This window comes from Paraburkholderia silvatlantica, from assembly GCF_003096715.1.
GTDB classification, from domain to species: domain Bacteria; phylum Pseudomonadota; class Gammaproteobacteria; order Burkholderiales; family Burkholderiaceae; genus Paraburkholderia; species Paraburkholderia silvatlantica.
Map to the genome: position 1 here is coordinate 403,017 of NZ_QEOL01000003.1, position 44,040 is coordinate 447,056.

The 44,040-nt window shown below is 65.2% G+C and carries 41 protein-coding genes and 1 rRNA gene (1 of these 42 cut by a window edge); 21 read left to right on the forward strand and 21 right to left on the reverse strand.

Annotated features, from left to right (window positions below; genetic code table 11):
- Positions 1 to 440: the beginning of a mandelate racemase/muconate lactonizing enzyme family protein gene (locus tag C7411_RS06230; RefSeq protein WP_110388099.1), read on the reverse strand. 727 nt of this gene lie to the left of the window's left edge; only the first 440 of its 1,167 coding nucleotides appear in the window; it begins with the start codon at positions 438 to 440; its stop codon lies beyond the left edge, outside the window.
- Between the two features lie 137 nt (positions 441 to 577).
- Here C7411_RS06230 and C7411_RS06235 point away from each other — a divergent pair, with 137 nt between their 5' ends.
- Positions 578 to 1,507 carry a LysR substrate-binding domain-containing protein gene (locus C7411_RS06235; protein ID WP_110388100.1) on the forward strand — a complete coding sequence of 310 codons (930 nt, stop codon included), beginning with the start codon at positions 578 to 580 and terminating at the stop codon, positions 1,505 to 1,507.
- 138 nt (positions 1,508 to 1,645) lie between these two features.
- Positions 1,646 to 2,548: an NAD-dependent epimerase/dehydratase family protein gene (locus tag C7411_RS06240; protein ID WP_110388101.1), complete on the forward strand. Its 903-nt coding sequence runs from the start codon at positions 1,646 to 1,648 to the stop codon at positions 2,546 to 2,548.
- Positions 2,549 to 2,613: 65 nt separating this feature from the next.
- Here the strand turns inward: C7411_RS06240 and C7411_RS06245 are convergent, their stop codons facing one another.
- The 4 genes from C7411_RS06245 to C7411_RS06260 all read right to left on the reverse strand — a co-directional run bounded on the left by C7411_RS06245 (position 2,614) and on the right by C7411_RS06260 (position 6,491).
- Positions 2,614 to 3,855 (reverse strand): cystathionine gamma-synthase family protein, encoded by a 1,242-nt coding sequence (locus tag C7411_RS06245; protein WP_110388102.1) that lies wholly within the window; start codon positions 3,853 to 3,855, stop codon positions 2,614 to 2,616.
- A 202-nt stretch (positions 3,856 to 4,057) separates the two neighbouring features.
- Positions 4,058 to 4,399, reverse strand: coding sequence for an RcnB family protein (locus C7411_RS06250; protein WP_110388103.1), 342 nt, complete (start codon positions 4,397 to 4,399; stop codon positions 4,058 to 4,060).
- Positions 4,400 to 4,463: 64 nt separating this feature from the next.
- A complete protein-coding gene (locus C7411_RS06255; protein WP_110388104.1) occupies positions 4,464 to 4,670 on the reverse strand; it encodes a hypothetical protein in 207 nt (68 codons plus the stop codon).
- 279 nt (positions 4,671 to 4,949) lie between these two features.
- Positions 4,950 to 6,491 (reverse strand): methyl-accepting chemotaxis protein, encoded by a 1,542-nt coding sequence (locus tag C7411_RS06260; protein WP_110388105.1) that lies wholly within the window; start codon positions 6,489 to 6,491, stop codon positions 4,950 to 4,952.
- Between the two features lie 290 nt (positions 6,492 to 6,781).
- On the opposite strand from C7411_RS06260, the gene C7411_RS06270 reads away from it, so the two are divergent.
- Positions 6,782 to 8,113, forward strand: coding sequence for a leucine-rich repeat-containing protein kinase family protein (locus tag C7411_RS06270; RefSeq protein ID WP_279306235.1), 1,332 nt, complete (start codon positions 6,782 to 6,784; stop codon positions 8,111 to 8,113).
- A 36-nt stretch (positions 8,114 to 8,149) separates the two neighbouring features.
- Here the strand turns inward: C7411_RS06270 and C7411_RS06275 are convergent, their stop codons facing one another.
- Positions 8,150 to 9,316: a radical SAM protein gene (locus C7411_RS06275; RefSeq protein ID WP_110388107.1), complete on the reverse strand. Its 1,167-nt coding sequence runs from the start codon at positions 9,314 to 9,316 to the stop codon at positions 8,150 to 8,152.
- Positions 9,317 to 9,540: 224 nt separating this feature from the next.
- On the opposite strand from C7411_RS06275, the gene C7411_RS06280 reads away from it, so the two are divergent.
- Positions 9,541 to 9,999, forward strand: coding sequence for a VOC family protein (locus C7411_RS06280; RefSeq protein ID WP_110388108.1), 459 nt, complete (start codon positions 9,541 to 9,543; stop codon positions 9,997 to 9,999).
- Positions 10,000 to 10,033: 34 nt separating this feature from the next.
- On the opposite strand, the gene C7411_RS06285 is transcribed toward C7411_RS06280, so the two are convergent.
- Positions 10,034 to 10,831: a substrate-binding domain-containing protein gene (locus tag C7411_RS06285; RefSeq protein WP_373682727.1), complete on the reverse strand. Its 798-nt coding sequence runs from the start codon at positions 10,829 to 10,831 to the stop codon at positions 10,034 to 10,036.
- Positions 10,832 to 11,184: 353 nt separating this feature from the next.
- On the opposite strand from C7411_RS06285, the gene C7411_RS06290 reads away from it, so the two are divergent.
- Positions 11,185 to 11,460: a hypothetical protein gene (locus C7411_RS06290; RefSeq protein ID WP_110388110.1), complete on the forward strand. Its 276-nt coding sequence runs from the start codon at positions 11,185 to 11,187 to the stop codon at positions 11,458 to 11,460.
- A gap of 159 nt (positions 11,461 to 11,619) precedes the next feature.
- Here C7411_RS06290 and C7411_RS06295 read toward each other — a convergent pair whose 3' ends face one another.
- Positions 11,620 to 11,928, reverse strand: coding sequence for a hypothetical protein (locus C7411_RS06295; protein WP_042269321.1), 309 nt, complete (start codon positions 11,926 to 11,928; stop codon positions 11,620 to 11,622).
- 87 nt (positions 11,929 to 12,015) lie between these two features.
- Positions 12,016 to 12,888 (reverse strand): GNAT family N-acetyltransferase, encoded by an 873-nt coding sequence (locus tag C7411_RS06300; protein WP_243413065.1) that lies wholly within the window; start codon positions 12,886 to 12,888, stop codon positions 12,016 to 12,018.
- Between the two features lie 240 nt (positions 12,889 to 13,128).
- On the opposite strand from C7411_RS06300, the gene C7411_RS06305 reads away from it, so the two are divergent.
- From C7411_RS06305 to C7411_RS06355, 11 genes are all read left to right on the forward strand, one after another.
- The gene (locus tag C7411_RS06305; protein ID WP_110388111.1) at positions 13,129 to 14,619 is read left to right on the forward strand and encodes an aldehyde dehydrogenase family protein; all 1,491 of its coding nucleotides are present in this window, start codon (positions 13,129 to 13,131) and stop codon (positions 14,617 to 14,619) included.
- Positions 14,620 to 14,869: 250 nt separating this feature from the next.
- Positions 14,870 to 15,538 (forward strand): haloacid dehalogenase type II, encoded by a 669-nt coding sequence (locus tag C7411_RS06310; protein ID WP_110388112.1) that lies wholly within the window; start codon positions 14,870 to 14,872, stop codon positions 15,536 to 15,538.
- 25 nt (positions 15,539 to 15,563) lie between these two features.
- A complete protein-coding gene (locus tag C7411_RS06315) occupies positions 15,564 to 16,838 on the forward strand; it encodes an NAD(P)/FAD-dependent oxidoreductase (RefSeq protein ID WP_110388113.1) in 1,275 nt (424 codons plus the stop codon).
- A gap of 85 nt (positions 16,839 to 16,923) precedes the next feature.
- Complete coding sequence (locus C7411_RS06320) at positions 16,924 to 18,540, forward strand: ABC transporter substrate-binding protein (protein WP_110388114.1); 1,617 nt, start codon at positions 16,924 to 16,926, stop codon at positions 18,538 to 18,540.
- 93 nt (positions 18,541 to 18,633) lie between these two features.
- Positions 18,634 to 19,590 carry an ABC transporter permease gene (locus tag C7411_RS06325; RefSeq protein WP_110388115.1) on the forward strand — a complete coding sequence of 319 codons (957 nt, stop codon included), beginning with the start codon at positions 18,634 to 18,636 and terminating at the stop codon, positions 19,588 to 19,590.
- A complete protein-coding gene (locus tag C7411_RS06330) occupies positions 19,587 to 20,543 on the forward strand; it encodes an ABC transporter permease (protein ID WP_110388116.1) in 957 nt (318 codons plus the stop codon). Before C7411_RS06325 ends, C7411_RS06330 begins: the two co-directional genes overlap by 4 nt.
- Positions 20,540 to 22,405, forward strand: a complete 1,866-nt coding sequence (locus tag C7411_RS06335; protein WP_110388117.1) for an ABC transporter ATP-binding protein — start codon at positions 20,540 to 20,542, stop codon at positions 22,403 to 22,405. Before C7411_RS06330 ends, C7411_RS06335 begins: the two co-directional genes overlap by 4 nt.
- Positions 22,402 to 22,722 carry a (2Fe-2S)-binding protein gene (locus tag C7411_RS06340; RefSeq protein WP_110388118.1) on the forward strand — a complete coding sequence of 107 codons (321 nt, stop codon included), beginning with the start codon at positions 22,402 to 22,404 and terminating at the stop codon, positions 22,720 to 22,722. The genes C7411_RS06335 and C7411_RS06340 overlap by 4 nt, the downstream gene beginning before the upstream one ends.
- Positions 22,701 to 24,176: an FAD/NAD(P)-dependent oxidoreductase gene (locus C7411_RS06345; protein ID WP_110388119.1), complete on the forward strand. Its 1,476-nt coding sequence runs from the start codon at positions 22,701 to 22,703 to the stop codon at positions 24,174 to 24,176. Before C7411_RS06340 ends, C7411_RS06345 begins: the two co-directional genes overlap by 22 nt.
- Positions 24,173 to 25,342, forward strand: coding sequence for an NAD(P)/FAD-dependent oxidoreductase (locus tag C7411_RS06350; RefSeq protein WP_110388120.1), 1,170 nt, complete (start codon positions 24,173 to 24,175; stop codon positions 25,340 to 25,342). The genes C7411_RS06345 and C7411_RS06350 overlap by 4 nt, the downstream gene beginning before the upstream one ends.
- 2 nt (positions 25,343 to 25,344) lie before the next feature.
- The gene (locus tag C7411_RS06355) at positions 25,345 to 25,707 is read left to right on the forward strand and encodes a helix-turn-helix domain-containing protein (protein WP_110388121.1); all 363 of its coding nucleotides are present in this window, start codon (positions 25,345 to 25,347) and stop codon (positions 25,705 to 25,707) included.
- A 24-nt stretch (positions 25,708 to 25,731) separates the two neighbouring features.
- Here the strand turns inward: C7411_RS06355 and C7411_RS06360 are convergent, their stop codons facing one another.
- From C7411_RS06360 to C7411_RS06400, 9 genes are all read right to left on the reverse strand, one after another.
- Positions 25,732 to 26,076, reverse strand: a complete 345-nt coding sequence (locus C7411_RS06360) for a cupin domain-containing protein (protein ID WP_110388122.1) — start codon at positions 26,074 to 26,076, stop codon at positions 25,732 to 25,734.
- 36 nt (positions 26,077 to 26,112) lie between these two features.
- The gene (locus tag C7411_RS06365; RefSeq protein ID WP_110388123.1) at positions 26,113 to 27,084 is read right to left on the reverse strand and encodes a M14 family metallopeptidase; all 972 of its coding nucleotides are present in this window, start codon (positions 27,082 to 27,084) and stop codon (positions 26,113 to 26,115) included.
- Positions 27,081 to 28,553, reverse strand: coding sequence for an NAD-dependent succinate-semialdehyde dehydrogenase (locus C7411_RS06370; RefSeq protein ID WP_110388124.1), 1,473 nt, complete (start codon positions 28,551 to 28,553; stop codon positions 27,081 to 27,083). The genes C7411_RS06365 and C7411_RS06370 overlap by 4 nt, the downstream gene beginning before the upstream one ends.
- A gap of 175 nt (positions 28,554 to 28,728) precedes the next feature.
- On the reverse strand, positions 28,729 to 29,229 hold the full coding sequence (locus C7411_RS06375; protein WP_042269347.1) for an Lrp/AsnC family transcriptional regulator: 501 nt from the start codon (positions 29,227 to 29,229) through the stop codon (positions 28,729 to 28,731).
- Between the two features lie 44 nt (positions 29,230 to 29,273).
- Entirely contained in the window at positions 29,274 to 30,692 is a 1,419-nt protein-coding gene (locus C7411_RS06380; RefSeq protein ID WP_110388125.1) for an aspartate aminotransferase family protein, read from the reverse strand.
- A 202-nt stretch (positions 30,693 to 30,894) separates the two neighbouring features.
- On the reverse strand, positions 30,895 to 31,821 hold the full coding sequence (locus C7411_RS06385) for a 2-hydroxyacid dehydrogenase (RefSeq protein ID WP_110388126.1): 927 nt from the start codon (positions 31,819 to 31,821) through the stop codon (positions 30,895 to 30,897).
- Between the two features lie 17 nt (positions 31,822 to 31,838).
- A complete protein-coding gene (locus tag C7411_RS06390; RefSeq protein ID WP_181431402.1) occupies positions 31,839 to 32,714 on the reverse strand; it encodes a GNAT family N-acetyltransferase in 876 nt (291 codons plus the stop codon).
- Positions 32,715 to 32,859: 145 nt separating this feature from the next.
- Positions 32,860 to 33,234 (reverse strand): BON domain-containing protein, encoded by a 375-nt coding sequence (locus tag C7411_RS06395; RefSeq protein ID WP_110388128.1) that lies wholly within the window; start codon positions 33,232 to 33,234, stop codon positions 32,860 to 32,862.
- A 185-nt stretch (positions 33,235 to 33,419) separates the two neighbouring features.
- The gene (locus tag C7411_RS06400) at positions 33,420 to 33,713 is read right to left on the reverse strand and encodes a hypothetical protein (protein WP_110388129.1); all 294 of its coding nucleotides are present in this window, start codon (positions 33,711 to 33,713) and stop codon (positions 33,420 to 33,422) included.
- Positions 33,714 to 33,822: 109 nt separating this feature from the next.
- Between C7411_RS06400 and C7411_RS06405 the strand changes: the two genes are divergently transcribed.
- The gene (locus C7411_RS06405; protein WP_110388130.1) at positions 33,823 to 34,788 is read left to right on the forward strand and encodes a GlxA family transcriptional regulator; all 966 of its coding nucleotides are present in this window, start codon (positions 33,823 to 33,825) and stop codon (positions 34,786 to 34,788) included.
- Positions 34,789 to 34,801: 13 nt separating this feature from the next.
- On the opposite strand, the gene C7411_RS06410 is transcribed toward C7411_RS06405, so the two are convergent.
- The gene (locus C7411_RS06410) at positions 34,802 to 35,515 is read right to left on the reverse strand and encodes a GNAT family N-acetyltransferase (RefSeq protein WP_110388131.1); all 714 of its coding nucleotides are present in this window, start codon (positions 35,513 to 35,515) and stop codon (positions 34,802 to 34,804) included.
- 116 nt (positions 35,516 to 35,631) lie between these two features.
- Complete coding sequence (locus C7411_RS06415) at positions 35,632 to 36,495, reverse strand: NmrA family NAD(P)-binding protein (RefSeq protein WP_110388143.1); 864 nt, start codon at positions 36,493 to 36,495, stop codon at positions 35,632 to 35,634.
- A gap of 232 nt (positions 36,496 to 36,727) precedes the next feature.
- Between C7411_RS06415 and C7411_RS06420 the strand changes: the two genes are divergently transcribed.
- Positions 36,728 to 37,645, forward strand: coding sequence for a LysR family transcriptional regulator (locus C7411_RS06420; protein ID WP_110388132.1), 918 nt, complete (start codon positions 36,728 to 36,730; stop codon positions 37,643 to 37,645).
- Positions 37,646 to 37,714: 69 nt separating this feature from the next.
- Here C7411_RS06420 and C7411_RS06425 read toward each other — a convergent pair whose 3' ends face one another.
- Positions 37,715 to 38,152, reverse strand: a complete 438-nt coding sequence (locus tag C7411_RS06425; protein ID WP_110388133.1) for a carboxypeptidase regulatory-like domain-containing protein — start codon at positions 38,150 to 38,152, stop codon at positions 37,715 to 37,717.
- Between the two features lie 508 nt (positions 38,153 to 38,660).
- Between C7411_RS06425 and C7411_RS06430 the strand changes: the two genes are divergently transcribed.
- The 3 genes from C7411_RS06430 to C7411_RS06445 all read left to right on the forward strand — a co-directional run.
- Entirely contained in the window at positions 38,661 to 40,874 is a 2,214-nt protein-coding gene (locus tag C7411_RS06430; protein ID WP_110388134.1) for a glycoside hydrolase family 3 C-terminal domain-containing protein, read from the forward strand.
- 536 nt (positions 40,875 to 41,410) lie between these two features.
- Positions 41,411 to 43,513 (forward strand): EAL domain-containing protein, encoded by a 2,103-nt coding sequence (locus C7411_RS06435; protein WP_165822754.1) that lies wholly within the window; start codon positions 41,411 to 41,413, stop codon positions 43,511 to 43,513.
- 451 nt (positions 43,514 to 43,964) lie between these two features.
- Positions 43,965 to 44,040: ribosomal RNA gene (locus tag C7411_RS06445) — 16S ribosomal RNA — on the forward strand; the annotation flags it as partial.

The window sequence follows — 44,040 nt, forward strand, 5'->3', positions numbered from 1 at the left end:
ATCCTGCGGTTGGGTTGGCCGTTGCCGTAGCGGTCGGCGAGATGCTGGAAGAGCGGCTTGCCTTCGATTTTCGCCACGGCATCCCACACCGCCATGTCGATCGTGCCGATCGCGACCGAGCGCTCGCCGTGGCCGCCCGGTTTTTCGTTGGTGAACATCGTCGCCCAGATCTTGTGCGGGTCGAGGTTGTCGCCCGCCTCGTTCACGAGCGAGGCGGGATCGGCTTCGAGAATGCGGGGGATGAAGCGCTCGCGCATCAGCGTGCCTTGGCCATAGCGGCCATTCGAGTTGAAGCCATAGCCGACGACGGGCTTGCCGTCGCGGATCACGTCGGTGACCACCGCAACGAGGCTGAGCGTCATCTTGCTGAAGTCGATATAGGCGTTGCGGATCGAGGAACTGATCGGAACGGTTTTTTCGCGGATTTCAACGATTCTCATGGGTGTCTCCTGGTGGCGCGGCCAGCATTCGCGGCGTTCGCGTGGCCGTTCGCGGTTGGCTGGCTGCGGGAGACGCTAGGTTATGCGCCCGGATCGGTACTATGATTCACTTGTTTTCACATCTTTATTAACCTGCGGTGAAGAATGACCTGACCTCCTACCTCGCGTTTTTCGTCCTGCTCGGGCGTTACGGCAACCTTTCAAGCGTTGCGCGGGACATGGACATCACGCCGCCGGCAGCGACCAAGCGGCTCGCGCAGCTCGAGGCGCGCCTGGGCGTGCGCCTCGTCAACCGGACCACCCGCAGCGTGAGCCTGACCGCCGAAGGCGAGACCTTTCTGCACTACGCGACGCGCATTCTCGCCGAAGTAAAGGAAATGGAAGATGTGGTGTCGTCGAGCCGCTCCGTCACGCGCGGCTTGCTGCGTGTGAACGCGACGCTCGGCTTTGGGCGCACGACGATCGCGCCGCTCGTTTCGGAGTTTGCGAGGCGGCATCCGCATGTCGAAGTGCAGCTCGACGTTACCGACCGGCCGATCGATCTTGTCGAAAGCGGCGTGGATCTGGCGATCCGTTTTGGCGAGCTGCCCGACAAGCGGCTCATCGCGCGGCGCATCATGACGAACCGCCGCTTGCTGTGCGCCTCGCCGCGCTATCTGGAGACGCAGGGCACGCCCGCAACCCTTGGCGATCTCGCGAATCATCAGTGCATCGTGCATCGACAGAACGACAACGCTTACGGCATATGGCGCCTGGAGCGCGGCGGCGAGGCGCATGCGGTGAAGGTGCACGGCATGCTGTCGAGCAACGACGGCGACATCGTGCTCGGCTGGGCGCTCGACGGGCACGGCATTCTGCTGCGCTCCGAGTGGGACCTGGCCAAGTATCTGGAGAGCGGGCGGCTGCGCGTCGTGCTGCCCGAGTTCGTGCAGCCGCTTGCCGATTTGTTCGTGTATTACCCGAACAAGCGCAATCAATCGGCGCGTGCGCGTGCATTCATCGATTTTCTGGCGGAGCGGTTCAACCGGCAGACTGCGCCGGCCGCGCCCGCGCAAGCGGGCGCGTGAAGACCTTGTCTGTCTCCTCGCGGCGCAGACAATCCATCCGGCTGGAAAGGAAGCGGTGTTCATTACAGCCGGCCAATGTTTGCGGTAACGTGCGCGTTTGCAGAGGCGGCAATGACGCGACGAACAGGAGCGAGACAGATGACAAAGCGAGTGATAGTGACCGGCGGCAGCGGCCTTGCCGGCAAATGGGTGGTCGAGAACCTGGTGGCGCACGGCTACGAAGTGTTGAATCTGGACCGTGTGCCCATGCCGAAGCGCACCGCGCGCACGCTGATCACGGACATCACGGACGCGGGCCAGGTTTTCAACGCAATCGCATCGACCACGGCGCCGGTGGAATTCGCCGACGACCTGGAGCCAAAACCGATCGACGCGATCGTGCACTTCGCGGCGATTCCCCGCATCATGTTGACGACCGATAACGAGGTCTACCGCATCAACGTAATGGGGACCTACAACATTCTCGACGCCGCGGCGAAGCTGGGGGTCCGCAAGGTGATCGTGGCCTCGAGCGAGACGACTTACGGCGTGGTGTTCGCCCACCGGCATCGCGATCCCGCGTACTTTCCGCTCGACGAGAACTATCCGGTGGATCCGATGGACAGCTATGCCACCTCGAAAGTGGTCAACGAAGTGACCGCGAAGGCATTCCAGGCGCGCACCGGGTCGGACATCTACTGTTTTCGCATCGGCAACGTGCTCGATCCCGAGGACTACGCGAAGTTCTCCACCTGGCTCAAGGACCCCGCGCTGCGCAAGCGCATTGCGTGGAGCTACATCGACGGGCGAGACCTCGCCAACGCGTGCCGCCTCGCCATCGAAACGGACGGACTCGGCTTCGAGATCATGAATGTCGCGGCGGACGACGTGTCGTCCGACTTGCCGACCCAGACGCTGCTGGACCGCTACTATCCGGGCGTGCCGGTCAAGAAGGCCCTCGGCGAGTTCGAGACGCTGCTCAGCAACGAGAAGCTCAAACGGCTGCTCGGCTGGCAGCAGCAGCACTACTGGCGCGACGAAGCAAAACGCTTCAATCCGTAAGCGCTGCCAATGCGCGGGGCCAGCGTGCGCTGGCCCCGCTCACGACGTCGATGCTGCGGCGGGCGTTATGCCGCCAGCTTGAGCGCTTGCGAGAAGTCCGCGATCAGGTCGTCGATATCCTCGATGCCCGCCGAAAGCCGCAGCATGCCGTCGGAGATGCCCATTGCCTTGCGTGTTTGCGCACCGGCTTCGAAAAAGATCGTCGGCGCGACGGGAATGATGAGCGTGCGCGTGTCGCCGAGGCCGGTCGCCTTGATCGGCAGTTCGAGCGCATTGACGACGTCGATCATGCGCTCTGCGTTGAGCAGTTCGAACGAGAGCAGCCACGACGCGCCCTTGAAGAGCGCCTGCGCGACCTCGTATTGCGGATGGCTCTTCAAGCCCGGATAGAACACCTTGCCGATGGCTGCGTGGCCCTCGAGAAACTGCGCGAGCGCGAGCGCGTTGTCGCTGCTTTGCTTCACGCGCAGGGCCAGCGTTTCCGCGCCCATGGCGATGGCGTGCGCCTGCTCGGACGACAGCGATGCCCCCATGTCCCGCAGGCCCTTCTTGCGGATCTGCAAAAGCCCCTGGTCTTTCGCCGGTGAATGACGATAGTCGTCGGCGATGTTCGGGTACGCGCTCCAGTCGAACAGGCCCGTGTCGGTCACCGCGCCGCCGAGCGCGGCGCCATGGCCCGCGATGGTCTTCGTCAACGAGTTGACGACGAGGCTCGCGCCGACTGCCTTCGGCTGGAACAGGGCGGGCGAGGTAATCGTGTTGTCGACGACGTAGACGATGCCGCGCTCGCGGCACAGCTCGCCGATGCCTTGCAGGTCGGGAATCTGCGTGCCCGGATTCGCGATGGTTTCGACGAACACCATGCGCGTATTGGGCTGGATGGCGTTCTTCACGTTTTCGGCGTCGCTGGCGTCGACGGTGGTGACTTCCACGCCGAGCGTGCGCAACGTGCCGAACAGGCTGTTGGTGTTGCCGAACACGTAGCGGCTCGACACGAGATGATCGCCCGCGCGCAGGAGCGTGAGGAAGGTCGCCGTGATCGCGGCCATGCCGGTGCTGAAGCAGACCGTGCCGGTGCCGCCTTCCAGGCTCGTGATCTTGCGCTCGAGCGCGGCGGTCGTGGGGGTGCCCTGCCGCGCGTAGTTGAAGCCGCCTTTCTTCGTGCCCTGAAACACGCCGATCAGGTCCTCGACGCGCTCGAAACCATATTGCACGGACGTATGAATCGGCTGACGCACGCCGCCGTGCTCGGTGCCCGCGATCCTGTCGCCGTGAACGATGCCAGTGGTGAAGCCTTGCTTGCTCATTCTTACTCCGTTTCTCCAGTCGATTGCGTTTGGCACATTATCGCCTGTAACGCGTGTTGCCGGCATGTCGCCGGCACCCCCGGCGCTGCGGGCCAATCCGGCCCGCGCCAACGCCGTTCGGACTGCGACGGTCACAACTGCGAATCGAGGAGGGCGGCCGCGTTGCGGCGAAGAGCGGGCAAATCGTCGAACAACGGCATGATCAATGGGTACCGGCGGCCAGAACCGTTGAGATCACGCCGGTCGCGCTGGCAACGAGCACGTAGTCGCCGGCTACGCCGACCCAATGGTAGCCGCGCGGGGGCGCTTTCAGGCCATGCTGTTGCCAGTTCTCGACCACGAAAATCCGGTCACGGTATTCAGGCGGCAGGCGGTCGCCACGATGCCAGTCGCGATGCGGAATGGCGCCGACCGGGCGGTTGGCTCTCTCGATCGACGTGGGCGGCGGGTTGCCAGGACGGTGTTCGGGTTGCGATGCGAACGCGGTGCCTGTCGTTGCGAGCAGGGCGGCAACAATAAAGAGTGTCGTGACTTTCGCTTTCATGGTGAATGCTCCAAATAGCGTTCAGAAAAAAGGAAGTGAGATGAGATTTACCTGGGACCGTTGATCATTCGCTAACGGATTCACTTCCGGTGGATTCGCTCGCGCGACGCTCCTCGTCGGCGACGCGGTTCGACGTACGCTTCTTGACGAGGAATTCGCCGTGCGGGGCAGTGCTCGGCGCAGGCAAGCGGGCCATGGCCATGAACGGCGCCATCATGAGGAGGCCGGCAATCGCGAACGAGGCGTTGAGTCGGTTGATGTACGTATTCACGTTTTCTCCCTGGCAATGAAATAAAGGATGACTAAATTATCTGAGGACTGACGCGAGGTTCGAGGCAAGCCTCGGGAAGACTCGTTCCCAATCCAAAGCTTGCACCAAGTTTACATTTTGTAAGATTTGCTTTCAAGCAATGGGAGCGCAGTTTTTGTGCGGCGTATCGCCTCACAAAATGGGAGCGCGAACGCGGCGGCAGTGGCTGGCAAAGCCGTAAAGCTGCCGCGGCCGGCCGCGGCGCCTGTCTCCCCGAGGGCGTGCGGCATGCGCGTGAAGTCAGGCGACGGCGCGCTCCCTGAGCCTGAACGCGGACACGGTCTCGCGAAGCGAGTGCGCCTGCTCAGCCAATGCATACGTCGCAGCCGAGGCTTCTTCCACGAGCGCCGCGTTTTGCTGCGTGACCTCGTCCATTTGCGCGACGGCGATGTTCACCTGCTCGATGCCCGTCGACTGTTCGCGCGACGCCGTCGAAATATCCTGCACGGTGCCGGAAACCCGCTGCACGGCTTCGACGATCTCGTCGATGATGTGGCCGGCATCGGCCACCTGGGACGATCCGCTTTCGACGTGCTCTTTCGACTGTTCGATGAGTGCCTTGATCTCGCGCGCGGCGTTCGCGCTGCGCTGCGCGAGCGTGCGGACTTCGCCCGCGACGACGGCGAAACCGCGGCCTTGCTCGCCCGCACGCGCCGCCTCGACGGCGGCGTTGAGCGCGAGAATGTTGGTCTGGAACGCGATGCCGTCGATCAATCCGATGATCTCGCCGACCTTGCTCGAGCTGTGGGCAATGGATTGCATCGTGCCGACCACGCCGCGCATCACTGTGCCGCCGCGCGCCGCGGTCCGCGCCGCCGTACCGGCAAGCGAGCTGACGTGCTCCGCATTCTGGGCGTTCATGCGTACGATCGACGTCAGCTCTTCCATGCTTGCGGCCGTTTCTTCGAGCGACGCTGCCTGCTCTTCGGTGCGCGAGGACAAATTCTGGTTGCCCGCGGCGATCTGCGCGCTCGCCGTTGCCACGCCTTCGGCGTTGGCCCGGACCTCGCTCACCACGCGCGCGAGGCTCGCCTGCATTTTCGCGAGCGCTGTGAGCAGTTCCGCTGTTTCGTCGTTGCCATGCGCATGCAGATCGGTCGATAGGTCGCCGTCGGCGACCTCGCGCGCAAAGTTCACGGCGCGGCCCAGCGGGCTCGTTACCGTGCGGCTGAACAGCACGCCGCCCGCCAGCGCGAGCAGGAACGCGGCCACCATCAGCACGGCGCTCACGATGGTGGCGTGCGCGGCCTGCACCGCGGCCTGTGCGGCCACTTGTGCGTTGGTAGCGGCAATCGTCTGCGCGGCGCGGTCGAGCAACTGGGCTGGCGCGCGATCGACGCCGGCGACCACGGTGTCGCCTGCAGCGGGATCGGCGCCCGCCGCCTTGAACGCCTCGAAGCCCTTGCGATACCCTTGGCCCATCGCCTCGTGCGCATCGGCGAACTGCGCGACGAGCATGCGCGCTTCGCCTTCGGGCAGTTTCGTTTCGAGCGCGGCGGCGAGGTCGTTCACGGTGCGCTCGCGCTTCTGAAACGCGCTCCAGTAACGATCGAGTTTTTGCGGATCCTTGCCGCGCAGGAGCGTGTCTTTCCACTCCTGCACCTGCAGCTTGAACTCGACGAGCGTGGCCGACACCATGCGCTCGTTCGCGGCGGCATCCTGCACGGTGGTGCGGTAGGTATCGATGGCCTGGTTGAGCGTGTGGATGCCGTAGAACGCACCCGCCGACATGAGGGTAAGGGACGCGGCGAAAGCGAGGGGAATTTTGTGGCTAAGTTTCATGGAGGTCGAATGGCTGAAATGCCAGGCGCATGACGCGCCGACCTCCTTATTACGGCTCGAGCCTGCCCTTCTTGAGTTTTAGCGCATTGCGCCTGCTTTCGTCATACATAAGCCGGTGCAGACACCTTGCGGTGCGATTCGCGGCGCTAACGTCGCTTGCGAGAACGACGAGGCCGGTTTTCGCGCAGCCGCGCTTCGCCGGCGAGCGACCCGCTAGAATTGAGATGGCCGGCGCTGCGTAGTGCAGCGGCGCTCGCGACTTCCTTGCCATTATTCGATTTCATTCACGCGTGAAGACCGCTACCCTCGAACAACTGCGTGACGGGCAACTCGCCGGCGCACGACACCTCAAGCTCGCCTGCGGGTTGACCGAATTTCCGCGCGAGATCTTCGACCTCGCGGACACCCTGGAGATGCTCGACCTCTCGGGCAATGCGCTCACGTCGCTGCCCGACGACCTGCCGAGGCTGCGCCGTCTGCGCATTCTGTTCGCCTCGAACAACCCGTTCACCGAGTTGCCGCCTGTGCTCGGCGAGTGCGAATCGCTGAGCGTGGTCGGCTTCAAGGCGAACCGCATCCGCCGCGTTTCGGGACGCGCGCTGCCGCCGCAATTGCGCTGGCTGATCCTGACCGATAACGACGTCGATGCGCTGCCGGCCGAAATCGGCGAGCGTCCGAATCTGCAAAAGCTGATGCTCGCCGGCAACCGGCTGCGGTCGTTGCCCGAGACGATGGCCGCGTGCAGCCGGCTCGAACTGCTGCGGATTTCCGCGAACCGGCTCGACGCCTTGCCCGACTGGCTGTTGCGCCTGCCGCGTCTCGCGTGGCTCGCCTATGCCGGCAATCCGCTGAACGTCGTGCGCGAGCAGGTGGCGCTCGCCAATGCGCCGGTGCCCGATATCGACTGGCATACGCTCGCGCTTGGACAGCCGCTCGGCGAGGGCGCGTCGGGCGTGACGCATCGCGCGACGCGGCTCCTGCGCGATGGGCATCCCGTGGAGGCGGTCGCCGTCAAGCTGTTCAAGGGCGCGGTGACGAGCGACGGTCTACCGGAGCTCGAAATGGCCGCGTGCCTGCAAGCCGGGCTGCACCCGAATCTCATCCCGGTGCTCGGCAAGATCACAGGCCATCCGCTCGGCGAGCATGGCCTCGTGATGGAGCTGATCCATCCGTCGTTCGTCAATCTCGCGAGGCCGCCGAGTCTCGACTCGTGTACGCGTGACGTTTATGCGGCCGATGTACGCTTCGACCGGCCGGTTGCATTGCAGATCGCACGCGCGATCGCAGCAGCGGCACGCCATCTGCATGGACGCGGGATCATGCACGGCGATCTCTATGCGCACAACATCCTGCACGACGGCACAGGGCACGTACTGCTCGGCGATTTCGGCGCGGCGTCCTTTTACGATATCGACGATCGCGCCGAGGCGCAGGCGCTCGAACGTATCGAGGTGCGTGCGTTCGGCTGCCTGCTGGAAGAACTCGCGCAGCGTCTGGCCGGAGAGGCTCATGATCGCGCTGCCGGGTTCGATGCGCTGATAGCAGACTGCTTGCGCGAGCAAGTCGAGACGCGGCCCTCGTTCGATGAAATTGTCGAGCGGCTAGCTGCGTTGGGCGATTGAGCGCAAGCCGATCATGCGGCTGCCCTTAGCGTCGATTTATGCGCTCTGCGGCGAGGAGCGGCGTGCGCCGCCGCGTCCTCCCAATGCGCCAAGCGCCGTCCGGGGTAACTCTTCGGTGGCCAGTGCCCACAGCGAATACGCCACGCCGCGCTGGAACAACAAGCTGACAGCACTGCGAAGCTCGCCCCTGCCCAGCGCATAGACCGAGTCAGTGACGGCCTTGGCGCCGTGCATCAGGACGCTGGCATGCCGGTAGCACCCCATCATGCAGGCATTGCACGGTTCCCGTTGGTCGGGCAGACGGTCGAGGTCGAACACGGAGCCCATGGGCTCATGCCACGGTTCGCAACGCCAGATATCGAGGTTCCAGTCGATATAAAAATACTTGCTGCCGGCGATGCACGGAATGAGTTGCTGTTCGCCGCGCACGAACCGCGCGACCTCGTCCAGTGCGGCGCCCGGGTCCATCACGCGAAAGTGCTTCTTGAGATGTTCGATTGCACTCAATGCTTCGAGTAGTTCGTCGCGGCTGAGGTCGACGAGCTTCGAATGCTCGTCGTACACCAGCGACGTGGAGCCGAATGCGTCGCGCCTTGGGTAGGAAAACACCACGGAATCGAAGCCAAGCCGGTTGAGCGTTTCGGGAAGCGCTGCGTAACGGACCAGATGGCTCACCGTAACCGTTGCGCAGACCGGGATGCCGAAAGTGTGCGCCTCGGCGATGCCCTCGCGGATGCGCGCCGCAAGGCCGGGCAGTCCGCGATTGCGTTCGTGCTCGCTCATGTCCGCGCTATCGATCGAGATCAGCAGACGCTTCAGGCCGGCCGCAGCCAGTTGCTTGATGTGCCGAGGAAGGAACCAGCCGTTCGTGATCACGCCGCACTGGATGCCGGCTTTCGTGGCCGAGCCTACGAGCGATTCGATTTGCGGATGCACCAGAGGCTCGCCGCCCTGCAGCGTCATGTAGCGAATCTTGCGTCTGCGCAGCATCGGCATCGCACGCGCGAACGCATCAGGATCGAGATAGCGGCGCGGGCCTGCCATTTTCTTCTCGCGCGAAAAGCCGCAGAAGTCGCATGCAGCGTTGCAAACGTTCGTAACCGAAACGTCACAAACCGCAGGCAGTGGAGTGTGGGGCTCGCTCTCGCCGTTGCTTACATTTGGCAAACTGCGCCATTTGATGGTCCGCTCTGTCCTGTCCATGGTGCCCTCGAGGTTTGCCAACTCGTTCCGCACGAACCATCATAGGTTATGCACGGCACACGCCGGATCGGGAACGATATTTTTTCAATAATGGCTCAAACCCATCCTGCTTGACTGGCGATTGCCGGACGCCTTCAATCCCGATACTCGATGGTGTCTTACTGGGCAGTCGGTTATGGGCGAGTTCGTGAATGCTTTGCACGGGTTTGCAGAAGGAGAGAGAAATGGTTGATACCACAACCACCAGGCCGCGCGCCATCGGCTTCAACCATGTTGCGCTGGAAGTGGGCGATATCGAGGAAGCGCTGGCTTTCTACAGCCGCATCTTCGACTTTCAGTTGCGCGGCAAGAGCAGGACGATGGCCTTCATCGATCTTGGCGATCAATTCATCGCGTTGCAGGCCGGCCGCAGACAGCCCGCCGACGACGGCCGGCATGTCGGCCTCGTTGTCGACGACAAGGAGGCGGCGCGCGCCGCACTCGCAGCCGCAGGCGTGAAGACGCTCGACGGTCCGTTTCTGGATTTTCGCGACCCCTGGGGCAATCGCATCGAGATCGTGGGCTATGAGAACATCCAGTTCACAAAGGCGCCGAACGTCCTGCGCGGCATGGGCCTGACGCACTTGACCAAGAACGAAAACGCGAAAAAGGAGCTGGCCGAAAAAGGGATGGGGCCGAGTTGAGGCCCAATTTTCGCTGACGGGGCCGCTGCTTCGCTCAATCCGGTTGCGATTGCGGTTCTTGCGGCGCCAGTTGCGGTTGCGTCGGCGGTTGCGGCAGCGGTTGCGTCGGCAATTGCGGCAGCGGAAGAGGTTGCGGCGCCGTGATCGGTTCGAGCCCGCTGCGCGTAATTGCGGGCGCCGCATCCGGCGAGGACAGAAAGCGGATCAGCGCCTCGGCGCCGGCAGGATTTCTCGCAGTGGTCGCGATGCCCCCGGAGTACACCGTGTAGCTTTGCACTTGCGCGGGCAGACTGCCGACCACCGTTATCCCCTTGACCGGCAAGAGTTCCACGACCTGTTGCAAGCCGATCTCCGCGTCGCCGTTCGCGACTACAGTGGAGACCCGCTCGGCGGAAACCATGCGGCTCCTGCTTTTCACACGCCCGTCAATGCCCAGACGCGAAAACAGTTCATTGGCGATATAGACGCCACTCGCGCTTTCCGGGTAGACAATCGACTTCGCTGCAAGCAGCGTGCTGCGCAAAGCGTCGACCGTGCTGATGTCCGGTTTCGGCGCACCCTCGCGCACCACCAGGCCGATTGGCGAGCGAGCGAAGTCCACCTTGCTGCCAGGCATGACGTTGCCGGCGCGAATCTGATCGTCGAGCGCATCGCTGACCACGATCAGCACGTCGGCCCACTCGCCACGCGCAAACCGCACGGGAATCGCATTCAGGGCGGTGCCCGCCGCCGCTCCCCAGACGGTGGCCAGCGTATAGCCGCTCTCGTCCTCGAATTGCGGGCCCAGATCACGATACGCCGGCGCAAACCAGCCCGACATCATGACTTTCACCTGGTCTGCCAGACACGCGCTGGGGCCCAGTAACACGAAGCAGATCGCGAGTGTGCGAACCCTCAGCTTGCAGATAGACACGGTTGCGCCCCATCTCGATCGGCTGATCCGGCACTACGCCCCCACATGTATCGCTCCCTATTAGCGACTAAAGCGTGCAACCAAAGCGTGCGGCGAAAACATGCGACGACAGCGCGTCATGGCTACCATCGGTTTGCATCGTTTATACAACACGTTCGTTTGTGCACACACTGCTTTTGTTCGCCTCTGATAGTCTTTTCCCAGCGACAGTTCGGGCCGTTATCAAACTTGACGCGTGCGAAGCGTGAAATCGAAGACAGGGGGGCTTATCCATGTTGCGTTGGCTTTCAAACTTGATTGCCCACAATGCCGCAACGCCGGAGAAGCAGGCTCAACGCGCGCTGGGCGAATTGCGCATGGCACTCTTCCAGGCCGAACAGCGGGTTCTGGATGCGCAATTGCAGGCCGAGTATTACCGCACGCGAATTGCGTTTTGCGAAGAAGTGCTGAAGGCCGGCATCGAACAGGTGTCGGACGTGCGCAAAGGGCAACGTGAAGCGGTCACGCACGACTTGCGTCCGAACCTGAAGCTCACCACTTCGCAATAGGCAGGCGCGGGCAGGACGCCGCCGATCCGGCGAGCGAATCTTATGAATCCAATACTCGGCATGCCGAATTATCTGGTTCGCCGGGTCAACGTCGACGACAAGCGGAAAACGTGCGCCCATCCGGTCTTTCCGGTAGTCGGCAGAAGACCCAACGCACCGCTAGACGCGCGGTAGATCGTCGATGGATTTTTCGACGTTACCGTCCGGCACTTCCAGATCGATTCCATCGATTCCGTTGGGATGCGGCACCGGCTTGATCTTTGGGCCAAGAAATCGCATGCCGCCCAGCGTAAATACGGAATAAACCACGGCGCCCGAGCGGATGTCGTTGGTGACGGCCGCCACCTCGGAGATGGTGGGTGCCGAGAGCCAATTGTGCGTCTGGGGGTCGATCAGCGCCCAGCGCACGTGTGTGACCCGGTCGGTCGAGGAACTGATGCGTACACCGTCGATACCATAGGTAGCCATAGCCGTCACCCTGGAGGCGAGAACCCTAATGGTAATCCGTTCGCAGCGCGGGTGGTAGCACGCTGGAGGCCTTCCAGCCGACCGCGCTCACCACACCGCCTGGCTCGTGATTGCAAACTGCCTGAACTGGGTATCGACGCGCAAAGGCGCGCCGCGCTCCGTCTTCTCGATATGATCGACGAGCGGCAGCCCCACGCCTTCGAGCCAGTCGGAGAGGCCCAGATCGACGGGCGTATCGATGCGCACGAACATGCCCGCGTTGGAGGCGAGCCAATGGCTGATCAGCGCCTTGGCGCGGCATGCATCCGGCGAGTCGGGGGCGATCACGGGGCCGATCACGTGCCCGTCGCCAAAGCGGCGAAAGAGTGCGAAGCCGATCAGGTCGCCGTCGCGGTCGAGCGCGATGCCGTTCGCCTGGTCGAGCAGTTTCGGCAGCATGTCCGAGCGGTCGAGTCCGCTTGCGCTCGTAGCCAGCTCGATGAGGCGGGGGCGGTCGCTCGCGCCGATCGGGCGCAGCCGCTCGCCCGCGGGCAGCGAGACGAGCGGCGGCTGAAACGCCGCGCCCTGGTGCTGATGAATGCGGCCGATGCGCCTAAAGCCGAGCCGCTCGACGAGCGGCCAGCCCGCGTCGCTTGCGTGGAGCAGCAAGGTGCGCGAGGCGAGCGCCTGCATCCAGTGCTCGATCAGGGCACGGCCAATGCCGCGGCGCTGATGACTGGGCTTGACGATCAGCATGCCGAGCGTCGCCGCGTTGGGACCGAACAACCACGAGAAAGCCGTGCCGACGAGCGAGCCGCCTTCGTCCACGGCCACGATGCCTTCGCCGATGCGGGCGGCGAAACGCCAGTCTTCGGGACGGTGCCGCCAGCGCACCGCCGTCGACAACGCATGCGCGGCGGGCAGATCGTCGGCAGTAAATGCGCGGTAGGTAATGACGCTCTTCAGGGTTGGGTCGGACACGCCGGCCTCCAGATTCTGTATACGCGTTCCGTGACTATCGCATTGCCCGCCGTGGCTGACTAGGACGATCTTCCTGTTCTGGGCGCGCCGTGGGTGCGCGCCCGTGATGCAATGCAAAACGCGGGGTTGGACGGTCAATAACGCTTCGATTCTGCTGATTGCGCTTTTTTGTCGGCGAAAAATGCGGCGGCAGCGGACCTACGATATTTCCCATCGAGACCAAGTCGAGGGAACCCAGTCATGGACCAGTTCGATCCCGCCGCAGTGGCTGCCGCAATCGCGGAAAAAGCCGGCCATTTCATTGGCGGAGAGCGGGTCGCCGAGGGCGCGGCGCGCATCGGGGTCGCGCGGCCATCGGACGGCGCCGTCTACGCCTCGGCGCCGCTTGGCGACGCGCAGCTCGTGGCGCGCGCCGTCGAGAGCGCGAAGCGCGCGTTTCGCTCGAGCGGCTGGCCGCGCATGGCGCCGCGCGAGCGTGCCCGCATTCTGCGCCGCTTCGCCGACCTGATCGCCGGCGACACTGCCACGCTCGCGCCGCTCGAAGCGCTCGGCTCCACGCGCCCCGTGCGCGACGTGTGCGCGTGGGACGTGCCGTTCACCGCGGAAGGCATCCGCTTCTATGCCGAATTCGCCGACAAGATCGGCGGCGAGGTCGTGGCCACCGATCACGATCATCTGGGCATGACGATCGCCGAACCCTATGGCGTGGTCGGCGCGATCGCGCCGTGGAATTTCCCGCTCGTGATGGCATCGTGGAAGATCGGTCCGGCGCTCGCGGCGGGCAATGCCGTGGTGCTCAAGCCTTCGGAGATGACGCCGTTCTCCGTGCTGCGCCTCGCCGAACTCGCGATCGAGGCGGGCATTCCTCCGGGCATCTTCAACGTGGTGCAAGGCGACGGCGCGACGACCGGCGACGCGCTCGTGCGCCATCCGGACGTTGCGAAAGTGACGTTCACGGGATCGACGCGCGCGGGCGCCGCGATCATGGCGGCGTGCGCGCAAAGCGGCACGAAGGCGGTCACGCTGGAACTGGGCGGCAAGAGCCCGCAAATCGTGTTCGCGGACGCGCCGAAGCTCGACGAGGTCGCGCGCCGCATCGCCGGCGCGATTGCGGGCAATGCGGGGCAGGTGTGCGTGGCCGGTTCGCGGCTGCTGGTCGAGCGCGCCGTTGCGGACGAACTCGTTGCGCGCATCGGTCAGGCGTTCGCCGCGCTGCGCGCCGGCGCGACGTGGGCTGCGGGCACGACGCTGCCGCCCATCATTTCGGAAACCCAGGCCGCGCGCATCGAAGCGATTGTCGAGCGCAGCGTGGCCGAAGGCGCCACGCTGTACTGCGGTGGGCGCCGCGCGGATGCGCCCGTGCCCGGCGCGTTCTACCTGCCCACCATTCTCACCGGCGTGACGGCGCAAACCGAGGCGGTACGCGCCGAGATTTTCGGCCCGGTGCTCACGGTGCAGACCTTCGACACCGAGGAAGAAGCGCTTGCGCTCGCCTCGCATCCCGAATACGGCCTCGCCGCCGGCGTGCACACCGCGGACATCGGCCGCGCGCTGCGGCTCGTGCGCGCGCTGGAGGCGGGCACCGTGTGGGTCAACCGCTACGGACGCAGCAACGACTTCATGATCCCGACCGGCGGCTACAAACGTTCGGGCATGGGCAAGGATCTCGGGCGCCAGGGTTACGAAGCGCACCTGCGTTTCAAGAGCGTGCTGATCGATACGAGAACCTGACGACATGCTGGCTGCCAGGCTGACGAACTATGCAGGAAAACGCACGGTCATGCTGCTATGACCCGCGCGATGGCGCTGCCGCAGATTCTGCTGCTGCGGCCCCCGAAAACGCGTGGTTTATACCGTATGGGCCCCACGATTCGACGCCCACCTCAAATTTTGCGCTGTTTAAATTTTCCACAGGGACGCACTTTCACCTGTTTTCGCCACTGAGCCCGCAGCGGGTTCATCACACGAAAGGATTGCCATCATGATCGATTTCGAGCCGAAGTACATCACGTTCGACTGCTACGGCACACTGACCAGGTTCCGCATGGCCGACATGGCGCGCGAGCTATATGGCGACCGCCTCGAGGGCGCCGAGCTCGAGAAGTTCGTCGCGTTTTTCGCGGGCTATCGCCGCGACGAGGTGCTCGGCGCATGGAAGCCGTACCGCGACGTGGTCGTCAATTCGGTGCGCCGCGCCTGCAAGCGCATGAACGTCGAATTCATCGAGGCCGAAGCCGAAAAGTTCTATACCGCCGTGCCGACCTGGGGCCCGCACCCGGACGTGCCGGAAGGCCTCTCGCGCCTCGCGAAGAAGTACAAGCTCGTGATTCTCTCGAACGCCTCGGACGACCAGATCCAGAGCAATGTCGACAAGCTCGGCGCGCCGTTCCATCGCGTGTTCACGGCGCAGCAGGCGCAGTCGTACAAGCCGCGCATGCAGGGCTTCGAGTACATGTTCGACCAGTTGAACTGCAACCCCGGCGACGTGCTGCACGTTTCGTCGAGCCTGCGCTACGACCTGATGACGGCGCACGACATGGGCATCAAGCACAAGGCCTTCGTCCAGCGCGGCCACGAGCCGGGCACGCCGTACTACGAGTACTACGAAGTCAAGACGATCGGCGAACTCGCTTCGCAACTGGGTCTGTGACAACAGCGATAGCCGAGGCCGCCCGATGAAGCTCGACTCCTACTGGCTCGACACCGCCCCTGGCGGTCTGCTCGCAAGCGAGGGACCGGTGGAGGGCCGCGTGGACGTCGCCGTGGTTGGCGGTGGTTTCACGGGGCTTTCCGCGGCGCTCGCGTTGGGCCGCCGCGGCGCGAGCGTCGCCGTGCTGGACGCGGGCCGCATGGGCGGCGGCGCGTCGGGGCGCAACGGCGGGCAGTGCAATACCGGCGTGGCGCAGGATTATGCGGCGCTGCGCGGGCAACTGGGTGTCGAGCGCGCGCAGGGTTGCTACCGCGCTTATGCGGCGGCCGTCGATACCGTAGAGCGGCTGATTCGCGAAGAGGGCATCGACTGCGACTACCTCGCCTCGGGCAAGCTCAAGCTCGCGGCGAAGCCGCATCACCTCGAACACCTCGAACGCACGGCCGAGCTGATTCGCCGCGAAGTCGATCCGGACATCGAGATCATCGGCCGTGAACAGATCCGCAACGAGGTGGAATCGGACAGCTTCCATGGCGGACTGCTTCAGAAGCACGGCGGCCAGATGCACATGGGCCGCTTCGCGGTTGGGCTCGCGAACGCCGCGGTACGGCGCGGCGCACGGCTTTACGAGCGCGCCGCCGTGACGTCCATCGCGAAAGAGAGCGGCGGCTATCGCGTGGAGTCGTCCCGCGGAACGTTGCGCGCGCAACAGGTATTGATCGCCACGGGTCCTTCGCGGCATGGGCCGTTCGCGTGGTACCGGCGGCGTCTTGCGCCGGTCGGCTCGTTCATCGTCGTGACGGAACCGTTGCCGCCCGTGCAGCTCATGCAGCTTTTGCCCCACCGCCGCTCGTACACGACGAGCCGCCTCATGCACAACTATTTTCGCGTGACGCCGGATTCGCGCCTGCTGTTCGGCGGCCGGGCGCGCTTCACGGCGTCGGAGCAGCCGTCCGACGCCAGGAGCGGCCGCATCCTGCAGCGCAATCTCGCGCAGCTCTTTCCGGCGCTCGCGAGCGTGCGGATCGATTACTGCTGGGGCGGGCTCGTCGATATCACCGCGGACCGCTTGCCGCGCGCGGGCCAGCACGAAGGCGTGTGGTTCTCGATGGGCTACAGCGGACACGGCACGCAGATGTCGACGCACATGGGCCAGGTGATGGCCGAGGTGATGAACGGCAACCCGTGCGCGAACCCGTGGCGCGATTTTGCGTGGCCCGCCATTCCGGGGCACACGGGCAAACCGTGGTTTTTGCCGCTCGTCGGCGCGTACTACCAGATCAAAGACGTTTTTTACTGACTTTGGCTTTTCCACTGCTTTTTCTACAACACACAGCCTCGATACGTCGGGCTGCGGCCCCCCACATCAGACGCGGAGAAGTTTCATGAGCACCGACAAATCGCTTGAAGACATCGCTCACCCGGGCGTGCGGCTCGATGCATTGACGAAGCGCGGCGCCTCGCGCCGCGACCTCCTTCGCGCAATGGTCGCGGGGGGCATGATGTCGATGACGGGTGCGGGCCTGCTCGCCGCGAGCGGCGCGGCCTTCGCGCAGGAAAAGCCGAAGCAGGGCGGCAAGATCCGCGTGGCGACGCAGTCGTCGTCCACATCCGACACGCTCGATCCCGCGAAAGAGTCGGTGTCCACCGACTATGTGCGCGCGAACATGCTGTACAACGGCCTGACCGAGTACGACTCGCACCTCGGCGCGCAAATGGCGCTCGCGCAGTCGCTCGAAACGAAGGACGCGACGGTGTGGGTCGCGAAGCTGCGCAGCGGCGTGCAGTTCCACGACGGCAAGACGCTCGCGCCCGCCGACGTGGTGTACTCGCTCATGCGCCACAAGGACGCCGCGGTGGGCTCGAAGGTCAAGACGCTCGCCGACCAGTTCCAGGACGTGAAGGCCACGGGCCCGGACGAAGTGACGATCACGCTCTCGGGGGCGAACGCCGACCTGCCCGTGATCCTCGCCGACTCGCACTTCATGATCATCAAGGACGGCACGAACGACTTCAAGACGGCCGTGGGCACCGGCCCGTTCAAGCTCAAGGAGTTCTCGCCGGGCGTGCGCACGGTCGTCGTGCGCAACGAGCGCTACTGGAAGCCGGGCCTCCCGCATCTGGACGAGATCGAACTGGTCGGCATCGGCGACGAATCGGCGCGTGTCAATGCGCTGCTCTCGGGCGACGTGCAGCTCATCAACCAGGTGAGCCCGCGCTCGACCTCGCGCATCAAGGGCACGCCGGGCTTCGCGGTCAAGGAGACGAAGACCGGCCAGTACACCGACCTCATCATGCGCGACGAAGGCGGCATCACGGGTAACGCCGATTTCCGCCGCGGCATGATGCACCTGTTCGACCGCGAGCAGATCCGCAACGCCGTGTTCCTCGGCTATGGCGCAATCGGCAACGACCAGCCTATCGATCCGACCAACAAGTATTACTTTGCCGGCCTGCCGGAGCGCACCTTCGATCCGCAGAAGGCGAAGTTCTACTTCCAGAAGGCAAAGCTCGGCAGTACGCCGCTGCAGGTCTACGCCTCGCCGGCCGCGGACGGCTCCGTCGAAATGGCGATGCTGCTGCAGCAGGTCGCGCCGCAGGCGGGCCTGAACCTTCAGGTCGTGCGCACGCCCAGCGACGGCTACTGGTCGAACCACTGGATGAAGCACCCGCTGACTTTCGGCAACATCAACGCGCGCCCGAGCGCCGACGTGATCTTCACGCAGTTCTTCAAGTCGGATGCGCCGTGGAACGAAGCGAACTGGAAGGACCCGAAGTTCGACCAGATGCTGCTGGCCGCGCGCGGCGAGCCGGACGAGGCGAAGCGCAAGAAGATCTACGGCGACATGCAGGTGCTCGTGCATAGCGACGGCGGCATCGGCATTCCGCTGTTCCTCAGCTCGCTTGACGCGCACACGACGAAACTCAAGGGCCTCGGCTCGATTCCGATTGCGGGCCTCATGGGCTTCAAGTTCGCCGAGAACGTCTGGCTCGATGCGTAAGTGCCAGGTGTGATGTTTTGCGGCCGGTGCCCGCCTCGATGCGCGCCCGGTCACCGATTCCCCGCTTCATGATGCTCAGGGAGGCGACATCCGATGAAAGCTCACGCGCAACGTCTCATTGCCGCGCGTCTCGGTCTCGCGCTGCTCACGTTGCTGATCGTCTCGGCGATCGTGTTCGGCCTCACGGGCCTGTTGCCCGGCGACGCCGCGCAGCAGGCCCTCGGCCAGGCGGCCACGCCTGAGCAGGTGGCCGCGCTGCGTCACCAGTTCGGCCTCGACCAGCCCGCGCTCACGCGTTATGTCCACTGGCTCCTGCAGGCCGTGACCGGCAACTTCGGCACGTCGGTGTCGAACAACCAGCCGGTGAGCGAGCTGATCGCCACGCGCCTGCCGAATTCGCTCGTGCTGGCGGGGCTCACCACGCTCGTTTCGGTGCCGCTCGCGCTCGCCATCGGCATCTTTTCCGCTGTGTTCCGCGGCTCGCTGCTCGATCGCGCGCTCAACGTGCTCACGCTTTCCGCCGTGGCGGTGCCCGAATTTCTGGTCGCCACCATCGCGGTGCTGATTTTCGCGGTGAAGCTGCGCTGGCTGCCCGCGCTCTCGTACCTCTCGGAGGTGGACTCGTTCGGCACGCTCCTGCGCATCTACGCGATGCCCGTCATGACGCTGTGCTGCGTGATCGTCGCGCAGATGGCGCGCATGACGCGCGCGGCCGTGCTCGACCAGCTGGGCGCGCCGTATGTGGAAATGGCGCGCCTGAAAGGCGCCTCGCCCGCTCGCATCGTGCTTCGCCATGTGCTGCCGAACACAATTGGCCCGATCGCCAATGCCGTCGCGCTGAGCCTCTCGTATCTTTTTGGCGGCGTGGTGATCGTGGAGTCGATCTTCAACTATCCGGGCCTCGCGAGCCTGATGGTCGACGCCGTGACGAACCGCGATCTGCCGCTCGTGCAGGGCTGTGTGATGGTGTTCTGCGCCGCGTATCTGGTGCTCGTGCTGATCGCGGACCTGTGTCAAATCGTATCCAACCCGAGGCTGCGTCAACGATGAACCGACCCGCCACATCCCATGCCGCGACCGTGCTCTACGCGACGAGCGAGAGCGAGGAACGGTCCGCCGACGACGTCGTCAAGGACGTGCCGGGCGACGTTCCCACGCCGCCGCGCTCGCCGCTGCGCCGCATCGCCGGGCGTCTTTCGGTGCTCGGCCTGATCGGCCTTGCGATTGTCGTGTTCTGGCTCGGCGTGGCCTTCATCGGGCCGCTCGTCGCGCCGTACAAGGGCGGCGCCATCACCTCCACGGAGATCTTCGGCTCGTATAGCGCGGCGCATCTGCTCGGCACCGACTTCCTCGGCCGCGACATGCTGAGCCGCGTGCTCTACGGCACCCAGTACACCGTGGGCCTCGCGCTGGCCGCCACGCTGCTCGCAAGCGGTATCGGCACATGCTTCGGACTGCTTGCGGCGGTCGCGCCGCGCTGGATCGACGAGGTGCTGAGCCGCCTGTTCGACGCGCTGATCTCCATTCCGAGCAAGGTGCTCGCGCTCGTCGTGATCGCGGCGTTCGGCTCGTCGGTGCCGATGCTCATCACCGTCGCGGCGCTCGCCTATATTCCGGGCGCGTTCCGTATTTCGCGCTCGCTGGCCGTGAACCTGATGACGCTCGAATACGTGCAGGTCGCGAGAGCGCGTGGCGAAGGCCTCTTCTATATCGCCCGCGTGGAAGTGCTGCCGAACATGATCCACCCCATGCTCGCCGACTTCGGCCTGCGCTTCGTCTTCATCGTGCTGCTGCTGTCCGGCCTCTCGTTCCTCGGCCTGGGCGTGCAGCCGCCGGAGGCGGACTGGGGCTCGCTCGTGCGCGAGAACATCGGCGGCCTCGCGGAAGGCGCGCCCGCCGTGCTGATGCCGGCCGTCGCCATCGCGACGCTGACCGTGGGCGTGAACCTGCTGATCGACAGCCTGCGCCGTCACGGCGGCCGCGCGCATGGAGGCGGAAAATGAACATGATCGAAGTGACGGGCCTGCGTGTGGTCGCGGGCGCGGCGCCCGATCCGGTCGTCGAGATCGTCAAGGGCGTCGACTTCACGGTGAAGCAAGGCGAAGTGCTCGCGCTGATCGGCGAGTCGGGGTCGGGCAAGACCACTATCGCGCTCTCGCTGCTCGGCCATGCGCGCGACGGCTGCGCCATTGCGGGCGGCAGCGTGAAGATCGGCGGCACCGATATGCTCGCGCTCGACGAACGCGGCCGCCGCGCGCTGCGCGCGCGCACCGTGGCTTATGTGGCGCAGAGCGCCTCGGCAGGCTTCAACCCGGCGCGCACGATCATGGATCAGGTGACCGAACCCGCGCTGCTGCACAAGCTCATGTCGCCCTCGGCGGCGCGCGAGAAGGCAGTGAGCCTGTTCCGTGCGCTCGCGCTGCCTTCGCCCGAAACGATCGGTGCGCGCTACCCGCATCAGGTATCCGGCGGCCAGTTGCAGCGGCTGATGGCGGCGATGGCGCTCATCACCGACCCCGCCGTGGTCGTGTTCGACGAGCCCACCACGGCGCTCGACGTGACCACGCAGATCGAAGTGCTGGCAGCTTTCCGCAAGGTCGTCAAGGAGCTGGGCACGACGGCCGTGTACGTGTCGCACGATCTTGCGGTTGTTGCGCAGATGGCCGATCGCATCGTCGTCCTGAACAATGGCGCGGTGCGCGAGAACGGCGCGACGCTGCAGGTGCTCGACGCCCCCGCCGACGACTACACGCGCGCGCTGCTGGCCGCGCGCCGCCACCCCGACCCCGGTCCGCCCGCTGTACCGCCTGCCGCCGAAGTGCCGCTGCTCGAAGTGCGCGGCCTGACCGCGGGCTATGGCCGGGTCGATGCGAACGGTGTGCCCGCCGTGCGCGTGCTCGAGGACGTGAGCCTGCGCATCCCGCGCGGCAGCGCGCTGGGCGTGATCGGCGAATCGGGCTCGGGCAAGACGACGCTCGCGCGCGTGGTGGCTGGGCTCGTCGAGCGCGCGCGCGGCGAGGTGCTGCTCGACGGCGTGCCGCTGCCCGCGACGCTTTCGGCGCGCACGCCCGACCAGTACCGGCGCATCCAGATCGTGTTCCAGAACGCCGACACGGCGCTCAACCCGAGCCACACGATTGCCGATATCCTCGCGCGGCCCTTGTGCTTCTATCACGGCCTGCGCGGCGCGCGGGCGCAAACGCGCATGCTCGAACTGCTGGATCTCGTGAAGCTGCCCGCATCGATTGCGAAGCGTCAGCCGGGCGGCCTCTCGGGCGGCCAGAAGCAGCGGGTGAACCTGGCCCGCGCCCTTGCGGCCGAGCCTGCGCTCATTCTGTGCGACGAGGTGACGTCGGCGCTCGATACCGTCGTCGGCGCGGCGATTCTCGAGCTGCTCGCCGAATTGCGGCGCGAGCTGGGCGTCTCGTACATGTTCATCAGCCACGATATTTCGACGGTGCGCGCGATCTGCGACGACGTCGTCGTGCTGTACGGCGGCCAGTGCGTCGAGGCGGGCCAGCGCGACGTGCTGGAGGCGCCGCCTTATCACCCGTACACGGGTCTGCTCGTCGATTCGGTGCCGGCCCTGCAGCCGGGATGGCTCGATGCACGGCGTGCCGTGGCGGGCGCGGCGCTGCCGCCGCTCGGGGCGTCGGCCGAGGTGCGCGAGCTGTGCGCGTTCCGGGCGCGTTGCCCGGTGCGTATCGATGGCGCGTGCAATGTTTCGGCACCCGCGATGAAGCGTTTGCCCAGCGGCGCGCAGATTCTTTGCCATCACACGACGGCGGAACTGGAGCGCCTGCAGACTGCACAGGCCGCGCAAGTCGCGCAGGCAACGCAATCCATCGGGAGGGCCGCTGCATGAGTGCGCGCTTCGTGAGAGTGGCGGAAGCGGGCCGTCCGACCTTCGAGATCGAGATCGACGGCCGCGTGGCGCAGGCCGCCGAGGGCGACACGCTGATGGTCGCGCTGCTCGCCACGCAGGACGCGCTGCGCGACTGCGAGTTCGACGACGGGCGCCGCGCCGGTTTTTGCCTGATGGGCGCGTGCCAGGACTGCTGGGTGTGGACCGCGCAGGGCGAGCGGCTGCGCGCCTGCACGACGCCCGCGGCACCGGGCATGTCGATCGTCACGCGCAACGTGCTTGCCGGGGAGGGCGTATGGCCGCGCGCGCAGAGCTGAAGGTCGTCGTGATCGGCGCGGGACCGGCGGGCGTGCGCGCGGCGCAGACGCTGGTCGCGGCGGGCCTGCGCCCCGTTGTCGTCGATGAGGGGCGGCGCGACGGCGGGCAGATTTATCGGCGTCAGCCCGAAGGCTTCAAGCGCAGCTACGAAACGCTCTATGGCACCGAGGCCGAACGCGCGGCGTCGCTGCATCGCGACTTCGACACGCTGCGCTCGCAGATCGACTATCTGCCCGACACGCTCGTCTGGAACGTCGGGCCGAAGTCCGTGCATCTCGCGAGCGGCGCGCGCTACCGCGAACTTGCCTTCGATGCGCTGATCGTCTGCAGCGGCGCCACCGACCGGCTCATGCCGGTGCCGGGCTGGCATCTGGCGGGCGCCTACAGCCTGGGCGGCGCGCAGGTCGCGCTGAAGTCGCAGGGCTGCGCCATCGGCGCACGCACCGTCATGATGGGCACCGGCCCGCTGCTTTACCTCGTCGCCGCGCAGTATGTGAAAGCGGGCGCGACGGTGAGCGCGGTGCTCGATACGTCCACGCTCGGCCAGCGCATGCGCGCGTTACCCGATTTGCTGCAGGTGCCCGCCACGCTGCGCAAGGGCGTGGCGCTCCTGCGCACGCTGCGCCGCGCGGGCGTGCCGATGCATCGCGGCGTGACGCCGCTTGCGATCGAAGGCTCGCCCGGGCACGGCGTGACGGCGGTGCGCGTGAAACTCGCGAACGGCGGCGAAGCGCGCGTGGCGTGCGACGCCGTCGCGCTCGGCTATCACTTGCGCTCCGAGACGCAGATCGCGGATCTCGCGGGTTGTACGTTCCATTTCGATCCGGCCGCGCGGCAATGGCTGCCCGAGGTCGATCAGGACGGCCGCAGCAGCGTGGCAGGCGTTTATCTGGCCGGGGACGGCACACGCGTGCGCGGCGCCGACGCGGCCGAGCGCGCGGGCCGTCTCGCCGCGCTGGCGGCATTGCAGGATGCGGGCGCGGTCTCGTCGAACGGCGCACTCGCCGAAGCGGCAAGGCTGCGGGTTGAACTCGCACGTTTCACGCGCTTCGCACGAGGCTTGCGCAATGCGTTTCCCTGGCCCGCGCGTTTCGCGGCGACGCTGCCCGACGACACCGTCGTGTGCCGCTGCGAAGCCGTCACGGCGGGCGAATTGCGCCGCGTGGTGCGCGAGACGGGCGCTACGGAAGCCAATCGTGCGAAGGCATTTTCACGCGTAGGGATGGGGCGCTGCCAGGGCCGCTTCTGCGCGCACGCGGGGGCCGAAGTCATCGCCGCCGAGGCGCGCGTGCCGCTGGAAGCCGTGGGCCGGCTGCGCGGCCAGGCGCCGGTCAAGCCGCTGACGATGGCGCTGAGCGCCGCGGGCAATGGTATCGACGAAACACAGGGCGGTATGGCGCCTGCCGCGCAAACGCAGTTCGGCGCATGCCGCGCAAAGGAGTTCAGCGAATGACGGATCGCGCCGATGTGATCGTGATTGGAGGCGGCATCATCGGGACGTCCACGGCGTTCTTCCTGAGCCGCCGCAAGCGCTCAGTGATCCTGATCGAACGCGGGCTCACAGGCCAGCAGGCGAGCGGCGTGAATTTCGGCGGCGTGCGCCGCCAGGGCCGCGCGCTCGTGCAGCTCGCCATGTCCAATCGCGCGCTCGATATCTGGTATCGCGCGCAGTCGCTGCTCGGCGAAGACGTGGAGTTTCTGCCTTCGGGCCACACGCGCGTGTGCTACCACGCGCACGACGCCGAATACTTCCATCGCTACGCCGAGCAGGCGCGCGGGTACGGGCTCGATCTCGAAGTGCTCGAAGGCGCGGCGATGTTCAGGCGCTTCCCGTTCCTTGGCCGCGAAGTGCTGGCCGCTTCCATCTCGCTGCGCGACGGCCACGCCAATCCGCGTCTGGCCGCGCCGGCCTTCGGCCGCGCCGCCGCGCGGCACGGCGCGCATCTCGTGGAGAACACCGAGATCGTGCGCGTGGAAAAGGAGGCGGGCGGCTTTCGCGTGGAGAGCGCGATGGGGCATGTGTGGCGCGCGGAGCAACTGCTGATTTGCGCCGGTGCGTGGGCGGGGGCGCTCTCCGAGCAGTTCGGCGAGCCGGTGCCGCTCGTGGCGCGCGGCCCGCAGATGGCCGTGACCGAGCCCGTGCCCTACCGCTTCATGCATTCGATGGGGGTCTACACCTCGGTCAAGGAAGAAAGCGTGTATTTCCGGCAGATTCCACGCGGCAACCTCGTACTGGGCGGCGGCCCCCCGGGTCCCGCCGACCCAGGCACGCGCCGCGCCGGCGTGCTGCCCGGCAACACCGTGCAGCAGATCGCGCAGTTCCGGCGGCTGGTTCCCGCGCTCGCACCGCTGCACGTGATCCGTGTGTGGAGCGGCGTGGAAAGCTATCTGGCGGATTCGGAGCCCGTGATCGGCCCGAGTTCGACCACGGAGGGCCTTTTCTATGCGTTCGGTTTCAGCGGTTCGGGCTTCCAGATCGGGCCGGGCGTCGGCGAAACGCTTGCGGAACTGCTCGACGCAGGCGCAACCGACATGCCGCTCGAGCCGTTTTCGATTGCGCGCTTCGGGGGCGCGGTGCCAGTTGTCGGCGCGCACACAGCGACTGCCAGCGAGGCTTGATCATGCATGATGCAAATGCATCCGTTGCCGCGCCAGTCACGCCGCTTCGCGACGCGCTGGCGTATATCGACGCGAATTTCGACAAGTCCGTGAGCCTCGCCGAACTGGCCGAGGTGTCGGCGCTCAGCGTCTCGCGGTTCGCTACCGTGTTTCGCCAGCAAGTCGGCCTTTCGCCGTACAAGTACCTGTGCGAAGTGCGCGTGCGCCGCGCGCAACTATTGCTGCTTGCGGGCGTGCCAGGCGCCGTGGTCGCGACGCAGGTCGGCTTCTTCGACCAAAGCCATCTGGCGCGCCACTTCAAACGTTTTTGCGGCGTGACGCCCAGCGCCTTCCTGCAGCAGGCGAGGGCGCTCGAAGCGGCTTGAGCGCCGGCTCGCCTGTGTCACGCGTCACAAAATGACGTAGACCTTGCGCATCGTTTCGTCGACTTCCCAGGTGCCTTCCGTGTTCGCCGCGAAGAAGAGCGTGTCGCCGCCGCGAAAATGCACGGTCGGCTCGCCGTCGGGCGTGAAGCGTCCGCTGCCGCTCAGGATGTGCATGACTTCCGCTTCTTTCACCGAGCGGCGGTAAGTGCCGCTCGTGCATTCGAAAAGCCCGGTGTCGATGGATTCCGTGCCCGGAATGACCTTCTGCACGCCCGAAACGCGTATCGCCTGCGAGCCGGGTGCGCCCGCCGTGCCCCAGTCTTCGAGCGCCTGCACGTCGACGCTTTGCGTGATCTGCTGAACTTTCATCATTCGTTCGTCAGGCTAAGTAAATGGAGGGGGGCTTCAGCGCTTCTGAACGATGCGCTGCTCGATCTTGCCGAGCCGCACCACGGTCACGCCGGGGCGCAACTGGCGCAGCGAAGGCATCACGAGAATGCAGTCGTCGTAGGGCGTGACGACCGGTTCGCCGTCGGACCAGCCGATCACGGCGCCCGCCTTGGGGAACACTTCGAGGCCCGTGTACTCGCCCGCGAACCGGAAGTCCATGCTCTTCGCCACCACGGGCTCGGTCACGCGCACGACGCGCATTTCCGGCGGCAGCGGTTGCAGCCAGTCCGCGGGCAGATCCGCTTCGTCCACGACACCCGAAAGCAGCAGGAAGCGCGCGGTGACATCGCGCGCCACGGTCACGGCGCTCGCTTCCCAATGCTGCCCACACTCGATCAGGAGCGCGTTCTTCGCGCTCGCCGCGTCGCCGAAACCTTCGTAATCGCGCATGCGGCGGCCTTCCGGGTGGCCCTCGTCGCAGATGACGGTGGCCGGCGCGCCAAGCCGCGCGGAGAGTTCGACACCCTTGGCGAGCGGTCCCGCGACGATCAGCGGCATGCACTTCTCATGCATCGAATGCAGATCGAGCAGCAGATCGACCTGGTCGATCACGGGCCGCATCGCGCGGGCGCGGCGCAGTTCGCTCGATTCGCGCGTGAGGTCGTCCAGCGCCTGCGCCGTCCACACGCGGTTGAAGTCCTGATCGACGAAACGCGCGGCGTCGGGGCGCGCAGGGTCGAAGCGGCTGTACGCCTCCACGTTCGCGAACGCGAGCGTGAGCTTGCCGCGCCTCGGCCGCAGCCGCGCGCGCAGCAATGCATCGACGACGATTGCGCCGCACACCTCGTTGCCGTGCGTGAGCGCGTTGATCATCACATGCGGGCCGGGCACTCCCGAATCGAACGTATGCACATAGGGGATGCCTGTCTCGCTGCGCTCGTGCGCGGCGATGTCGGGGAACGCGACTTCGATCGGATAGGCGCTCATGCAAGCCCTCCCTGGCAGAGGTATTTGATGGAGAGATAGTCGTCGAGCCCGTACTTCGAGCCTTCCCGGCCATAGCCCGATTCCTTCACGCCGCCAAAGGGCGCCGCCTCGCTGGCGAGCGCGCCCTCGTTGATGCCGACGATACCCGCTTCGAGTTGCCGCGCGACGCGGTCGATGCGGCGCACGTCCTGGCTGTAGAAGTACGCGGCGAGGCCATACGGCGTGTCGTTTGCGGCGCGGATCGCCTCGGCTTCGTCGTCGAAGCGGAACAGCGGCACGACGGGGCCGAAGGTTTCTTCGCAGCTTAGCTGCATGTCGGGCGTGGCGTCGGCGAGCACGGTGGGCGCGTACCAGTTCGGGCCGAGTTCGGCGAGGCGCTTGCCGCCCGTGAGCACGCGTGCGCCGCGGCTCACGGCGTCGTCCACGTGGCGCGCGATCTTCTCGACCGCGCGCGCGTTGATCATCGGGCCGATCTGCGCGGCGGGGTCGGTCGCGGGCGCGACTTTCAGGGCGGCCACGCGCGTGGCGAGCTTGTCGGCGAAGCGCTCGAATACGCCCGATTGCACGTATACGCGATTCGGACACACGCAGGTTTGGCCGCCGTTGCGGAATTTCGCGGCCATCAGGCCGTCTACGGCGGCGTCGAGGTCGGCGTCGTCGAACACGATGAACGGCGCGTTGCCGCCCAACTCGAGCGAGAGCTTCTTCAGCGTGCCCGCCGATTCTCTCGCGAGGTGCTTGCCCACGGGCGTCGAACCGGTGAAGGTGATCTTGCGCACGCGGCTATCGGCGAGCCAGTCGGCAACAGCGGTCACGCCGCGCTCGCGCGACGCGCAGATGAGGTTCAGCACGCCGGGTGGCACACCCGCCTCGTGCGCCAGCATGGCGAGCGCGAGCGCGGTGAGCGGCGTGTCTTCGGCGGGTTTGCCGACCACCGTGCAGCCCGCTGCCAGGGCCGGCGCGATCTTGCGGGCGATCATCGCGAGCGGGAAGTTCCAGGGCGTGATCGCCGCGACCACGCCCACCGGTTCTTTCACCGCGCTCATGCGCTTGCCGCGCTGCTGCTGCGGGATGAGGTCCCCATAGATGCGCGTGGCCTCGTCGGCGAACCAGGCGACGTAAGACGCGCCATACATGGCTTCGCCACGGCCTTCGTGCAGCGGCTTGCCTTGTTCGAGCGAGATCAGTTGACCCAGTTCGCCGGCGTTCGCGACGATCAGCGCATGCCAGCGGCGCAGCACGGCGGCGCGCTCCGCGGGGAGCGTATCGCGCCAGGCGGGGAATGCGCGGGCGGCGGCGTCGGTGGCGGCGCGGGCGTCGTTCGCATCGCTATCGGCGACCTCGGCGATCGTCTTGCCGGTTGCGGGATCGGTCACGGCGAAGCGCGTGCCGGAGGCCGCGCTCACCCATTGCCCGTCGATGAAGTTGCCGCTGCGGATCAGCGCGCTCAAGGGATAACGCGTAGTCATAGGAGTCATAGGCCGATTCCTTTCCGTCCGTGCGGAAGTCGATGGTTCGATGCGAGGAAGTGAACGCGCACGACTGGCGCGCCGAAACCGTGAGGCGCCGGCGCGAAGCGTGCGCGAGAAAATGAAGGCGTGACGCGGGAGCGCGAGGCGCGTGCCTCACGTCCGTTGCCCATGCTCAGGAATGCAGGTTCTGCGAAAACAGCGTTTCGAGCGGATAGTGCGTCTTGACGAACGCTGTCTTGATGATGACGTAGCTGAAGTATTTCTCGATGCCGATATCGCGCTCCAGCAGTCCCTCGACAATGCTTTGATAATGGCTCACGCTGCGCGCGACGAACTTGAGCAGATAGTCGTAGCCGCCGCTCGCGAGATGGCATTCGACCACCTCGTCCACCTCGCGTATCGCCTTCTCGAACTTGATGAAGTCCTCGCGGCGATGGTCGGCCAGCGTGACCTCGGTGAACACCATCTGCACGTCGCCGAGCTTTTCCAGCTGGATCTGCGCGCCGTAGCCGACGATGAACCCCGCCTTCTCCAGACGTTTCACGCGGATCAGGCAGGGGCTGGGCGACAGCCCGACTGCGTCGGCCAGTTCGACATTCGTGATGCGCCCCCGCTTCTGCAGCTGCGAGAGGATGCGCAGATCGATTCGGTCCAGCTTGCAGTCGTTGCTCATCGTGATGGGGGCCGCCCTGCATGTCGAAGTGTCGAGTGATGTTATCACGCGGCGACACGGGCGCTGACCCCATTCTTGACCTTCAGTGCCGCCCGCACCTCGGGCTGCGCGAGCACGTCGTCGAGCGTTTTTTCGAGGCGCTCGAACAGCAGGTCGAACTCGCTTTCGGTGTACGAAAGCGCGGGTGCGAAGCCGAGAATGCCGTCGCCGAACGCGCGGAATACGAGGCCGTTGCCATAGGCCGCCGCCGCGATGCGCTCGGGCAGGCCGAGCGCTGCGTCGAAGCGCTGCTTGCTCTCCTTGTCGGCCACGAGTTCGAGCGCGCCGAGCAGACCGCGGTGACGCGAGTCGCCCACGAGCGGGTGGGCGAGCAGCGTGTCGAGCCCCTGAGCGAAGCGCGGCGCGCGCGCGACGCCGTTCGCGAGCAGGCCGCCTTCGTGATAGAGGCGCATGACTTCGAGGCCGATGGCCGCGCTCACCGGGTGCGCCGAATAGGTGTGGCCGTGGCCGACCACGGCGGCGGCATCGCCATCGGCAATGCCTTGATACACGGCGTCCGACATCAGCACGGCGCCCATCGGTGCGTAGCCTGCGGTGAGGCCCTTGGCGACGGTCATCAGATCCGGCTCGACGTCTTCGGCCTGGCACGCGAAGAGCGGACCCGTGCGGCCAAAGCCCGTAATCACCTCGTCGGCGACGAACAGGATGTCGAGCTTGCGGCACGCTTCGCGCATGGCTTTCAGCCAGCCGACGGGCGGCACGATCACGCCGCCCGAGCCCTGGATCGGCTCGCAGAAAAACGCGGCGACGTTTTCGGCGCCGAGCGCGGCGACCTTCGCTTCGAGCGCGGCGACCGAAGCGGCGATGAGCGCCGCGTCGTCCGCGTGCTCGCTGCGATACGCATAAGGCGAGGGAATGTGATGCTGCGTGGCGAGCGGCAGGTCGAAGTTGCGATGGAACGCGGGCAACGCAGTCAGCCCCGCGCCGACTGCCGACGAGCCGTGATAGCCGCGCTCCTGAGCGATGACGTGCTTCTTCGCGGGACGGCCGGTTGCGTTGTAGTAGTGCGTGATGAAGCGCAGCGCCGAATCCACCGCATCCGAGCCGCCCAGCGTGAAGTACACGTGTTGCAGCGAAGCGGGCGAGCGATCCACGAGTTGCGCGGCCAGTTCGATGGCGGGCTCCGAGCCGTAGTGGAAGTAGCCGGTAGCGTAGGGCAGGCGCGCCATCTGGCGCGACGCGGCTTCGACGATGCTTTGATGGCCGTAGCCCGTGTTGACGCACCAGAGGCCGGAGAACGCGTCGAGCAGTTCGCGGCCGTCGGCGTCGCGCAGGAACACGCCCTGGGCGGATTCGAGCACGGTCACGCCGCGCGCCTCGTGCGCGCGGTAGTTCACGACGGGATGGATCAGATGTTTGCGGTCGGCTTCGATCAGTGAAAGGTTCGGCGAGCGATTCGGCATGGTTCGGTTCCCGGCTGAAAAGTCAGAGGAGTGCGGCGTCTGGGCGTTGATCTGCCATTGATGGGCCGTTGATTCACCGTTCCATGCTACCGGGCCGAGACCGGTGCGCGTTTCGCCAAATAATTCTCGAAATAGCGAGTTTGTAGCGTTTTGGTCGGGGGGCGCAGCATATTCTGCCGAGCCCCTTTTTGCCCCAGTCGTTTCAATAGCCGCGCGTCCGGTCGATCAGGCCGAGCATCGGCAAACCGTCGCGGTGGCGGCGGATGTTCTCGAGCACGACATCGACGGCCGTTTCGGGGCGCGTGGCGCTCGCAATGTGGGGCGTGAGGCGCACGCGCGGATGTGTCCAGAACGGATGTTCGGGCGGCAGCGGCTCGGGATCGGCCACATCGAGAATCGCGTTGCGCAGATGACCACGGTCGAGCGCATCGAGCAGCGCCGGTTGGTCCAGTTGCGGCCCGCGCCCGACGTTGATGAACGACGCGCCCCGCGGCAGCTTCGCGAAGAGCGTGGCGTCGAGCAGGCCGCGCGTCGCTTCCGTGAGCGGCAGCAGGCAGACGAGGATATCGGTGCGGGCGAGGAACGCGTCGAGCGCCTCGGCGCCCGCGTAGCATTGCACGCCGGGCAAGGTGCGCGGCGAGCGGCTCCAGCCCGCGCAGGCAAAGCCGAAGAGGCGCAGGCGTTCGAGCACCGCGCTGCCCAGCATGCCGAGTCCCAGCACGCCCACGCGGCGCGACGCGGCGGGGCGCACCGGCAGGGCGCGCCACACGCGCTGCTGCTGTTGCAAGGCGTAGTCGAACAGATCGCGGTGGATGGTCAGGACCGACTGCGTCGCATACTCGACCATCCCTTCGACGATGCCCGGCTCGATCATCCGCACCACGGCGATGTGCTCAGGCACACCCGAGAGATCGAACTGGTCGATGCCCGCGCCCACGGAAAAGATCACTTCGAGATTGGGCAGCGTGCGCGCGGGGTCGTCGGGCGGCTGCCACGCCGCGAGATAACGCACGTCGGCGGCCTCGCCGGTATCGGGCCAAAGGCGGAAAGGGATCTCGGGAGCCTTGAGCGCGAAGAGCTGCGCCCATTGCTTGCCGCGCTCGGGGTCGGCCTTGTAGAGGAGCGTCATGAAGGCGGTTCCCGCGCTCAGCCTAGCGCCTGATTGACGATGGCGAATTGCAGCACGGCCGGATCGTGCGCGGGCTCGCCGTTGCGCGCCATCTTCGCGACCGTGTCGACGCGCGCGAGGCCGATCGATTCGAGCCAGGGGCCGAGGCCCTGCTCGTCGGGCGTATCGAGCCGCGTGAAGGCGCCTGCGTTGGCGGCGAGGCGGTCGGCGATCAGCGCTTTGGCGCGCTGCATGTGCAGGCCGTCGTCGGCAGCGACGGCCACCGGACCGATCGCATGGCCGCGGCCGAACGGGCGCAGCAGCGCAAAGCCGCGCACCGTGTCGCCGCGCACCAGCGCGACGCCCCGGGACACATCGAGCAGCGGCGGCACGAGTGCGCTGCGGTCGAGTCCGCTCGCGCGCGACGCGAGTTCGATGAGGCGCGGCGTGTCGCCCGGTTCGAGCGGCCGCAGGCGCTCGCCCGGCGGCGGCTCGACAATGGGCGCCGTAAAGCTGTCGCCCTGGTGCTGGTGCAGCAGGCCAATCTTCCTGAAGCCGAGCTTTTCGTAGAGCGGCTCGCCTGCCTCGGTGGCATGCAGCACGGTCATGCGCGTGCCAAGCGCTTCGAGCAGGCGCTCCATCAGCATCCGGCCGATGCCGCGGCCTTGCTCGCCGGCCGAGACGATCACGAGCCCAAGCGTCGCACCCTGCTCGCCCCAGGGCCAGCACAGCGCCGTGCCCACCACGGTCTTGCCTTCGCGAACCACGAAGCCGTGCCCGGCCGCGGCGGCGAAACGCCAGTCGTCGCTGCGATGGGGCCAACGGAATTGCAGGGAAAGCGCGTGGGCGCCCTCGATGTCGGATTCGGTGAAAGTCTCGCAGACGAGGCTCGAGGACGCGGGCTGGCCGGACACGGAGGGCTCCTTGGTCGGAATTTCGATGGCTCACTTTGACAGGACGCGCGTGCCGGGAATAGGACGATCCTGCTGCGCGGCCGATCGAATCCGGGTTTGAGTCCGCTCCTGAGTCCGCCTGCGTGTCCGCCTGTGCGTCCGCCAATCAAGGTCCGCTGCCGCGGGCCGTACGTACCGTCAAGTGGTTCGACACCGAGGTGACGCCGCGCACCGAGCCGGCCGCGTCGCCGGCCCGCGCGATCTGTGACTGGTGCGGTACCGACCCCGTCAAGGAGACGACGCCGCTGTGCGCCGTCACATGGATGTTGGCGAAATTCAGTCCCGTGGTGCGCGTGAAGGCCCGGCGGACATCACGCACCAGCGCGCTGTCCGATCTGCCCGATGGCGCGCTCGCGCCTTCCTGAGCGGATGCCTCGCCGGGCCCGCTCGCGGCCGCTTGTGCATGCGCATAACCCGCGCAGATCGCGATGGCTGCGAAGACCAGCGTGCGGACGATTTGGCGTTTACCGTTAGTTTTCATCCTTCTTCCCTTTGCCAGGTTCTGCAGGTTCCCCAAGGTCGCGCGCCCGCCGCCTGGAGAAGTGCATTGAAAACAAGCGGCGGATCAGTACGTTGTAGGTGAAATCTCTGGCAAGGAGAAGAAGGCTGCCGGGAGGCCGCCGACAACCCATGGCGCATGCGTGGACGGCGCCTCCTTCGCAGCGCTTACTTTCCTTGCAGGAGCAGGCCGAGCGGCGCGAGCGGGCCCACCGGCAGCAGATCGAACGCGAGGATGCCGGCCTGGGCGAGCGGCAGCGTATCCAGCGTGGCCTTCACATCGTCGACCGAGCCCGAGCTCATGAGAAACACCACGCCCGGCTTGTCCTGGCGAAACCAGTACTGCTCGATTTTGTCGTCCAGATAGAGCTTGAGCGTGGCGGGCACTTCGTGCGGCATGATCTCGTCGCGCTGTGCGGGCGTGAGTTCCCTGACAATCGATCCAATGGCGAGAACTTTCATGGCAACCTCCTTGATTCATGTTTGTTGCGACTTGCAACGCGATTGAGTGTATCGTTGGGGTCTCGTCGGCTGTACTGTCACAAACGACAACTTTAGAGGCATTTACGCCATGCGCATTTCTGTACTGGCTCTCGATGGCGTGTTCGATACGGGGCTCTCCGTCACGCTCGACGCGTTCTCGGCTGCAAACAAGCTTTCGGCCGCGGCCATGGGCGGCGTTCCGCGTTTCGACGTCACGCTCGTGGGGGTGAGAAAGCGGGTGCGCTCGGCTCACGGTTTCGTGGTGCCGGTGCAGCCGGTCGCGCGGGACGCGAAGCCCGACTGGGTGATCGTGCCGGCATTGGTGACGCTGTCCGCGCAGGATTTGATGCAGTCGTTCGAGCGCCGGGACGTCGAAGAAGGCATGGCGCGTTTGCTCGAATGGCAAACGGGCGGCGCGCGAGTCGGCGCTTCGTGCGTGGGGACGTTCATCCTCGCGGAGGCGGGGCTGCTCGATCATCGTGAAGCCACGACCAACTGGTCGCTCGCGCCGTTCTTCCGGCAACGCTATCCGCATGTTCAGTTAAACGAGTCGCGTATGCTCGTGCCTTCGGATATTGGCGTCACGGCCGGCGCAGCGATGGGGCATCTCGATCTCGCGCTCTGGCTGATCCGCTCGGCGAGCCCCGAACTCGCATCGCTCGTATCGCGCTATCTGCTGGCCGACATCCGCTCTTCGCAGGCGCCGTACATTATCCCGAATCATCTGGCGCAAGCCGATCCGCTCATTCAGCGCTTCGAACAATGGGCGAGAAAAAATCTCAAGTCGGGATTCTCGTTGCAGGACGCCGCGAAGGCCCTGGCAACGAGTTCGCGTTCATTGCAGCGCCGCTGCCAGGAGGTGCTCGGCAAGTCGCCGCTGGCGTACTTTCAGGATTTGCGGGTCGAGCACGCGCAGTCGCTGCTGCGCAGCGGCAAGCTCGACCTGGAAAGGATCGCCGCCGAAGTCGGTTACGGCGACGGCGCAACGCTGCGCAGCCTGTTGCGGCAGCGGCTGGGAAGAGGCGTACGGGAACTGCGTAGCGACTTGTTATGAACGAGCGGCCCTTCTATGGCGCAACGCCAAGCACCGTGAGATGCATCTCGCGACGCTCGACAAAGCCCAGCGTGCGATAGAGGGAAATGGCGCCGTGATTCGATGTGAGCACGTGCAGGAAGGGTGTCTCGCCGCGCGCGCGGATTGCCGCCATCAGCAGCTTCATGAGGCCCGCGGCGAGCCCTTGGCCCCTGAAGGCCGGGTCCACGCATACGGCGCTGATCTCGGTATGCCCTTCGATCTTCATGCGTTCGCCGGCCATGGCGACGAGCTTGCCCTCCCTGCGCACGCCCAGGTAGCCGCCGAATTCGATCGTGCGCGGGCCAAACGGGCCGGGCTGCGTTGCCGCGGCCAGTTCGAGCATCTCCGGCACGTCACGCTCCGTTAGCCGCACGTGCTCCAGCGCGATAGGTCCAGGCGCTTCGCCTTGCCAGACCATTTGCAGCAGCGTGGCGTGCCGGATCAGCGCGAAGCCGGCGGGTGGCTCCACGGCATCCAGCGTGGTCAGAGCAACGGGCGCGTGCTCTTCGATCAGTCGCGCCAAGGCGTCGAACGATTCAGGCGAGGTGTCGGTCATCGCCGCAAAGGGGGCGACGGCTGGCGCATACCGCACCGCACGATCGTTGCCAACGGCAAGATGGCGCTGGCGGCCGGTCAGCGCGTGCCCCGGCACGTTGTCCAGCGCGGGCGTGCTGCCCGCAGGTTTCGTTGCCAGCACATCGAACATGATTTGCGCTCTGGGAAGGGATGGGGACGGTTTGCGACGATAGTCTAGACGCGGCGCGTTCGGCGTACCACGGCCGAACGCGCCAACTTTGGCGTCATTCGCGCCAATGCCTTTCGTTACGCACCGCTTGCCAGCGCTTCGAGCACGGTGTCCAGTTCGACATGCCCGCGAAGGATTTCGTCGGCGGCCTTCGAGAAACAGATCCAGCCCTCGTTGAATCCGTCGAGCATGCGCATACGCGGCAAGGGATGCTTCATGCCTTGTGACAGAAAGCGCGACTCCCATTCCTGCCGGTCCACCGCCACCGCATGCACAGGCCTGCCAAGCACGCGGGCAAACGCGCAAGCCATATCGTTGGCACTCACGCGCCGCGGGCCCTCCAGCTCGACCACGCGTGTGCCGCTCCACGTCTGCGTGAGCAAGTCGGCGGCGAGGCGGCCGACGTCTGCGGTCGCGACCATCGGCACAGCCTGGTCGAGCGGTTGCAGGTAGCTCTCGATCACGCCATCGTCGCGTGCGCGCGCGACATCCCATGCAGCGTTCTCCATGAACCAGCCGGGCCGCAGGAACGTCACCGGCACGGGCAGCGCGGCTAGCGCCTCCTCCATCAACGAGAGTTGCGTGAGCAGGTTGCTTTCCTGCGCCTGTGCGCCGATGGTCGACAGACAGACGACCTTCGCGGGCCGTGCCTTGTGAAGCGCGGTGCAAACGGCATCGATGATCGCACGCGATTCCGGGAAGCCCGGCGAAGGGTCGAACTGCGGAGGCAGCAGGATGAACACACCCTGCGCGCCGCTGAAGGCGGCGGTAAGCGCTGAAGCGTCTTCCATGCTTGCCGTGGCCAGCTCGCATCCTTGTGCTTGCCACGACGCGGCGCGCGCAGCGTCGCGCACGACCGCCCGCACCGGTTGCCCCAAGGCGAGCAGCGCACGGGCGAGTGCGCCGCCCACTTTTCCGGTAATGCCTGTAATTGCGTACACTTGAAACCCTCCGCATGCGACGACGAGATTCTCAAAAAAAACGGAACGCGATGGCAGCAAGGTGCTGCATGGTTTCGTTTCGATGAGACGCATTCTGGACGCAGGGCGGCCGAAGCTAAATGCCGCGAAGGGCACTACATCAGTGACTCGGGCGCACGAATCGGATGACCGGCCCATCATCGCCAAAGGCTGCCGGGGGGCCGCCGTACCGGCTGCCACTGGAACGACGACATTGAGAACAACGACACTCGAGAACATTTCCGGCGCGATCAGCGTGTTTGCCGCCGTTGTCGACGCGGGGACGTTTGCCGCCGCGGCAGACGTGCTCGGCATGTCGCCGCCAGGTGTGAGCCGCGCGATTGCGAGGCTTGAGAAGCGGCTCGATATCCGGCTCTTCAATCGCACGACGCGATCGATTTCGCTTACCGAAGGCGGGCGCCGTTTCTACGAGCAGGTCGTCCCGCATCTCGCGGGGCTCGAGGAAGCGGCCATCGCGGCATCGGGCAATGCGTCGGCGGTGCGCGGCAGGTTGCGCGTGAATCTGGACCCGGTGTGCTACCGGGCGATTCTCGGCGCGGATCTCGACCGGTTCATGGATGCCCATTCCGAACTCGAGATCGAACTGATTGCGAGAGATAGCCTTGGCGACCTGGTTGCGGAGGGCTTCGATGCCGCGATGCGATTCGGCAAGCCGAGATCCTCCACGCTGGTCGCCCGCAAGCTGCTCGATACCGCCGTCGTGACGGTCGCGGCGCCGGCCTATCTCTCGCGCTGGGGCAGGCCGCTGCGCCCCGAAGATCTCGAAGGCTCCGCTCACCGATGCCTCGAATTCCGCGACCCCGAGACCGGCAAGCCCTACCCCTGGGAGTTTCATCGCAAGCGCAAGCATGTCGTGGTGGCGACGAACGGGCGGCTCACAGTGAACGATCCGGGCGCATTGCTCAATGCGTGTCTGGCCGGTTCCGGCATTGCGCAAATGCTGCTTCTCGGCGCCGAACCTCTGATTGCCGAAGGCAGGCTGGTGAACCTGTTCCCCGACTGGCCCGACGAACGCTTCCCGCTATACGTCTACTATCCGTCGCGCCACTACACGCCCGCGAAGACGCGCGCATTCATCGATTTCATCGTCGCCTGGGCCGCTGGGCATTGATTGCGGCGACATCACAGCGGAGTCGTTCCCTGGTGAGCCAGGTCGACAAGCCGGAGCCGCGATTCGTGCTCAGTGCTTGCCCGGGAACGAGAACGTCGCACGCGCGCTGCCGTTGCCGGCGACGTTTACGCGCTGCGTCCTCGTGACCTCGTTATACGTGGCGGTGATCGTATAGCGTCCGGCAGGCAGCCGCACGAGCATGTACGGACCGTGCGAACGCGTGTCGAGCACGGACGTGCCGTCGGCGCCCGCGATCTGCACGTGCACGTCCGCAACATAGCTCGAACCGGGACCGGTAAACAGCATCGAGAGCGGCCACTGACTGCGCGCTTGCCGCAGCGCGGATGACTCGTCGCGGCCTACCCCGCCGGAGACGAACGAGATGTCGCCTTGCTGCTCCGTTTGAGGCATGCCCGTTTGCGCGAGTGCGCCGCTTGTCAGAGCGAATGCGCACGCCGCGGAGAGCAGGGTCGAAGCGAATCGGGAAGCCTTGCGTTGCCTTTCCATCGTGGTCACTCCTTACAGTGATGTCGATTTCGCGCGCGGCAGCGTGAGCGCTGCCGCTAGCGCAGGCCTCGTAACAGGTTAGCTTTTTTCGGCCCGCAACGCGCTCTGGACGCCGCGTCCACAGGGCGCCACTTCGAACTCGCGAGTGCCATGCAAATCACATCGAATGCCGACTTTCCGTTGCATCCGCAACAATTGCATTACGGAAAAATTACGTTTAACTGTCTATTCCGGGACTTTCATGCGTGTTAGCTACCGCCAGCCGGGAAAATACCGAGATAAAAGTCCGTAAGGCTACTCAATAGTTTTTATATGATTATTTGGAGTTTTGCTACATCGACCGGCGAGGCTCACGCGGACATACAGAGGCAAACGTTTGCGCTGCGCAGCTCAACCGGTTTCCCCCGCAGGAAGTTTGCCGGTGCCTGACACGGCCGGCCGCTCTGCCAGACCCTGTTTACCGGTCTGATCAGTACTCCATAACGTACTCGAACTCTCGGAGAGACATATGAGGATCACCCGTTGGCCCACCGCCGCCGTGCTGGTTGCGATGGCCGCTACCGCCCATGCCGGCGACAGCAGCAACGACGTACCTTATCCATTGCCGATGCCGTTGATGGCCGTCCCCCAGAACCTCGGCGCACACGTTCGTGCCGACCTGCTGCTCAAGCGCATGACGCAGGACGAGAAGCTCCAGTTCATCCATTCCGAATATCAGATGAGCGCCGTGCCTGGCGGCGGTGCGGGCTATATTCAGGGCGTGCCGCGTCTGGGCATTCCCGACCTGAATATGGTTGATTCCGCAACGGGCTCGGGCAGCACGAGTCAGAAGAGCACGACCTTTCCGGCGACGATCGCGCTCGCGGCAAGCTGGGATCCGTACCTCGCGCGCGACTTCGGCGCACGCGTAGCCGACCAGTTGCGCGAGCAAGGATTCGGCATGGGTCTGGGCGGCGGCACGAACCTCGCGCGCGAACCGCGCGGCGGGCGCCTCTTCGAGTACCTCGGCGAAGACCCCGTGCTGGCGGGCGAAATGCTGGCGGCGCGCACTATCGGCACGCAAAGCCAGCAGGTAATCGCGACGATCAAGCACTACGTCGGCAACGAACAGGAAACGGGCCGCCAGGGCGGCAACAGCCAGATCGACGAGCGCACGCTGCGCGAACTTTATCTGCTGCCGTTCGAAATCGCCGCGAAGGAAGCGCGGCCAGGCAGCGTGATGTGCAGCTACAACCGCCTGAACGGCACCTACGCGTGCGAAAACACGCATGTGCTGACCGACGTGCTGAAGAAGGACTGGGGATTCCAGGGTCAGGTGCAGTCGGACTGGGGTGCGGCGCATAGCACGGCCCCGGCGATCAACGCGGGCCTCGACGAGGAAGAGGACGTGGGCCCGACGGTCTACCTCACGCCCGATCTGGTCAAACAGGCGATCGCCTCGAAGGCGGTCTCGCAGGAACGTCTGGACGACATGGTGCGGCGCAAGCTCTATGTGATGATCAGCACGGGTGTGCTGGACCATCCGGCGCAGGGCGGCGCCACGATCGACTTCGCGAAGTACAACGCGTTCACGCAAGCCGCGGAAGAGCAATCCATCGTGCTCCTGAAGAACGACAACAGCCAGTTGCCGCTTTCGGCGTCGAGCCTGCACAAGATCGCGGTGATCGGCGCTCACGCCGATGCGGCCGTGCTGACTGGCGGCGGCTCGGGCAATACGCGCGATCCGGTCACGGGCAACTTCCCGGGCTGCGGGGGGCTCACGTTCGCTTCGTCCACGGGCTGCGGCTGGTGGACTAACCCGTGGCTCAAGCTCAATACGCCTATTACCCAGGCGATCCAGCAGCTCGCGCCTTCGGCGCAGGTGGGCTTCGCAGGCAACACCGACCAGACGCAGCCGTTCCGCGCTTATACGCAGCAGGAGATTACCCAGGCCGCGACCCTCGCCAGCCAGTCCGATGTCGCGATCGTCGTCGTGGCGCAGCCTGCCGGTGAGGACTTCGGCGATCTGCAAAGCCTGGGCCTCGCGAACCCGTCGAATCAGGATCAACTGGTCGAGGCTGTTGCGAAGGCCAACCCGCGCACGATCGTGATCATCGAAAGCGGCAATCCGGTACTGATGCCTTGGAAGGACCAGGTCTCGGCAATCGTCGAGGCATGGTATCCGGGCGAGGGCGGCGGCAAGGCGATCGCGAACGTGCTGTTCGGTCAGGTGAACCCTTCGGGCAAGCTGCCGGTCACGTTCCCGGCGCACGATCAGGACACGCCGACGTGGGGGACGAACGGCGCCTTCGCGAGCGATCCCGTGTACTCCGAAAAGCTGGACATGGGCTATCGCTGGTATGACGCGAACAACATCACGCCGCTTTACGAGTTCGGCTATGGCCTGTCGTATACGCACTTCAGCTATTCGGGACTGACGGTGAAGCAGGGCCCGGGGCATACGCTCACGGCGTCGTTCACGGTGCGCAACGACGGCCGCGTAGCCGGTGCGGAAACGGCACAGGTGTATCTGGGCGTGAGTTATGCAGGCGAGCCGCCGCGTCGGCTGGCTGGTTTCCAGAAGGTGTTCCTGAAGCCGGGCCAGTCGCAGCCGGTGCGCGTGACGATCACGGAACGTGCACAGAGCGTTTGGGACACGACGCGTAGCGACTGGGCCTATGTGCCTGGCAGCGCGGTGTATGTGGGCGCCTCGTCGCGCGATATCCGCCTGCAGAGCCGGTAAGAAGGAGGGCACAAAGAGGCTGCGTTTGCGGCCTCTGTTTTCTATTCTGGAAAACGGCCGGCTCGCGAACGTTTGCGAGCCGGTTCGACATTAAATTCGCAATACTTTCTTTTTCTATCATTCGCGCGCACAAGAACGTAAATGCGTACTCCCGCAAACATAAATGCCTTCCACGGGTAATCCCCATTCATTCAGAACAGGGAATGCGGGTAGACTTGGCCACCCGTCCGTGGGCCTTCCTCCGTTTGCGTGTTTTCCAGATACACGCCGTCACACTTTACTGTGACTTTGTCTCGTAGTGCCGCGCGCACGCGACGCATGGAAGCTGAACCAAGAAGAATACTAAATCAGCCATGAGACTGATCACACGTGCTGTGAACTGGCTTACCGAAGGCAACCGCCGCGGTCGAATCGTTGTGGTGCTCGTCACTGTGTGGGTGAGTGCCGTAGCGGCGGCCGCGCACGCTCAGCATTCCCGTGCTGCCCTTGCTGCGATAGCGTGGTTCGTCGCTGCGCTCACTTGCACCGGCATGCTATTGCTGCTGCGCCACTGCCGGCGTCTTGCCGCCCGTTTGCGTTTGAGTGAGGAGCGTCTTGGCCTCGGGTTCGAGGGCATCAATGCTGGACTATGGGACTGGGACCTGGTCCGCGACCGTGCCTACTATTCCCGCTATCTTTATCAGCAACTCGGCTATGACGACGGCGACCTCCCCATGGACACCCGCGCTTTCAATGCGCTCGTGCATCCTGCGGATCTGCTCCGCTTGCGCGGGGCCATCATCGACCACCTGAAGCACGACAGCCTCTACGACGTCGAGTACAGGCTGCGAATGGCCGACGGTCAATACCTGTGGTGCCGGGGACGCGGCAAGGCCATACGCGATGAAAGCGGCCGGGCCACGCGCATCGTCGGTTGTCTCTTCGATATCTCCGGGCTCAAGCGCGCAGAAGCGGCCGCCGCGAAGGAAAAGAGCCTCACCGAAGCCACTCTCGCTTCGATAGACGACGGTGTGATTCGCATGGACAACCAGGCTAGCGTGACCTATTGCAACGCCGCCGCCGAGCGCATGCTTGGGCGTCCCAGGCGCGATATTTACCAGAAGCCGTTGTTCGACGTCTGTGATCTCTACGACGAGCGGTCCGGCGATATCGTTACTGCTCAATGCCTGCACAACCGTGCAGCTGCAGTCGACGACGCGCAGCGCCGACTTTCGGTGACGCGCCCGGACGGCTCGCTCCTGCCGGTAGCCTGCTCTGTGGCGACGATCCGCGACGACGAAGAGGAAATGCTGGGCACGGTAATGGTGCTTCGAGACGCGAGCACGGAGCGCAAGCATGCCGCCGAGCTCGAATATCAGGCTACGCACGATCATCTGACGGGTTTGCTGAATCGCCGCGAATTCGAGCGCCGGCTATCCGGCTTGCTCGAGGAGGCCGGGACACGCCCGCATGCGGTGATGTTCCTCGACCTCGATCAGTTCAAGGTCGTCAACGATACGTGCGGCCACGCGGCCGGCGACGAATTGATCCGCAGTGTGGGCAGCGCCTTGAAACAACAATTGCGCGCTGCCCATATCCTCGCACGGCTGGGCGGTGACGAATTCGGCGTCGTGCTGCCGGAGTGCTGTATCGACGATGCCATGCGGGTCGCGGAGGATCTGCGGGAGGCCGTGACGGTCATCCGGCTACCCTGGGACCAGCGTTTGTTGACGACTGGCGTGAGCATCGGTGTGGTGGAAGCGGACGCCACGCAAATCTCGACGTGGGACATCATGAAGGCGGCTGACGTCGCCTGTTATATGGCCAAGGAAAAAGGCCGCAACCGCGTGCATCAGTACTGCCTCGAAGATCAGCTCCAGTCGACCACCCATACGCAGATGGAATGGGTGGCCCGCGTGAAAGCGGCGCTCGAGCACGACCGTTTCCGCCTGTACGCGCAACAGATCAAGTCGCTCAAGGAGGGCGATGCTGGCGAGGAGATGCACGTCGAGTTGCTGCTGCGTATGGTCGACGAATCGGGTGATGTGATTCCTCCCGCGTACTTCATTGGTGCCGCTGAGCGCTTCAACTTGATGCCGCTCGTTGATCGATGGGTGATCGGCCGTGCTTTCGAAGCCATCGCGGCGGGCCATCTTGCGGCAAACGTCTGGTCGATCAACCTCTCCGGCGCGTCGCTCGGCGACGAGGACTTGCTCGCGTACATCGTCCAGCAGCAGCAGCGCTGCGCAATCCGCTTCGAAAGCGTCTGCTTCGAGATCACGGAAACGGCCGTGATCACCAATCTCTCGAAAGCGATTACCCTCATGGAGAGCCTGCGCGCACTCGGTTGCCGATTCGCACTCGACGATTTCGGCTCCGGCATGTCCTCGTTCACTTACCTCAAGCGCCTGCCCGTGGACTATCTGAAGATCGACGGCAGCTTCGTGCGCGGGATTGCCAGCAGCGACCTCGATCGGACGATCGTCCAGTCCATTCACCAGGTGGCTCACGCAGCGGGCAAGGCGACCATCGCCGAGTTTGTGGAAAGCGAGGCGATTATCGGGCGCCTCAGCGGGATTGGCATCGACTACGCGCAGGGGTTTTGTGTCGGGTTACCCCAGCCGCTTCCCGAAGGAGTCGTTCAGACCGTCAGCGCTTGACTGCGCTCGAATCCGATTGTGCGGCGGTCCGGGTGCAGCAGCGGTTCCCGATTTGGTGACAGAAGGGATCACCTCGCACGCGTTGGTGCCGGTGGATCCCGATAGGCCGGCAATGCGATTCGAAATAGTTGGCGTAGCGGCCCCCAAAAATAAATATTCGAAAGTCGCTTGACGATATCCGGAATGACCCGCATAATTCGCCTCCTTCGCTGATCGCTGCGAACGAAAACGAAGCGATTAAGACGAATTGCTCTTTAAAAATTTACAGCCGATAAGTGTGGGCGCTTGATGCGGTGGCGGCCTGGTTTCGTTCTTTGGAGCGGGGCCGGGAGAAGCAAAGGTATCAAGAGTCTCACACTAAAGTAAGTCAGGTTTCTGGATTTATTCTGAAACCTGTCAGCTTTGAGTGAGCGACCGGTTCTTAACCGAACCGAAAACAGTAACAGGCATTGAACTGAAGAGTTTGATCCTGGCTCAGATTGAACGCTGGCGGCATGCCTTACACATGCAAGTCGGACGGCAGCGCG

Coding starts and splice junctions, on each gene's coding strand:
- C7411_RS06240 (WP_110388101.1), top strand. CDS start 1,646: ATGACAAAGCGAGTGATAGTGACCGGCGGCAGCGGCCTTGCCGGCAAA.
- C7411_RS06245 (WP_110388102.1), bottom strand. CDS start 3,855: ATGAGCAAGCAAGGCTTCACCACTGGCATCGTTCACGGCGACAGGATC.
- C7411_RS06250 (WP_110388103.1), bottom strand. CDS start 4,399: ATGAAAGCGAAAGTCACGACACTCTTTATTGTTGCCGCCCTGCTCGCA.
- C7411_RS06260 (WP_110388105.1), bottom strand. CDS start 6,491: ATGAAACTTAGCCACAAAATTCCCCTCGCTTTCGCCGCGTCCCTTACC.
- C7411_RS06275 (WP_110388107.1), bottom strand. CDS start 9,316: ATGGACAGGACAGAGCGGACCATCAAATGGCGCAGTTTGCCAAATGTA.
- C7411_RS06280 (WP_110388108.1), top strand. CDS start 9,541: ATGGTTGATACCACAACCACCAGGCCGCGCGCCATCGGCTTCAACCAT.
- C7411_RS06290 (WP_110388110.1), top strand. CDS start 11,185: ATGTTGCGTTGGCTTTCAAACTTGATTGCCCACAATGCCGCAACGCCG.
- C7411_RS06295 (WP_042269321.1), bottom strand. CDS start 11,928: ATGGCTACCTATGGTATCGACGGTGTACGCATCAGTTCCTCGACCGAC.
- C7411_RS06305 (WP_110388111.1), top strand. CDS start 13,129: ATGGACCAGTTCGATCCCGCCGCAGTGGCTGCCGCAATCGCGGAAAAA.
- C7411_RS06310 (WP_110388112.1), top strand. CDS start 14,870: ATGATCGATTTCGAGCCGAAGTACATCACGTTCGACTGCTACGGCACA.
- C7411_RS06315 (WP_110388113.1), top strand. CDS start 15,564: ATGAAGCTCGACTCCTACTGGCTCGACACCGCCCCTGGCGGTCTGCTC.
- C7411_RS06320 (WP_110388114.1), top strand. CDS start 16,924: ATGAGCACCGACAAATCGCTTGAAGACATCGCTCACCCGGGCGTGCGG.
- C7411_RS06325 (WP_110388115.1), top strand. CDS start 18,634: ATGAAAGCTCACGCGCAACGTCTCATTGCCGCGCGTCTCGGTCTCGCG.
- C7411_RS06330 (WP_110388116.1), top strand. CDS start 19,587: ATGAACCGACCCGCCACATCCCATGCCGCGACCGTGCTCTACGCGACG.
- C7411_RS06335 (WP_110388117.1), top strand. CDS start 20,540: ATGAACATGATCGAAGTGACGGGCCTGCGTGTGGTCGCGGGCGCGGCG.
- C7411_RS06340 (WP_110388118.1), top strand. CDS start 22,402: ATGAGTGCGCGCTTCGTGAGAGTGGCGGAAGCGGGCCGTCCGACCTTC.
- C7411_RS06345 (WP_110388119.1), top strand. CDS start 22,701: ATGGCCGCGCGCGCAGAGCTGAAGGTCGTCGTGATCGGCGCGGGACCG.
- C7411_RS06350 (WP_110388120.1), top strand. CDS start 24,173: ATGACGGATCGCGCCGATGTGATCGTGATTGGAGGCGGCATCATCGGG.
- C7411_RS06355 (WP_110388121.1), top strand. CDS start 25,345: ATGCATGATGCAAATGCATCCGTTGCCGCGCCAGTCACGCCGCTTCGC.
- C7411_RS06360 (WP_110388122.1), bottom strand. CDS start 26,076: ATGAAAGTTCAGCAGATCACGCAAAGCGTCGACGTGCAGGCGCTCGAA.
- C7411_RS06365 (WP_110388123.1), bottom strand. CDS start 27,084: ATGAGCGCCTATCCGATCGAAGTCGCGTTCCCCGACATCGCCGCGCAC.
- C7411_RS06370 (WP_110388124.1), bottom strand. CDS start 28,553: ATGACTACGCGTTATCCCTTGAGCGCGCTGATCCGCAGCGGCAACTTC.
- C7411_RS06375 (WP_042269347.1), bottom strand. CDS start 29,229: ATGAGCAACGACTGCAAGCTGGACCGAATCGATCTGCGCATCCTCTCG.
- C7411_RS06380 (WP_110388125.1), bottom strand. CDS start 30,692: ATGCCGAATCGCTCGCCGAACCTTTCACTGATCGAAGCCGACCGCAAA.
- C7411_RS06385 (WP_110388126.1), bottom strand. CDS start 31,821: ATGACGCTCCTCTACAAGGCCGACCCCGAGCGCGGCAAGCAATGGGCG.
- C7411_RS06395 (WP_110388128.1), bottom strand. CDS start 33,234: ATGAAAACTAACGGTAAACGCCAAATCGTCCGCACGCTGGTCTTCGCA.
- C7411_RS06400 (WP_110388129.1), bottom strand. CDS start 33,713: ATGAAAGTTCTCGCCATTGGATCGATTGTCAGGGAACTCACGCCCGCA.
- C7411_RS06405 (WP_110388130.1), top strand. CDS start 33,823: ATGCGCATTTCTGTACTGGCTCTCGATGGCGTGTTCGATACGGGGCTC.
- C7411_RS06410 (WP_110388131.1), bottom strand. CDS start 35,515: ATGTTCGATGTGCTGGCAACGAAACCTGCGGGCAGCACGCCCGCGCTG.
- C7411_RS06425 (WP_110388133.1), bottom strand. CDS start 38,152: ATGGAAAGGCAACGCAAGGCTTCCCGATTCGCTTCGACCCTGCTCTCC.
- C7411_RS06430 (WP_110388134.1), top strand. CDS start 38,661: ATGAGGATCACCCGTTGGCCCACCGCCGCCGTGCTGGTTGCGATGGCC.